The sequence below is a fragment of the Streptosporangium sp. NPDC051023 genome, from assembly GCF_040689595.1.
Taxonomy (GTDB): domain Bacteria; phylum Actinomycetota; class Actinomycetes; order Streptosporangiales; family Streptosporangiaceae; genus Streptosporangium.
The window spans coordinates 1-51727 of sequence record NZ_JBFBCE010000065.1 but is presented as its reverse complement, the minus strand read 5'-3'; the positions used below and the strand labels follow the sequence as shown (position 1 = coordinate 51727).

Genomic DNA, 51727 nt, shown 5'->3' with positions numbered 1-51727 from the left:
GGCAGGGGACGTTCTACCCGGACATGACGCGGGAGGACCTCCTCGACGTGATCAACGGCTGTGAAGTCCGGATCAGCTCCGAGCGCATCACGATCGCGACCGCCCGCAGGCTCGTGGCCCTCTTGGACGAGACCGGCGTAGCCACGGTGACCGAGGCGCTGAAGTCACGCGGTGTGGAGCTGGAGACCTACCTGCTGGAGGAGAGCGCCTGATGCCACGTATCCGAAGCGTCAAGCCGGAGTTCTGGTCGGATCGCAAGCTCGCCCGGCAGCACTCCCGCGATGCCCGCCTGTTGTATATCGCGCTGTGGAACCAGGCCGACGAGCATGGCCGCGTGCTCGGCGATCCGCGGTGGATCAAGGGCAACTGCCTGCCGTACGACGATGACATCGACGAGCAGGCGGTCGAGCGGCTTCTCGGCGAGCTGATCGCCTCCGGGCGCGTTCAGCCGTACATCGTCGAGGACGACCCCTATCTGTTCCTGCCGAAGCTGGCCAAGCACCAGCGGCTCGAAGCCGTGAAGGTTCCGAGCCGCCTGCCCGCCCCGCCGCCCGAGATGGCCGGTCCCGAGGAGCCTCCGCCCGGTGGCGCGCACCTATCCGAGCCGGACCCAGGCGAGTTCGTGCCGCGCGCAGACGAGCCCGCGCGGGACTCCGACGAGTCGGCGCTTTCTTATGTAGCAGGTGGCAGGGGGCATGTAGCAGGTGGCAGGGAGCAGGGTTCTCCGGTTGCCGTAGGCGAAAAGAGTGACCGTTACGCGCGCACGCGTGAGAGGGCGCCTGCGGCGCAACCGGAAGATCTTCTTGCTCGCCGGGTCATCCGTGCCATCCCGCGCTACCGGGCCGCGCCCGGCTGGGTCCGTAAGCACCTCGCCGCCCTGGCCCGCGACGCCCTGGCCGCCGGGTACGGCGCCGAGGCGCTCACCCGCTACGCCCGGATGGTCATCGAGGAGGAGCGCTTCCTCGACCACCAGCACATCCCAGAACTGCGCGCCGCGCTCCGGCGCCTGGAGCTCGACGTCCGCCAGGGGGACGCCTGTCTCTGCTGCGGCCGAGATCCCGACGGCTGTCCGACCGCCTCGGCGCCGACCGCCGACGAGCCGTGGACCGATGTCGACCGGGCCGCCTGGGAGCGCATCGTGGCGCACCTCGGCGCCGACCCCGACGAGCTGGCTCGGGGGGCGTGATGGGCAGCGATCCGTTCGGCCGCGCGGCCGACACCCTCACCGCAGCGTTCACCCGCCGCCTCACCGCTGCAGGCCACACCGATCCGACGCGGCTGGCCCTGGAGCTGGTCGTCATCGCCCGGGGCCACGGCTGGCGTCCGGTCGAGGCGCTCCGGCCGCCCGCCCCGGAGACCGGCAGCGGCAACGGCCGCGCCGAGTACGCCGCGCGCCGGGCCGCCCTCGACAGCCGCCCGCCCTGCGCGTGCGGCGCGGCCGTCACCGACCACCAGCTCGACGCCGGGCGCCGTACCGGGTGCGAGGCCACCGGCTGCACCCGCTACGCCCCCATCCCCGCCCCGACTTCCGGAAGGAGTGCCTGATGCGCATCATCGTCGCGATCGAGCTGGTCAACGGTGGCCGTGCGCAGGCCGTATGCCGTACCGAGGACTGCACTGCCTTGGATGGCAAGCGCTGGAAGGGCGAGTCGCGCACCATCAAGGCCGATGCCGCCGAGGACGCCCGCCTGCACCGCAAGTGGCACCGTGACCAGCAGCCCATCCCGGAGCAGGTCCTGGAAGCGCACGAGGCTGCGGCGGTGACGACGTGACAGCGCAGAGGGTCGCGGACATCTTCGCCAATACGCGGGAAGCGCTCGCCAGCCTGGTGCCGTTAGCTATCGCCGAGCTGCGCGGCACGACGTTCGAGCAGAGACGTGCTCGTATCGAGGGCGCCGCTGACCTGATCGCCTCTAAGGCGGATCAGATGATGTTCGGCGGCAAGAACAAGAAGGCAACAGGCGTGTTCGCAGCAGTGGCCATGGGGGTCGCTGTCGGCGCCTACCAGCCCGGCGGGATCACCGTCTTCGGGCTGCACGCCTGCGCCCACTCTCACCCCTGGTGTCCCGCCTCATCAGCGCGCCCGCCCTGCTGTACGTGCGAGTCCACCTGCACGGCCACGGCCATCACCGGCGGCTGCCCGGACACGAGCCGGTGCGCGTGGTGCGCCAACGGCTGCCCGCGTGCCGACACCGAAACACCGTGCTGTGTTCCGACTTCCGTCATGGGGCGGCTCGTGTTCTTGATCGCTGGTGCGGAGGCGTCGGAATGATCGGCGATATCGAGGTCCGGCACGGCTTCACTCTGGCCGACCTGGAGCAGATGACCCGGGCCGCGCTGGTGGCCGACCGGTCCATGGCGGCCGACATCAGTGACCGCCGCGACGCCGCGTGGTCGGCCATCGCTGAGCATCTGTGCGCGGCCGAGACCCCGCCAACCCGGGCAGAGCTGATCCGCGTCGGTTGGCAGGCCATCTACCGGGAGATCCGCGACGGCTACCGGCACTACGGCTACGCCGACCGCAGGTGGGACGCTGGCGTGGCGAGCGGCCCCCGGTTCGTCGCCTACTGGTATTCGCCCGTGCAGCCGAGCCACGAGGAGCGGATCGTCGAGCGGCTCGCCGTCGGCCAGGTCCTCGCCCGCCTCACCCCGACCTACCGGGACGCGGTGGCCGCCCTGGCGACGGCGGACGACTACGTGAAGGCCGCCGAGCTACTGGGGATCGGCTACAAGGCGCTGGTCGCCCGGGTCGGTACGGCCCGCAAGACGGTGCTGCGGCTGTGGCACGAGGGGGAGACACCGCGCAGGGTGCGCCGGACAGACCGGCGCGTCGGAGTCCACGGGGTCGAGCTGGCCACGCACTGCCCGCATGGGCACGAGTGGACGCCGGAGAACACACAGGTCCGGTATCGGATCCTGCGCGGGAAGCGGCATCGCAGCCGCGTGTGCCGGGCCTGTCAGCACGAGCGCAGTGTCCGCCGTGCTGCCGCTGCGCGTGAGGCGAAGGCGAGCACGACATGACGGCCCCGCTGCTGATCCTCACTGTGAAGGGCGTCCCGGCCGGGCAGGGCAACCTGCGCACCGGCAAGCACGGCCGCGCTTACCACGCCAACGGGTCCGAGCTGCGGGACTGGCGGGAACGCATCCGCGGGGCCGCCCTCGACGCCCTCGGCCGCCACGAATGGGTCGGCCTCGGCCGCACTGCGCCGTGCCTGCAATGCGACGTCGTCCGCATGCGGCATGCCGAGCTGCTCGGCCCGGTACGGCTGGAGAGTGTCGTCACTGTGGCCAAGCCGCGGACCGCGACCGCCGCCTGGTCGATCACCCGGTCCTCCTCGGACTGGGACCACTACGCCCGTGCGATTGGTGACGCGCTGACCGGCGTGGTCTACGCCGACGACTCCCAGGTGATCGACGGCCGCCTGATCAAGACCTTCCCGTACGTCCACGAGCACGCGCTGGGCGAGCCCGGCGCAGTCATCCGCATCTGGGGGAACGCATGACCACCTCGCTCAAGTTCGACTCCAAGGTCGGATCGGCCGCCGCCGCTGCGATCGAGCCGCACATCAGGCCGATCTACGACCGGCCCGGCTGTCGAGTGATGGCCATCGTCGAGCTGGCGCACGTTGAGCGTGTGCAGCCCGCACCCGAGGCCGACAAGGAGCCCTCGGTGAAGGTCCGCATCACCCACATGGAAGTCCCCAATAAGGACCAGGAGGGGGCGATCCGCGAGGCGCAGCGGGCGCTCTACCTTCAGCGCACCGCGAGCGGCACCCTCGACGAGAACGGCCAGCTCGTCCTCACCGAGTCCACGATGAAGAACATCTCTGGCCTGTTGCACGAGGTTGAGATCGCCCGGCTCCGCGCGGGCCTGCACTACTGGGTGAACTACGTCGCCCGGGTCAACTCCCAGACCGGTCTCACGGTCTCGGAGATGCAGCACGAGCTGGACACCGTCGCCCAGGGCGTGGCCGCGCTGCTACACAACACCCCTGAGGAGGAGTCGTGATCGACCGATCCGTGTTCGCCGCCGAGGTCGCCCAGCAGCTCGACGCCCACACCGCGTGGGACTCGCTGCACGAGTTCAGGACCCTGCACTGGGACGGCGAGCAGCTCACCACCGGCACCCTGGCCGCCATCGCGCCGAGCGTCCCGCCCGACGCCTACCCCGGCCTGATGACCGACGTCGCCAAGGGCGAGATCCTCAAGCAGCAGGAGAAGAGCGAGCACACCCTGCACGCCTTCAGCCTGATGTTCGAGGCGCACGCCGTCATGCACGACTCGGCCCAGGCCACGGCCGAGGAGAACGCGCGCTTCCAGCGGGACCGGCTGGAGCGCCGCTTCCACCAGCGGGAGGACGCCGTCGAGGTCCTCGGCGTCTACCTCGTAGACATCCACGGCCGCCTGTGGACCGGGACGAAGCGACGCGATACCGGGAAGGTTGAGCAGCACTACTACCCGGACCCGGCTCGTACGCCCATCGGGGGCAGCTTCATCCATGGGCTACGCGCGGTGGCCGCGAACACCAGGGCCACGCTGCACGGCCTCCCGATGCCGAGGCTGCCATGAGCGACCACGTCCACCACGGCGTTGCGGCCCTGACGATCGTGACCCGGCAGGCCGACGGCAGCGTGGTCTCCCGGCGCTGGCTGACGTGCGGGCACTGCGCCGAGGCCCTCGCTGAGCAGCTCGGCCCGCCGCGTGACGAGGTGCTGGCCACGGCCGAGGCTCGCGAGGTTCTCCGGCAGATGGCCGAGGCCATGCCCGGCTACATCCAGACCGATTTGCGGATGGAGTCGTGACCGTCACCGAGGCGCGCGACCTGATCCGGCTGCTGTCCTGGATCCTCGGTGCTCCGGTGCTCGACGAGGAGCCGGTCCCTGACGCCGAGGCGATGGAGGCCGCCGCAGTGCTCGCCGACCAGGCTCGCCAGGCGCTCGGCGCCGGGCCGGATGGTCGGGACGTGCGGGCGCTGTGGTGCCAGGTGCAGCCCGTTGTCACGGTGGATCGAGTGCCGTACGACTCCGATGCGCTGCCGTCCGGCCTGCGCTTGGTCGGCCGCGATGGCTGAGGAACTGGTGCTGTTCGGCACACCCGATGTCCCCAAGCCCGAGCCGCCGAAGGAGTCGCAGACGGTGCGCCGGACCCGGAGGCAGGCCGCCATGCTCGCCGCGGGCATTCATCCACTGTCGGCCGTGGTGGACAAGCTGCGCCTGCACGAGCAGGCCGCGCCGTATGGCGACCTCCGGGCGCCTGGCCGCCGCTGTGGTAACTGCCGCTGGCGCGAGGTGTTCAGCTACCGCAACGGCCGCTACCCGAAGTGCACCTTCGGCGACGGGGCTCGGATGAGCCATGCCGACGCCACCGACTGCCGAGCCTGGTGGCCCGGATGCGTGAACCACGAGTGGAAGGAGAAGACGGATGGCTGACCTGCGCCTCGATGTGCGCGCCCGCCAGGCCTGGCAGGGGGACAAGGAACTCCGCCTGACGGCCAAGGAGTTCGACCTGCTGCGCGTCCTGGTTCGCGACGCCGGGAAGGTGGTCACCCGTGAGCAGATCATGCGCGAGGTGTGGGGTGTCCAGTGGTGGGGCTCGACCAAGACCCTGGACATGCACATCTCGTGGCTGCGCCGCAAGCTCGGCGATGACGCCACCTGGCCGGGCCACATCGTCACTGTGCGGGGCGTCGGCTTTCGCTTCGACGGGACCGCCGAGATCGTCGGTGGTCCGGTCTCGCCCGAGCTGGCCAGCGACGGGATGGCGCTGGCCCGCGCCGTCGTTGCCGACCTGCGAGCGATGGCTGACCAGGCGGAGGCTCGTCTCGCCGACCTGGAGCGCGTCGCCGAGGAGGTGACCTCCGGTGGCTGACCCCGATAGGTCATGCCCGCACCTCACGTTCGAAGCGCGAGTCGAGGTGAATCGCATCACGACCGCCGAGGACGGTCCGGTCGTGGCTTACTCCGCCGATATCAGGGTTCGGTGCCGGGACTGCGACGAGCCGTTCCGCTGGACAGGGCTGGAGGCCGGGCTGTCCCAGGCCCGGCCCATGGTCAGTGTGGACGAGACCGAGCTGCGCGCCCCACTCCGGCCCGCCTCCGCGGATCCAGATTTCGGGCTGGGTCTTCCCGGTTTCGCGGTGGTCTATCGAGAGGGGGACAGCCGTGGCTGACCCGCTTGGCTACATCGTTCTGGAGTACCCGCCCGGCTCGGCCTGGCCCGACTGCAACCCGCACGGCGAGATCCACCGTGACCTCGCCGGTGCCCGCTACGAGCGGCACAACCTGGAGTTGACCGCCCGTGCGCACGCTCTTCGCGAGTCCTACCGGATCGCCGAGGTCCGCCTGGTGGAAGAGGACGCCGATGACCGATGAGCCGACCTCCTACAGCGAGCTGGCCGAGGTACTGACCGAGCTGCCGTTGCTGGTGCGCGAGGCCCGCCGTGCTCGTCACCGGAGCCAGAAGCGAGCCGCTGAGGAGATCGGCGTCTCCATAGCCACGGTCTCCCGGATCGAGGCTGGCGAGGGCTTGCACATCGCGAGCGTCCTGCCCATCCTGCGGTGGCTGGACACGGAAGGGAGTGACCGTGGCTGACACCAATGCCGCCTACCTCCGCCAGACCCTGCCGATCCTGGTCACCTACACCCGCCAGGTCGTGCTGGCCGTGGACGTGGACCGGCTGCACTCAACCGCCATGGATGAGGGCCTGCCCGCCGACCAGGTGGCGTTCCTGGCCGCCATGCGGACATTCCAGCGATCCCTCTACGGCCTTCAACTGGACGAGGAGATGCTGAGATAAAACACGCGACACGGCCAACTCTAATAACGTGTCATAAAGACAGGAAGGTTGGAAATGAGCGAAAGAGAATCAGATGGATGACAACAGCAAGCGGATCGTCGTCGCCGTTCTCCTGGTGGCCGACGGCATCGGCGAGCAGCCCGACATGGCGCACGTCGCGATCGGCGGCACGAACGCCTCGACCCTGGTAGAGGCCGACCTCATCGCCGAGGACACGGGCGTCCCGGTGAACGAGCTGCCCGGCCGCCGGTTCGATGCCCTGTGGACGATCGGGGAAGTCGAAGAGGAACTATCGGATTTTCGTCTTCTGAATGATCCCCGCATTTAGTGGGGTTAGAGAATATGGCGTTTGGGGGAGAGGAAATGTCAGTCGGAATGCGTACCATTAATCGTAGGAAATGGGGCAGGCAACCCCATCCGCCGAGAAATGGAGGACTCTCCAATGAACGACTTCCCCCAGATTCCCCCGGAGCGCGAGGAGCGGACGAATCACCTGCTGGCCCACGCCGCGCACACCCTCACGCACGTGGCCAAGGTGCTGGCGAGGATCGGCATCCGCGTCCCGCTCGACACGACGGACGCCGACACGCTGATCGACGCCATGACGCTGGCGCTCGACCTGATCGACGGCCGTCCCACGCCGGACGACGCGAAGTCGGCGATCTTCGCCCTGATGCTGCGCTGGCTCACGGCGATGGACCTGATCGCCGCCTATCGAACGATGGGGTACGACTGGCGGGAAGCCGCCGCGTTCGACACGCTCCAGCAGGTCGAGATGCTGGTCATGATCGCCACATCCCTGCTGGACGGTCGCGACTCGCTGAACTGACCCCGCCGACGCGCCCCCGCTTCGGCGGGGGCGCGTTCGCGTGTGCGGGGACCGGCGGGGGCGGGCGAGCCCGCAGGCAACCCCGCCGGTATGGCCCACCGAGAAGGGGACCACTTCCATGGTAGAAGCCACCGGCCCCGCTGCAGAGGTCACACTTCTGGTCGCCGAGCTGGCCGAGCTGTTGGAGCGCCTGGAGGAGCTGTTGGCCGAGCCGGTCGCCGACCCCACCTCGGGCACGATGAGCCATCACAAGGTGACCGGTTCGCCCGCACCCTGGCACGCCGAGGCCGGGCCGATCCTCATGGACATCCACGAGGGCGTCCGCCGCCTGGAGGCGAGCCTGCGCCGGGAGGTCGCCGGACACCTCGGCGAGCGCCGCGGCGGATCCGACGCCAACACCGCGGCGGCCCTCGCCTCGATCGCCCGCCTTGTTCACGGTGTGCCCGAGGAGGCCGCCCGCCGTACGGTCCGCATCCTGTCCGGCTGGATTCGCCGGGCCGAGGAGGTGCGCGACATCGGCGAGGCCGAGCGGTGGGAGCCGCTGCGCGCCCCGGCCGGTGAGCTTCCGCCCGCCTGCCCGTACTGCAAAACCTACTCGCTGCGGGTCGGCCGCCGAGAGGGCCGGGTGCGGTGCGCGAACCGCAAGTGCGTGGACGGCGACGGGCGTCCGCCAGTCGCGACGATCGACAAGAACAGGGTGAACGGCGATGCCATGCTCGTCTGGGCGGACGGCCGAACGATCCACTACGAGGATACAGTTTAATATGGTGAAACGAGATATAGGTGAGTGATTTAAAGCAAGGCCGAAGGTTCGAATTTATCCGCGATGGATATGTTCAATATAGAAGCCCTTGCTTGCGCTTCCTGTTCGCATTATTTTTCCCGTGAGATTATACGGTAGCTCCTTAACTCCTGGGCGATTAAACCAATCTGGAATCTTCTCGTTTTCTAGATTTCCCTGGCGAATTATTTTGTTGATTCGAAATATTTCCTCTAGACTTACATTTAAGCCATCATCAAACTTTATAATGACGGAGTTTAGGCTTACTGTGGTGGTGAGAAGATTTCTGGAGGTGACCTCTCTACTTCGGAGGGCTTCGAGTGCTTGGCCGATCCTCCTTGCGGGATTCCCTATCAAACTAAGGGAAAATCTAATTCCTTGATAGATGTTTGTGATTGGCAGGCCTTGTGATTGGCGGCTTATGTAGAGCAGTTCGGGCATCCACTCTGATTTCAGAATTTGATCCCGACACTCTTCGGGTAGGCGGCGAGCTGCGTATTCGAGAAGCCATATTGGTAGCCGTTCCAGTCGGGTTGCGGCCTCCTGTTTAATGAGATCGCTGCAAGCTGTGCAGATTACCGCCCCAATGGTTGCGAGTAGGATTGCTAAACCGCCTAGCAAGTAGGCGAAAGCGCCGAGTATGAACTGGCTGATCACGTAGTACCACCCTGCGGCCGAAGTTGGGGTCGCATGGGGGGCCGGTAAGCCTCGCTGAGAGCTTCCAGTTTTATGGTTGCGAGGGCGGCGCCATCCGGGGTGATGACATAAATGCGGCGACGTGGCCGACCTGCCTTGGCAGGGTCGACGTCCTCCTGGCGGCTTTCGATCCAGCCTGCACGTTCCAGTGTGGCCAGGATTGGGTAAGCGGTACCGCTGGGTTGGCCGGTGAGCTGCATGAGCTCAAAGCCGTACCGGGGTTGCTCGTGATCCTCCAGGAAGACTTTTAGGATCTGCGCCACCTTAGGGGTTACGCTGATGTCGGTCTCCATGTCGATGATCCTACATAGGGCTATGTAGGAACAGCAAGCTCCTTATGGTGTGAGAGCTGGAGTTGATCATCACCTGATGTGTGTATGCCAACCGCAGCTACGTGGATGGTGAGGGCGCCATCGGTCGATCTGCTACGAGGCAGGATCGTAACGATCGCGAGAAGGGCGAGGGCCGGATGGGTGTGATCGGCTGGGATGGAAGGATGCGCCTGCCCGCACGACTATCTCGCCTGCGCCGCCGTACCTCTGCCATCTCTGCTGAGGTCGCTACTTCTGAACTCCTCTCGGCTGTCCCGGAACCTGTGGTGCCGCCGCCATTGCGCACGCCGCGGCCTGCCGCATGGTGGATCGTTCCGGCCGCGTTGCTGGTCGGCGGTGCGGCCTCTGGGGTGGCGTGGTGGCTGCTGAGCACTCTGCCGCCGCTGCCGACCTCGGCCGAGGAGGCCACCGCCCGCCAGGGCGCAATCCAGACCGCCCTCGCGTTAGCCGCCGGAATCGGTGCGGCGATCACGCTGATGCTCGCGTTCCGCCGCCAGCGCCACCAGGAACACGCCGCGCACGTGACGGCCTACCTCACCGAGCGCAACGCGCGCTTGGCCGAACAAGTCGCCGAGCACAATCGCCAGGACGCCACCGAACGCCGGGTCACCGAGCTTTACACCAAGGCCGTTGAGCAACTCGGCCACACCACAGCCGCCGTGCGACTGGGCGGGCTATACGCCTTGGAGCGCTTAGCGCAGGACAACCCCGACCACCGGCAGACCATCGTCAACGTCATCTGTGCCTACTTACGCATGCCGTACACCCCGCCCTCCGACAGCGCACAGCAGGGTTCGGTACATGCCGTCCTGCGTGCCACCGTTGCCGGAGTCTCCACTCCTGCCACGGGACACGACCCACACGAAGAACGTCAAGTTCGCCTCACCGCTCAGCGCATTTTGGTAGACCACTCGCACGATAACCGAACTCCAGAGCAGCGGGAAATGGAACTAGCTGGGCCTCGGTTCTGGGAGGGTATGCGCATTGATTTGAACGGCGCGACCCTCATTGACCTCGACCTTACTGGCTGCCACCTCACCGATGCTCAATTCGGTGAAGCTATTTTCGAGGGGGACTTCCGGATCAACGGAGTCGCTTTCGAGGGGGGCGTCCGGTTCGATGGAGCAACTTTCAAAAAGAGTGCCTGGTTCGAAAATATTACCTTCAGAGGGAATGCGAATTTCGGCTGGGTGGCCTTCAGGGGGAGCGCCTGGTTCACCAAGGCGGTATTCATGAGTGATGTCAATTTCACCCAGGCAACCTTCGCGAGGAATGCCTCGTTCGCTAAAGCGACCTTCATGAAACGCGCTTCATTCTTCTTGGCAACCTTTACGCAGGAAGTCAGGTTTGGTGGAGCGACCTTCACGGGGGACGCTAATTTCAGTAGAGCGACCTTTATGAAGGGCGTCTGGTTCAGCGGAGAGCCGTCTAAAGGGATCGCCGGGGCAAGGATTATTCCGGGAGCAGTCTTCAAGAGGAACGCTGAGTTTGGCGAGGCAACATTCGCAAGGGACGTTCGGTTCAGAGGAGTGACTTTCGAGGGGATTGTTTGGTTCGGAAAGGCGACTTTCGCGCAGGCCCCTCGGTTCGAGGATGTTCGGATAGTGCGGCCGGATGGTGAACATGTTTGGCCAGTTAATTGGGTGCTTGTCCGGCGGGAGGACGGCTCTGGGCTGCTTCAGGAGTCTAACGCCGAACCGCCACCGTCGCCCATTGCTGCAGCAGAGGACAAGTAGGCAGTTGCGCGCCAGAATTATCGGCCATGGTGCGTGGCGAGCGGTGGTCGAGAGCGGAAAACCCCAGCGAGGGGCAGCCCTCCGTGTCATGGCCACTGACTACGACCAGCCCTGATGTTCGCCGGTGTCCTGGATGCGTCCGAAATGGTGAACCATGGCCGCTGGGACTGCTGTCCCTGAAGACGGTTATGTGGGTCAACCCGGGGAGCGTCAGCGTTGCTCTCGGGTACAGCGGTGTGATCGAGGAACTGGCGCTGTCGTGATCATGCCGGAGCGCCTTGCGCTCCGGCCGACTCAGGACCGGCTTCTGCTCTGTGACCAGGGATTTCTCTCGCTTATTTTGTAGCATTCATATTGACAAATTCGGAGGTGGAGCGCATATTAGTAGTAGTGAGTTAGACAAAATCGGAGATCGGGATGTACGAGATCGGGACCCAGGTCACCTACCACGGCAGCATCGAGCGCTTGACCGGCGAGACCTTCACCGTCGTCCGCCACTGCTGCAACGGCACCCGCTACACCCTCGACGGCATCCGCGTCCTCCACCACGTCCGCCACGTCAGCATCACCCCGATCACCACCCCGGTCCGCAGCGGCGCATTCCGCAGCGACCTGGAGCGGGCCATCGCCGACGAGCAGCCCGTAATGATCACCTACGTGGCGGCCGACGGCACGTGGACCACCCGCACCGTTGAGCCGTACGAGCTGGCCCGGACCCGTGCCGGACGTCTGATCGTCCGCGCGATGGACCGCCTTCGCCGTGAGTCCCGCACCTTCCGTCTCGACCGCATCGAGTGCCTGGACGTCCTGCCCGGCGGCTTCCACCTGGAGCGCCCGGACTTCGACCGTGAGGCGGCGGCCCTCGCCCGGATCCGCGCCGAGATCGCCGAGATCAGCCCCGGCTACTACGGCGACGAAATGCACTGGACCCCCGACTGCCCCATCCTCGCCCTCTGATCGCTCCCTGCCGGGCGGCATCCGGCCGCCCGGCTCAACCCCTCGAAGGGATCGTAATGACCGTCACCGACGTCAATCAGCAGTTCGCCACCGAGAAGATCGCCCAGCTCACCGACCGGCAGGCCGCCCGCGACGCCGCGATTGCTCGCGAGAGCGACAAGGCCGCGTGGATCGCGGGCGAGGTCGCCTCGGGCCGCATGGTCCAGATCGCCCCCGACCGCTACCGCGTCACCTCCGGATGGGACCGGGGCGAGACCTTCACCGTCTGCCGCAACCTGCTGGGCGAGGTCGCCGAGGTCGTGGCCAACCACGGCCTCGACGTCACCGAGGACGGCACCGTGGCTCTGTACTCCGCCGTCCCCGCCTGGCACGGCCTCGGCCAGATCATCCCCGGCGGCATCTCCAGCATCGACAGCGTTCTGGACCTGGCCAGGATCAACTGGGACGTCGCCAAGGTGCCCGCCCTGTACTCGTGGGAGGACAAGGTCCGCGCCCACGAGGGCAAGGCGCACACCGTCCGCGCCGACACCGGCGCTGCGCTGGGCGCCGTCGGCCGCGACTATCAGGTGATCCAGAACCGGCAGCTCTTCGAGTTCTGCGAGAACCTCGTGGGCGAGCACGACGTGGTGTGGGAGAGCGCCGGGGCGCTGCGCGGCGGCCGGAGGGTCTTCGTGTCCATGCGCGCACCCGAGAGCATCATCGTGGATGCGGGCGGCATCGCCGACGGCATCGACCTGTTCATCGTCGCGCTGAACAGCCACGACGCCACCAGCCAGGCCGAGACCGTGCTCTCCCCGTGGCGGCCCATCTGCCGCAACACCGAACGCCTCGCCACCCGCGACGCCAAGGCCCGGTGGGGCATCCGGCACACCTCCGGCGCCCTCGACCGGCTGGAGGAGGCCCGGCGGACCCTCGGCCTGACGGTGCGCTACGCGGAGGCGTTCGAGGGCGAGGAAACCGCGCTGGCCCGCACCGAGATCCTGCTCGACGACATGCGGCGGCTGATCGACGACCTGTGGCCGGTCGAGGAGGACGCCACCCTCCGGACCCGCAACGCGGCCGATCGGCGGGCGGACACGCTCATGGCCATGTACGAGACCGAGGCCGAGCGGCTCGGCCGTACCGCCTACGCCGCCGAGCGGACCGTGACCGACTACCTCGACCACGTCGCCCCGCGCCGCCCCGGCAAGACCATGACCGAGGAGATCGCCCGCGCGACCGCCCTGCTGGAGGGCGCGGACGACAAGGCCAAGACCACGGCACACAAGCGGCTGATGACGCTGGTCCGTTGGTGACCACCTTCTGGGGGCGGCCCGATCGGGGGCCGGGCCGCCCCACCAACCCCGAACGGAGGATCCGATGATCGACCCGTACACCGACCACGACGGCCACGGCACCGTCACCCTGAGCCTGACCGAGCAGAGGCCGGACGGCGGCCTCGTCTACCAGTCGTGGCGGGTCTGCGACTGCATCGCGCCCGCCATCCGCGCCCAGCTCGGCACGCCCCACCACGAGGCGACGGCCGACCGCACGCAGGTCGAGGCCACCGGCCGCGCCGTCCTGCGAACCGACAGCGGCATACACATCATGGAGGGAAGGTGACCGCCACCCGCCACCTCGTCCTCACCATCGCCCTCGACGGCTACCGCCCGGCCCTCGGCCACGTGACCGGCGGACGGCTCGGCGCCGACCTGATCGCCGCCATCCACCCCGACCTCGACCCGCGCATCGAGCCGTGCCCGTGCGACAGCCCGCCGAACCTGTCGGACTCCTGCCGGGCCGACGCCTGCGGGATGTGCGTCGGCTACCTGGAGGGGCAGATCACCCCGTGCGATCACGACTGCCACCCCATAGAGGAGATCGCCCGCCTCAAGCCCGGCCAGGAACCGCCGGATCCGAGCTACCTGGAGCGATGGCTGGCGCACTGGCGAGGGCGCGCCCTGAAAGCCGAGGCCCGCGTCGCCGGAGCGCACGCCCAGGCCGCCGACGCCCGCCGCCGGGAGCTGGAGGAGGCGACCCGCTGGCGCGACTGCGCCACCCACGCCGAGACGATCCTGGAGCTCCGCACTCACGTGGACCGGATGAACGACCTGCTCGACCCGTACGAGCAGCTCCGCATCGGCGTGATCAGCCTGCGCTGGAACCTCGGCCAGCAGAAGGGCACGCTCGACCCTGCGGCCCTGGACAGGCACCTGAGGAAGCTGATCGACGCCTGCAACCGCGGACTCGCCAAGGCCACCGAGACGAGCCGCGCCCGCGAGGAAGGAAAGCGGTGACGGAGATGGCCGTGCTGATCACGTGGCACGGCCATACTCTTTGTCTAAGTCAGTTAGACAAGGAGATGCTCGTGGCGCCCGACCCGGAAGCCGACTACTGGACAGCGGAGGACGTCGCCGAATACCTCGGCGTAGCGGTGCGGAGTGTCTACACCTACCGCCTCCGCGGCCAGAAGGGCGAGCCCGGCGGCCTTCCCAGGGAAGACCGGATGTTCGGCAGGTCGCCGGCCTGGAAGCCGGCGACCATCACCGGCTGGCAGCGGCCGGACGTCTCGACCCGCCGCGGCCGACCTCCGCGCCGGCCTACTGCGGAGGGCGCATAACCTGCGCCTTGGCCAAGTACCGGCGGTGGCTGGCCATGCAAGAACAATCGACTGCGGCGCTAAGTCTTCACCGTTGGAAAGCGTATTGCTGGAAGCAGATGTAACGATCACAAGAAGGCCAAGCACAGGGCGGGGCGGGATCGGCTGAAATGTAAGGATGCGCCTGCCTGCACGGTTACCCCGCCTGCGCCGCCGTACCTCCGCCATCCTCACTGAGTCTGCAACTCCTGATCTTCTCTTGGTTGTCCCGGAACCCGTGGTGCCGCCGCCGTTGCGCACGCCGCGGGCCGCAGCGTGGTGGATCGTCCCGGCCGCGCTGCTGGTCGGCGGTGCGGCCACCACGATGGCATGGTGGCTGCTGAGCAGCCTGCCGTCGCTGCCGGCCACGGCCGAGGAGGCCACCGCTCGTCAGGGCGCGATCCAGACCGCCCTCGCGGTTGCTGCGGGCATTGGCGCAGCGATCACGCTGATGCTTACCTTCCGCCGTCAGCGCCACCAGGAGCACTCTGCGCACGTGACGGCCTATCTCACTGAGCGCAACGCCCAATTGACCGAGCAGATCGCCGAGCGCAATGCCCGCTTGGCCGAGCAGGTCGCCGAGCATAACCGCCAGGACGCCACCGAACGCCGGGTTACCGATCTTTACACCAAGGCAGGTGAACAACTCGGTCACTCAAGCGCTGCAGTCCGCCTGACTGGTTTGTACGCCCTAGAGCGCCTGGCCCAGGACAATCCCGCCCACCGCCAGACCATCATCAACGTGATCTGCGCTTACTTGCGTATGCCGTACGCCCCACCGGCCCTGCTCAAGCCGATCGACCCCGCCCGAGAACGCGCCGAGGCCCTGCGCGCGGCCCACCGCCGCCATCACGCCTCCCGAAACGCCGCCCGAGGCAAGAGACCCGCAGCCGCCTCGACCGCTTTCACTGAGGACGTGACCCCCTCCAAGGAGGTCGAGGAAGAACGGCAGGTTCGCCTCACCGCTCAGCGCATCCTGACCGAGCATCTGCGTAACGATCAGATGGCAGAACAACAGACGACAACACTGGGCGGGCCTCGGTTTTGGGAGGGGATGCGTATCGACTTGACTGGTGCCACCCTTATCGATCTCGACTTCGCTGGCTGCTGGCTCACAGACGCCCGGTTCGATGGAGCGACTTTCAAAGGGGACGCCCGGTTTGAGGGGGCAACCTTCACGGGACACGCTGAGTTCATCGAGGCGATCTTCAAAGGGGACGCTGAGTTTAGCAAGGTGACCTTTGAGGGATACGTCTGGTTCGGTGGGGTGGTCTTCAGGGGGAATGCCAGGTTCGCTAAAGCAACCTTTAAGAACGATGCTGGGTTCGTCGAGGCGGCCTTTGAAGGTAACGCTGTGTTTACCTGGGCGAATTTTGAATTGGACGCCTGGTTTGATGAGGTGGCGTTCGAAAAGGATGTCCAGTTTGGCGGAGTGACTTTCAGGAGTTCGGGCCGATTTAACGGGGCGGTCTTCGAAAGGGATGCTCGGTTCGGTCGAGTAATTTTTGCTAGGCATGCTGATTTTGTTAAAGCGACTTTTAAAAGGGATGTCTACTTCGATGAGGTGGCTTTTGAGGGGGGTGCCTGGTTTCGCGAGGTAGCTTTCGGAGGAAGTGCTCGATTCGATAGTGCTCGGATACTAAAGCCCGACCCTGAGCACAGCTGGGAACATATCTGGCCAGTTGGGTGGGAGATTGTTCGGCAGCAGGATGGCTCCGCACTGCTCCAGCGAGCTGGCACCGAACCGACACCTCCGATCCTCACGGGGGAGGAGGATGGGCAGGCTGACTCTCATGCGTGACGGGATGCAGCTTGCCTCAAGGGCCAGCTACTGGACCATGGCCGACATCGCCGAGTACCTCGGCGCCAGGCTGTGCAGCGTCCGCACCTACCGGCTCCGCGGCCAGAAGGGTAAGCCCGGTGGCCTGTCGCAGGGGGGCAAGCTCCTCGGCCGGACTGCGGTGTGGGAGCCGACCGCGATCCTCCGATGGGAACGCCCCAGGCAGGGAGCCAGCGGTGGCCGGTCGCATAAGGACGCACCACCGGAATCTGACCAGGCATGATGAGGGCATGGACGCCTGGACCGTGGAGGACGCCGCCGCCCTGCTCCACCCGCCGCTCACCGCCGCGGAGGTGCGGGAGATGATCGACCTCCTCCACCTCCAGCCGTGCGGCACCCGCCGCACCGGACGCCGCGGACGACCGGCCCCCACATACGATCCGGCCGTCCTGCAACACGCCCATGCCCTCGTAATCCGAGGACGAGTTGACCTTGCTCGAATTCGGGCCGCATAATTCGAGGCAAGTTCCGCATGTCCAAAGCCCGGCTCGACGAGCCGGGCTTTCGCATGTACGGGGTCAGAGCAGGCCTAGGCTCCCGATGATCAGCAGAGTGAGCGTCACCGCTCCAGCGAAGGCCACGCCACCCCTGGTGATCGCGGTGTGGGACTCAGCTCCACTCAGCCGCGCGGAGAACCCAGCGAACTGGGCGGCGATGATCCCGATGAGGATGGCCACGAAGACAAGCAAGGCCTTCAGGGGGGTCATACTTCCTCGACTCTCTATACGGGCCGAGGCCGAGCCAGAGGTCAGGTGCACAGTCCGACGACGACTCGACCTCACGCCAACAACAGCGATTGGTCTAGCGATGTCAGAGCTGTGACTGCGTCAAGGAGGGGCAGCTCCAGCGTGAGCCTTTGTGTGGCAGGCAACTCACGCTGAGATCAGCATGCCATCCGACTCTCATGTCTCGGGGCGAAATGCGGACATTCCTTGATGTGATGGTGATCCGATCGTGGCCAGAAGCAAGGGGCGAGCGGGCCGCCCTTACCGTCGCCTCCGTGACCAGGTCCGCGCCGCCTCCCGCGTCTGCTGGATTTGCGGGCACGCCATCGACCTCGCCCTTCCCCCTCGCCACCCCCTGAGCTGGACCCTCGACCACCTCATGCCACTCTCACGCGGTGGTGATCCGCTCGACCCGAGCAACGCGAGGGCAGCCCACTACCGATGCAACAGCGGACGCGGCAACCGGCTCCGCGCACGCCAGCCCACCACCTCGCGACGCTGGTAAGCCGCTGACCTGCGGAAACGCGGCCACCGATTTTTTGATCAAGAGGGGTGGACGACCCGCGCCCCAGTCTCCCTTTTTCTCCCCCCGCAGCAGGGGGTGCCTCCCCGGTCGGGGAGGTCTTCTGGAGTAGTTAGGTCCGGTTGACCTGCTCCTCTGGGCCTTCGACAGAGCGCTTGGGCTTCACCTCGATGCCCCATCGATGGCGGAGCCACTCCACTCCCAGGTGGAAGGCGACAATGGTCGGCAGGGTGTAGAACGCCGAGCCCCACCCCTGCGACAGGTGGATGTTCACTGCGGCGAAGACCAGCAGAGAACCGAGTGGCCACCAGGTGCGTCGGTTGGAGGCCAACACCCAGCGTGCGGCCTTCACCAGCCCCCCACCGAGGTCGTACAGGCGCATCCGCGTGGCGGCGACTACCAGGCCGAGGCTGTAGCGGATTGGTCGAGGGCTTTCGATGAGGGCGGCTTGCCAGTCCTCGGCTTGCCATCTCCGGCTTCGACCTCCGATCCATACAGCCAAGGCGAGTGAGACAGCAGCCCCCTTTCGTCTAGCAACACCGGGGGCAATGAAGGTGCCGACGCCAATACCGACGCCAATACCGATGCCAACGATGCTGCCGCCGATGGCGTCCTCGCTGCTGCCGCCGATGATGTCGTCGATGACGCTACCGATGCCGATGATGCCGACGCTGCCGACGATGAGGATGGCACCGAGGATGGCAGCGAGGGAGACGATGGAGCGGTCACTAGATCTAGATAAGGAGTGGACACTAGGTAGCTCGTGAGGACGAGAATCGTCCGTCAATGCTGAGCACCTCCCGGAGTCCATCCCCAGCGCGGTGAACGTCCACGTCCACGTACGGCATGCAGGGCGGCGTACTCTTGGCGGCCAGCGCCGGACAGGGTGTAGAAGCGGCGGCGTGGCCGGTCCTCAGGTACGCCTGTCTCCCACGAGCCGGTGATCCATCCGGCTTTCTCCAGACGCTCCAGGAGCGGGTAGACGGTGCCTGGACCCAGTCCGGTCTCCTCGGTGATCCGGTATCCCCACAAGGGATCGCTGGGGTCGGTGGCCAGGAACAAGTTCAGGACGATGCGCGTGGTGGTGGTGAGGCGGATCTTCGGCGGTGGCTCGGTCATCGGCTTCCCCTAACCCCTATATCGACAACGATACCTTGAAGGTCTCTTGAGGGAGGTGTTTCGTGCCCCCTCGTCGTCGCCGGCTCGCCGCCGCGCCCGAACCGCCCACGCGGGAGCGGGCACCGGACCTGCGCGACGCCGTGCGTGCCGCGGTGGACGCGATGGACTGGCTCACCGACTCCGACCAGGCGCTACGGACGCTGGCGCTGCGGCAGGCCGAGGAGATCGAGAAGGCCATCGACCGGGCTGAGGAACTGGCCGAGCTGCGCCGGGACCTGGCCGGGGACGAGGGCGCGCTGCGAAGGCTGAGGGCGCTGGAGTCGATGTGCGAGGTGACCAAGACCGTCGGGTGGCTCGGTCCGCAGCTCCAGGGCGTGTTGCGTGACCTCGGCGGGACCCCGGCGGCCCGCAAGGCGATGAAGACGGACAAGCCGATCGGGGGGCGCCTTGCTCAGCTCCGCGCCGATGCTGCTGGGGAGCACGACTCCTAGGATCTGGACGCCTCCACTGGTGACCGGCCCGCCGGGGCCGTGCGGGTGCGGGTGCGCGTTGACGCCGACAACCTCGCGCGGGTTCTCGGCGGTGGACTTCGGCCGCGACGTCATCGGCATCCGGCCGCTGCCCTGGCAACGCTGGCTGCTGATCCACGCGCTGGAGCTGCGGCCCGACGGCCGGTTCCGGTTCCGCACGGTGCTCGTCTTGGTCGCGCGGCAGAACGGCAAGACCACGATCGTCGAGGTCAAGAACCTGTGGAAGATGGCCGTCCTCGGCGTCGGCCTCGTGATCGGTACCGCGCAGAACCTCGACATCTCCGAGGAATCGTGGGACCACGCGGTTGAGATCATCGAGGGTACGCCCGAGCTGGCCGCAGAGATCGCCCACATCGACCGCACGAACGGCAAGAAGGCCATCAGACTCGCGAACGGCTCCCGCTGGAAGATCGCCGCAGCGAGCAGGCGGGGTGGCCGAGGGCTGAGTGGCGATGACGTCAACCTCGACGAGCTGCGCGAGCATCAGACATGGGATGCCTGGGGCGCGGTCACGAAGACCACGGTGGCTCGTCGCGATCCGCAGGTCTGGGCCTTCAGCAACGCCGGAGACGACCGCTCAATCGTGCTGAACGAGCTGCTGGAAACCGGCCGCCTGGTCGCCGCGGACCCCGCGTTGGACCCATCCATGGGCCTGTTCGAGTGGTCGGCTCCGGACGAGGTGAAATGCACTTGTGGGCGGCCGAGCGGCAAGCACACCGCGACGTGCCGACTCCAGGACCGCGCCGCGTGGGCGCAGGCCAACCCGTCGTTGGGCTACACGGTGAGCGAGGAGGCTCTGGCGAGCGCGCTGGCCACCGACCCCGAACCGATCTTCCGCACCGAGTGCCTGTGCCAACGGGTCGAGTCACTGATCCCCGAATGGGCCGTGATTCCCCAGGACCCTTGGACCTCGATTGCCGACCCGGCCTCAAGGCTGTCCGACCCGGTGGCTTTCGCCCTGGACGCGACCCCGGACCGGAGCATGGGCGCGATCGGTGTGGCCGGACGGCGGACCGACGGCCTGGACCATGCCGAGGTCGTGGATCATCGGCCCGGCATGGGGTGGATGGTGGCCCGCATGCTGGAGCTGGCGGAGCGCTGGCGGCCGTGCGCCGTGGTGGTGGACGGCGCCGGTCCGGCAGGTTCGCTCATCGCGCCGCTGGAGGCCGCGGGGGTCGAGGTGGTCAAGCCAACCGCCCGGGACTACGCCCAGGCGTGCGGATCTCTCTATGACGCGGTGGTGCCGCCCGCGAACGCCGCGGAGGACTGGACGGCGACCTTGCGCCATCTCGACCAGGCCCCGCTGAACGCGGCGCTGGCCGGAGCGGCGAAGCGCGACTTAGCGGATCTGTGGGCCTGGGCTCGTCGCGGGGCCTCGGTGGACATCTCGCCGCTGGTCGCGGTGACGCTCGCCCGCTGGGGACATGCGACCCGGGCGCACCTGGTGGCGGACTACGACGTGCTGGATTCGGTCTACTGATGGGGGGCGGGGTGCGCGAGCTGGTGACGACCCTGCTGGACGTGCTGGGCCTGCTGCTGGTCGCGGCCGGTGCCGGGGCGGCCCTGCTGCCGTGGATCGGGTGGGGAGCACTGACCGCCTCGGGGGCTGTGGTGCTGGCCGGATCGTGGTGGGCGGCCCGTCAGACCCGACCGGCCGCGCGGGGTGAGCGGTGAGCCTGTTCTCCAAGCGCGCCTCATCGGTGGACGAGTCGCGGATTCCGCCTCGGCCCGAGGCGAGACGCGGCACGGCGGTGGTCACCAACGACACGGCGATGAGGCACTCGGCGGTGTGGGCGTGCCTACGACTGCGCGCCAACCTCATCAGCACGATGCCGGTGGATGTGTACCGGCGGAGGAACGGCGTCCAGCTCGAAGTCTCCAAGCCCCCGATGCTGGTGAACCCGGGCGGTGAGCGGATCGGGATGCTGGAGTGGCTGTACTCCACCCAGGTTGATCTGGACCGGGGCGGCAACTGCTTCGGATTGATCACCGCACGCGACGGCTTTGGTCTTCCGGCGCGCATCGACCTGGTGCCGCTGGCCGAAGTGAGCGTGATCATCCGTAAAGGAGTGCTGAGCAAGTACCGGATCGCGGGCGTCGAGTACGACCCCTCCGAGGTGTGGCACGAACGTCAGTACACCGTCGCCGGGCTGCATGTCGGCCTGTCGCCGGTCGCCTACGCCGCCTGGTCCATCGGCGAGTACCTCAGCATCCAGGACTTCGCGCTCGATTGGTTCGCCGGGGGTGCGATCCCGGCCGCGCACCTGAAGAACACGGCCAAGACCCTCACCTTCCAGCAGGCCGATGAGACCAAGAGGCGTTTCAAGGCGTCGGTGGACAACGGGGATGTCTTCGTGACCGGCTCGGACTGGGAGTACAACATGCTCCAGGCCGAGCAGGCGGGTTCGGACTGGATCGAGGGCAAGCAGTACGGCGTCACCGACATCGCCCGCTTCTTCGACTGCCCGGCGGACTTGATCGACGCCGTCGTGTCCACCGGCCACATAACCTACGCGAGCATCACCCAGCGCAACCTTGAGTTCCTCGTGCTGCACCTCGGCCCGGCCGTCGTACGGCGGGAGAGCGCACTCACCCAGCTTGTTCCTCAGTCGAGGTTCGTGAAGCTGAACTCGGACGCGCTGCTGCGGATGGACCCGGCGGCGCGGGCCGCCGCCTTCAAGACGCAGATCGAGGCCCGCATCCTCACCCCGAACGAGGCGCGCGAGCTGGAGGACCGGCCCCCGCTCACGCCCGAGCAAATCGCCGAGTTCGACCGGCTCTTCGGGTCCCCGCGTACTTCACCGACCACTGCGACATCGGGAGCGACACCATGACCGGGTTGACCCGCGAGGCCGCTGCGGCGGCACGCGCCCAGCAGGTCCGTCAGCGCGCCGACCGGCCATCTCAGCGCCGCAGCGCGGAACAGCCCGGGGCACGGGCCGCCGCTCGTGTCCCTGCCACCATCGAACTGCGCGAGGCGCCGGAGACAGGGCTGCTGGAGTTCGTCGGCCACGCCTCGGCGTATGAGAGCGGCTACACCATGTGGGACTGGTACGGCCCGTACACCGAGATCGTCTCGGCCGGTGCGGGCGCGGAGTCCCTGGCCCGCGCCGACCTGGACGTGCCCCTGGTGCTCGGACACGACCAGCTTCGGCGTCTGGCCCGCACCACCACCGGCAGCCTGATCCTGGCCGAGGACGAGACCGGACTGTCGGTGCACGCCCCCGCGCTCGACCCCGTTGACTACGACGTGGCCTACATCGCACCCAAGCTCCGCGCCGGACTGATCGACGAGATGAGCTTCGCGTTCCGCATCGAGGCCGGCCAATGGTCGCCGGACTACATGGAGTACCGCATCACCCGGTACGACATACACCGTGGGGACGTCGCGATCGTCGGCTACGGGGCGAACCCCGCGACCGACGCCGGTCTGAGGGCCGAAGCCGCTGTGAAGGCCGCCGAGCCCGCGGGCCAGGCCCGCGCTCGTGCGCTCCTGGAGCTCGCGCTCCACCGCTGAACGTCCGCCCGGCACCGCCGGGCGGTTTGCCCTGCGCTTCGCGCGCACGAGCCCATCCGGCGCGACCGCCTCGCATGGCCGTCTGTCCTGAACGACAGGGCGTCACGATCCGACCGAGAACGGAGGGATCGAGCATGACGCTCGCCCAACTGATCGAGCAGGCCCGAGCCCGTGTGGCCGAGGCCATCACCGCTCGCCAGCAGGCCCAGGACGCCCTCATGGCGCTGCGCTCCGACCCCAACCTGACCGAGGAGCTGGTGAACGAGCGGGTCACCGCCCGCGACGCCGCCGACGCCGAGGTCATCCGCCGCCAGGAGGAGCTGGCCGAGCTGGAGGCCGAGCAGGTCCGCGAGGAGGAGATCGCCGCCTTGCAGGCCCGCATCACCCCGACCGCCACCAGGCTCCCGGCTTACGACCGGGTCGCCCGGGTCGGCACCGAAGAGCGCACCTACCGGCTCGACGCCGACCCCAATGGGCAGGTGTTCCTGAAGGACGTGGCCCGAGCCTTCGTGATGCGCGACTTCATGGCCACCGACCGGCTCATGAGGCACCTGCGCGAGGAGCAGGTGGAGCGCGGCGAGTACCTGACCCGCGCCACGAACACCGGCAACTTCGACGGGCTGACCATCCCGCAGTACCTGACGGACCTGTTCGCCAAGCACGCCAAGGCGGGCAGGCCCTTCGCCAACGCGATCCGGCCGCATGTCCTGCCGCCGGAGGGCATGAACGTCTACCTGGGGCGTGGCACGACCGGTACCGACACGGGCGTGCAGGCCAACCAGGGCGACGCGGCGACCGAGCAGAACTACGACGACACCTTGCTGACCATCCCGGTGCAGACCAACGCCGGGCAGCAGACCATGTCGCGGCAGGCGGTCGAGCGCACCTCGGGTGCGCTGGACATCACCCTTGAGGACCTGTTCCGTTCCTACGGGACGAAGCTCGACTCCACCCTGATCAACCAGGCCACCACCGGTCTGTCGGCCGTGGCCACCGCCGTCACCTACACCGACGCCAGCGCCACCGTCGAAGAGTTCTGGCCGAAGATCCAGGAGTCTCTGGCGGGGGTGGAGACCGCACTGCTCGACCAGGTGACGCCCGGCTCGTTCATCTCGGTCATGCACCCGCGCCGCTGGCGGTGGATGAACCAGGCCCTCACCACGAAGTTCCCGCTCATCCAGCAGCCCGGCCTGGACGCCCGCTCGGGTGGTCTCAACTACGGCGAGGTCTACGGCGACGGCTTCCGCGGCCTGCTGCCCGACGGCACGCCGGTCATCGTGGACGCCAACGTGCCGATCAACCTCGGCGCGGGCACCAACGAGGACGAGGTCTACACCCTCAGCCGGGACGAGTGCCACCTGTGGGAGGACCCCGAGGCCCCGTTCTTCATCCGGGCTGAGGAGGCCAAGGCCGCCAACGTGCAGATCCTGTTCGTGATCTACGGCTACTTCGCTTACACCCACCAGCGCTTCGCGCAGGCCCGGAAGATCTCCGGCACGGGTCTGATCACTCCGACCTTCACCGGCTCCTGATACGGCGCTCCAGGTCCCCGGCCACCCGGGGGCCTGGAGGCGCTCACCGTCGGCCCTTCACCTTGAGGAGCGTCATGACCGCGGAGAACCCGCCCAACGAGAACATGATCGCGGCGCTGTTGCGAGAGCGGGACGTCTACGTCGCTGCTGGCCACGCCGACCGGGTCGCCCAGGTGGACGAGCAGCTCGCCTACTACGGCCACACCAAGACCGTCGAGGTGCCCAAGGAGCGTACGGCGGCCAGCAGGCAGACCACCGACGCCTCCAGCGCTGACGCGCGGCCGTCGCGCGCCGCGCGCCGCCGGGCATAGGAGGAGGTCGCGATGCCGCTTCGCCTGTCCGGCGCCGCTCGCAACGCTGCCGCCAGCGCCATCGCGGCCCTGGCCGACGCCGGATCAGGGCCGGGCGTCGTAGAGATCCGCACCGGATCACAGCCTGCGAGCCCGGCTGACGCCGCCACCGGGACGTTGCTGGTCACGGTGCCGTTGGCCGATCCGGCGTTCGGCGCGGTGGCCAACGGTACGGCCGCGCTCGCCGGGACGCCGCTGACGGCGACCGCCACAGGGTCCGGTACGGCCGGATGGTGCCGCATCAAGGACTCGGCCGGGTCCGCCGTGATGGACGGCAGCGTGAGCGCGACCGGCGGCGGCGGAGACCTGGAGCTGGCCACCACCAGCATCGCCACCGGTCTGACCGTGGAGATCACGGCCGGGTCGATGACGATGCCCGCGAGCTGATGCGCCGCAACCTGTGCGTGAACCCCGCGCTGAGCGTTGACGCCAGCGGATGGGGCGGCGGAACCCTGACCAGGGTCAACGTCGCTGGGTTCGAGCGTCCCATGGCCGTCCAGTACACCGCAGGGTCGTTCGCATCCACGGCGGCCACCGGCACGGGGGCCATCGTGGAAGGGGAGCCCTACACCGTGGCCGTCGCTGTCCGGAGCAACGTCTTCCCCGTGCACAGCGGTACCGTCTATATCGAGTGGCTCACCTCCGGCGGATCGGGCTTCGGATATCCGAGTGCGCCCTTCACCCTGACCGCCGGAGTCGTGTCCCGCGTCAGCGTCACCGCGACTGCCCCCTCCGGCGCGGTCGCGTGCAGGGGCATCCTCGACGGCATCAATTTTTCGATCACCCCGGCCGACATCACAGCGGCGTTGATCGAGCAGAGCGGCCTCCTTCTCGACTACTTCGACGGGGATTCGACCTCCGCCGTCTGGGACGGCGTTCCGGGCCTGTCGTCCTCGACGCTCGCCGACGTCGTCTCCGGCACGGCCCACCTGACGCTCCCCGCGCTCACCGCGGACCTAGTGGGTACGGCCAAGGACCCCGGTCATCTCGCCATGACCCTGCCGCGCCTGGCCATGGCCGCGACGGGCCGGGTGACCCTGCGGGGAACGCTGGCCGCCCGGCTTCCCGCGCTCACCGCTGACCTGTCCGGGCAGGTCCTGCCCCCGTCCGGCGTGACCGGCCGTCCGCCCGCCCGGCTGACCTCAGACTCCCGCCCGGTCGCCGACCTGGCGGGCGGCTCGGAGCCGCTGGCCACTCTCAAAGGAGGTGAGGCGTGACCTATACCTTCGGCGCAGCCGCCCGGCTGACCACGGCCGTCCGCTCCAGCGGCCAGCTCGTGACGCCCGCCTCGATCAGCCTCACAATCCGGCGGCCGGACGGCACCACCGACGGTCCGCTGACGCCGGTCCTAGACGACGTCGGGCTCTACCACTACGACTACGCCTCCTCCCAGGCCGGGCGGCACATCGCCCGCTGGACCACCACAGATCCGGTCGGTGCGACCGAAGAGCCGTTCGACGTCGCCCCGATGTGGGACGCGGGCATCGTCTCCCTGGCCGAGACGAAGCGCCATCTGAACATCACCTCGACGGCCGATGACGCCGAGCTGGTCGAGGTGATCCGCGCGGTCACTCCGGTCGTCGAGTGCCATGTCGGGCCGGTGGTGCGCAAGACCTACACCGAGGAGCGACCCGGCGGGTACGCCCTGGTGCTCCAGCACTTCCCGGTGCTGGCCGTCACCGCGATCACCGGGGCACAACCAGGCGTACCGGACCAGGCGGTCGCCGAGCTGGCGGTCGACATGACCGGCGGCGTGATCCGCCGGGCCGACGGCCGATGGATCGCCGGGCCGGTCCAGGTCATCTACGCCGCAGGCCGCGTGGAGGTGTCGGCGAACGTCCGCCTGGCCGCACTGATCATCATCGGGCACCTGTGGGAGACCCAGCGCGGCACCGTCACCCCACGCTTCGGCAACGACACCGAGGTATGGGACCCGAGGGCTGGGTTCGCCGTGCCCAGACGGGCGCTGGAGCTGCTGGGTGACCAGGTCTCGGGCATCGCCTGAGGTTCGGTCCGGTCGCGACTCCGAGGTCAGGTTCAACCTGACCCCTCACCCCGTCAGGTTGAACCTGACCCTAAAACCGAGGGGAAGACGCAGGCCATGCCGCAGATCCTGAGCACCGTCCCGGCTGTCCTGGACGCCCTGGTGGCCGCTGCCCGCCAGGTGCTGCCGAACGTGCAGGTGTTGGATGGCCAGCCCGTCACCAGCACCGAGCCGGACGTGATCGCGGTTGGCTTCACCGGCATTCCAGGCGAGGCCGCGGTGCAGGCGACCGAGGAGCGCGCCCAAATGGGCATCGCACCGGACCGGGAGCGCTACGACATCACCTGTCTGGCCTCCGCACTGCGAGGCGAGACCGACGCGCAGGCCGTACGGCTACGCGCGTTCGAGCTGCTTGAGGCGATCCGAAGCGAACTACGGCGGGACCCGACCCTGGGTGGCCTGGTGATGTCGGCGCGGCTGGCGGTGCTGTCGCTGACGGCCCAGCAGACCAGCGCCGGGGCAGAGGCGACTGTGCAGTTCATCGTCCGCATTGACGCCTTCACGCGGTGAGTCGTGAGTGAGATTCAGCGGCTCGTCGCCGACCTTCGCCGAGTCCCGCCCGAACTGCGCCGAGAACTGCGGCCGGCGATCCAGCGAGCCGCTCAGCAGGTGCTGAACGAGGCGCGTGGCCGGGCCTCGTGGTCGAGCCGGATTCCGGGTGCGATGCGGATTTCCGTGCGCTTCGGCGGCAAGGCCGCTGGGGCGTCGGTCGTCGTCCGAGCTGCCCGCGCTCCGCACGCCCGGCCGTATGAGCACCTCGGCAGCCCCGGCACCTTCAGACATCCCGCGTACGGCAACCGGCGGGTGTGGGTGGAGCAGGCCGCACGGCCGTTCCTTTTCCCTGCGGCCAGGGCGACCCGAGAGCGGGCGGTCCAGCAGATCGACCAGGCGGTGGAGCGAGCACTCCAGCGCACCGGATGGAGATGAGGAGGGGAACATGGCAGCACTGACCACCAACGTGGTCCCGAACACGGGGCTGCGGATCGACGACAAGTTCGTCGCCGCGGCGGGCGGCGGCGATACATGCGAGACCGGCGCCGGGGTGGAACTGCACGTCAAGAACGGGGGCGGCTCGCCGGTGACGGTGACGCTGGGCTACCCAGGCAAGTACGACGGCGACCAGACCGTCAGCGGCCGGACATTCGTCGTGCCGATCACCACGGGGCACACCGTGATTCCGGTGCGGGACATCTACCGGGATCCGGCGACCGGCCGGGCGGCCATCACCTACTCGGGTGTCACGAGCGTCACCGTGGCCGTGATCCGCGGCCAGGTGACCGGATGATCACGATCACACACCCGGAGATCCCAGGCTCTGAGGTCGAGGTCCCGGACTCCTCGGTGCCGTTCCACCAGGCCGCCGGATGGGTCGTCAAGGGGTCACAGGACGACCCAGAGGTCAAGGCGGAGAGCGAGCGCGAGGGTCAGGCCGTCGAGCAGCCGGAGACCCCGCCCATCGAGCAGGACAAGACGCCGAAGGGTCGGCGCGCGAGCACGAAGGACGGTGAGTGATGGCTGCTACGCCGATCGTCGCGAGCACCCGCTACATCAACCCGGAAACCACCAAGGTTCTGTGGCTCCCGTCGGTGGCCAACAAGAACGCTGTGACCCGCGCCGAGATCAACGCGGGTACCGACCTGACCCGCGAGCTGGCGGACAACTCCGGCTGGGTCGTCACCAGCAACCAGAGCGACGCCCCGGACATGGGCAGCAAGTTCACCGGCAAGGTGAGCGGCCGGACCACAGCGGATGACTCCTCGCTGTCGATGTACGCCAGCAAGAACGGGGTGGACGCCCGGTCGCTGATGCCGCGTGACACCAGCGGAACCGTCGTGTGGATGGACGGTGGTGACGTTCCCGGGCAGCCCATGGATGTCTTCCCCGTCACCGTCAGCAGCGTCGGCAAGCCCAGGTCGGTGGGCGATGAAGTGGCCCGGATCACCTTCTCCTACGCCATCACTTCCGCGCCAGCCGAGAACGTGACGATCCCGGCATGAGCAAGCTGCGTGAGCGGCTCCAGCAGCGGGCGTTGCCGCTCGACGTCTGGTGGGTACGGATCGACCCGCTCGACGTCGTCGCCAAGGCCAAGGAAGTCCTGGAGGAGGCCGAGGACGCTCTGCGCGTTACGCAGGTCACTGCGGAGGAGGGTGCGCCGGAACTGGCCGCTGCCATGGAGCGCGTCGAGCGGGCTCGTGTCGCGGTGGCGGCCTGCTATGAACCCGTCACGGTGCTCGCGCTGGACCCGACGGAGTACGAGGCTCTGCTGAAAGAGCACCCACCCCAGACCAAGGAAGCCGCCTGGGGGCCGGGTTTCGGTCGTGCTCTGCTGCTGGAGGGCGTGCAGGGTGACATGGACCGTGACGAGTGGGTCGTGTGGCTGGACTCCCGGCTCTCGCACGGTGAGCGGGTGGAGGCGTACAACCTCGCCCTCAGCGTGAACGTGCGGGTCCTGGACCCGGGCATCCCAAAAGGCTGGACAGTGACCCGCAGCTAGAGCTGGAGCTGGAGGTCTGCGCGGCCTACCAGATCCCTCACAGCGTGTTCTTGAGCTGGTCGGCGGACGACCGGGACAAGGCGCTGTGGCAGCACCAGCGGGCACGGCAGACCTGCCCGGACTGCGGGACCAGGCGCGCGGAGTGGGATGAGCGGGTCGGCGGCCACCGGCACGCCTACATCCCCGTCAAGCAGCGATGCCGGGGCTGCGAGGTGGTCGCGGCCATGAGGTCGTCCATCACACCCAAGGACGGTAGGGGCGTGTACATCGAGCTGAGGCCGAGAGGAGTGGGGCATGCCAAGCCGTGACCTGCGGGTCAACATCGATGGCGACCCTTCCGGGATCAACCGGGCCTTCAAGTCCGCCGAGGAGTCGGCCAAGGTTTTCGAACGCGAGCTGGCGAAGATCGAGAAGCGTCGGCATGAGGCGATGACCTCGATCGGCGGCGCGGCAGTTGGGATCGGCGCCGGGCTGCTGGCCGGGTTCGGTGTGGCGGTCAAGGCGGCGGCTGACTTCGACAAGGCCATGTCCGGGGTGGCTGCTGCCTCGAACGCCTCGGGCAAGAGCCTGGAGGCGCTGCGGGCCGCGGCCCTGAAAGCAGGTGCCGACACCGCGTTCTCCGCAACCGAGGCGGCGCAGGCCGAGACCGAGCTGGCCAAGGTCGGCATCAGCACCAGCGACATCCTCGGCGGCGCCCTGAAGGGCAGCCTGGACCTGGCGGCGGCCGGGCAGCTCGACCTGGCCACCGCCGCCAAGGTCAGCGGTCAGGCCATGACCATCTTCGGCAAGTCGGGCAAGGATGTTGGCCACATCGCCGACGTGCTCACCGCTGGGGCGACCGCCTCCTCAGCGAGCGTCGAGTCCATGGCCGAGTCGATGGAGCAGGCAGGCCTGGTGGCCGCGCAGACCGGCCTGAGCTTGGAGGACACGGTTGGCACCCTGACAGCCTTCTCCAAGGCGGGCCTGAACGGCTCGGACGCGGGCACCAGCCTGAAGACCATGCTCCAGCGGCTGGCCGCTCCGACCAACGTCGCCGCGGGCCTGATGCAGGACTTGGGCATCAACGCCTTCGACGCCTCCGGCCAGTTCGTCGGGATCGCGGCCGTGGCCGGGCAGTTGAGGACTGCCCTGTCCCAGCTCACCCCGCAGCAGCGGCAGGCGGCGCTGGCGACCATCTTCGGATCCGACGCCATCCGGGCAGCCACCGTGTTGTACGCCGACGGCGAGGCCGGGATCCGGGGCTACATCAACGCCGTCAACGACCAGGGGGCAGCTTCCCGTCAGGCGGGCAAGCTCATGGACAACCTGGCTGGGGACGTCGAGAAGCTCAAGGGGTCGCTGGAGACCGCGCTGATCTCCGGCGGGTCCGGCGCCACCGACGTGTTGCGCGGCCTGGTCCAGTCGGTCGACGGTGCGGTGGATGCCTTCAACTCGCTACCGGGGCCAGTGCAGGCCGGGCTGACCGCGGTGGGCGGCATCGCCGGGGCGGCCACACTGGCGGGCGGCGGCCTGCTGCTGCTCATCCCCAAGATCGCCGAGACCAAGGCCGCCTTTGTTGCCTTGGGGTGGACGGCCGACACTACGAAGGGCAAATTGCTCGGGGTCGGCAAGGGGGTCGCGATCGCCGCTGGGGCGTTCATCGCCAGTGAGGGCGCCGGGGCGGCCACGGACTGGCTGCGCGGCAGCTCGGCGAGCGCCGACGACCTGACCCGGTCCCTGAAGCGCCTGGCGGAGACCGGCCGGTTCATGGGCGACCTGGGTGACCAGTGGGGCGGGGTCTTCGCTGAGGGGGAAGACGCCGCCCGCCGGTTCGGCGAGGCGACCCGCGAGACCCTCAACCCGTCTTTCTGGGAAACCTATTGGGAGCACCCGCTCAGCTCGATCACCTCGATCTTGCCTGGGTTCACCTCGACGATCACTGGTTTCACCGACAAGTTCAAGCAGATGGACGCCGTGCTGGCACAGATGGTGGCCAGCGGCAACGCGCAGCAGGCGCAGCAGGCGTTCGCCTACCTGCAACAGCAGGCCAAGGACGCGGGCGCCGATGTCAGCCAGTTCGCGACCCTGTTCCCGCAGTACGGCGAGGCCCTGAAGACCGCCACCGGGCCAGCGAACGAGGTAGCCGGCGCGACAGGCAAGATCACCGCTGCCGCTGAGGAGGCCACCGACGCCCTGGCCGAGCTGAAGGCGGCATTGCAAGGGACGTTCGATCCGTCGATCGCCGCGTTCGAGGCGCAGACCGAGCTGGAGCGGGCCTTTCAGTCGGCGACCGCCGCGATCCAGAAGTCTCACGGTGCCCTCGGCCTGACCGGCACCGCTGCCCTAGAGGCTCGTGACGCCTTCGCCAGCCTCCTGCACAGTGTGGTCAACACGGCCACCGCCCAGGGCACTTTGCGCCAGGACAGCGACGCGGCACGGACCGCCTTCCTCCAGCAGCTTCCGGCGCTGTATCAGCTCGCGGGCAACAGCAAGTCGGCGCAGGCGCAGATCCGGGCGCTGGCCTCATCCTTCAAGATCAGCGGGGGGCAGGCGGCTGCGGCCAAGCACATGGCTGACTCCTTCGGCGGGTCCGTGGCCAAGCTGCGGGACAAGTCGATCAAGCTCAAGGCCGACCCATCGCAGGCCAACGCCGCTGTGTCTGGCGTTCAGGGGCGGGTCAACAGCCTGCACGGCAAGACGATCACCGTCTTCGTGAAGACCGAATACCAGTCGGACCTCTCCAGAGCGGCGCTGCGCTCGGCGACCGGGCACGCTGCGGGCGGCATGGTCCGCGGGCCGGGTACCGGGACGTCGGACTCGGTGCCGATCCTCGCCTCCAATGGTGAGTACGTCGTCAACGCGAAAAGCACGGCTCGGCATCGGGAGCTGCTGGAGGCCATCAACGCGGGTCGCTTCGCCCAGGGCGGTCTGGTCGGGTACGCCTCGGGGGGCGCGGTCGGCTCGGCGAGCGTGCCGATCAGTGAGTTCGTGTCCCGGTTCATGGGCACGACGGCGACGAAGGAGGACGTCACCAAGGCCACGAACGCTCGCAGGGACGCGGTGGAGGCGCTGCGCAAGGCGGAGAGGAAGCTGGCCGAGGACCGCAGACGCCACCGGTCGGCACGGACGATCGCCGACGACGAGGCGCGCGTGGCCAAGGAGAGACGAGACCTGAAGGCCGCCACGGACAAGCTGACCAAGACGGAAGCGAACTACCAGAAGACCCGGCTCACTCCGTCGCAGCAGCTCCAGGCCGGTCTCGCCCTGGGAATCAAGAACACGGGCGCGTTCATCAAGAACGTCACCCGCCTGGCCGACATGGGGTTCGGCGACTTGGCCCAGGCGCTGCTGGCCGCTGGTGGCCCAGAGGCAGAGAAGATGGCCGCCGACGCGGTGAAGCTGAGCAAGACGAAGCTCGCGGCGCTGAACAAGCAGGTCGTCACGGCGGGCAGGCAACAGGCGCAGCTCGACCAGCTCCCGGCCGTCCTCAAGATCAAGGATGCGCTCCGGCACGGTGCCAAGACGGTCTCGGCGATGGTGGCGTACACAGGCCTGTCAGAGGAGGAAATCGCCGCCGCCAACCAGCAGGCACACCTGTTCGCCTCGGGCGGCATCATGCGCTACGCCTCGGGTGGCTGGCGACCCGGCCCCGGGGTGGCGACGAGGCCGACCGTCCTGTTCGGTGAGGGCAACGGGCCGGAAGCGTACATCCCGTATGACCCGGCGATGCGGACCCGCGCGGCCGGACTGGTGCGGCAGGTCGCCGCAGACTTCGGGATGGGCGGCTGCACGATCATCAACGTGACCGTGCAGGGAGCGATCGACCCAATCGGCACCGCTCGCACTGTGGAGAAGACGCTGCGCACGCTCGTGCGGACCAACGGCCGCGTGGCCCTGAACCTGTAGGAGGTGCCGGTGCCGCACGCCCCGATCGTCGAGGTCGACTGGCCAAACAGCGGAGTGTGGACCGACGTCACCCGGTACGTACGGGATGAGTCCGGTATCCACATCACCAGGGGGCGAGGTGACGAGCAGGGCGAGATCCAGCCCGGCACCATGGCGTTGACGCTACACAACGACGGTCGTTTCACGCCGGGCTTGGCCTCGGGCACCTACTACCCGAACGTGCGCAAAGGCCGTCCGATCCGTTGTCGGCTGATCGCCTGGACCAAGAACATGCTGACCAACAGTTCGTTCGAGGTCGACGTCGCGGGATGGAGTGCGGCGGGTACGGTGGCGCCGGTACTGGCCCGCTCGACCACCCGCGCCCAGTCCGGCACGGCGAGCATGCTTGTCACGTGGGGCACCGGCGGCACCGGCCCCGCCGCGCAGACCACGGTGTACGGCTTCGAGATCGGCGAGGTCTACACCCTCAGCGCCTACGTGTACGTGCCCTCCGGTGGCAGTCCGGCCGTACGGCTCGGCGTCTCCGGGATCGCGACCGGTACGGCCAGCGCGGTCACGAACACGTTCACGCGGATCACCTACACCTTCACCGCCACCGACACCTGGCAGGTTCTCCAGGTCACCCCGGCCAGCTCGCCGACGTCGGGACAGCAGGTGTGGGTGGACGCCGTCCAGGTCGAGCGCGGCAGCTCGGCGACCACCTACAGCAGCAGCGACGCGACGATCTCGACGCGGTTCACGGGCCGGGTCAACGAGTGGCCGGTGAGCTGGTTGAACGGTCCCGGCCTGGCCCTGAGCAGCATCACCGCGACCGACATCATGAAGCGCCTCGGCGGCAACGAGCCGATGAGGTCGCTGCTGGAGGAAGAGTTCCTCTACCTGGCGCCGGATGCCTACTACACCCTCGGCGAGCCGTCCGGCGCGACCAGCGGCGGCGACACCTCCGGCAAAGGCCAGTCGTCTATGCGGGTCTACCAGGTCGCCGGCGCGGGCGGCTCGGTCACCTTCGGCGCGGCTGACGGCCCCGACCCCGACGACCTGAGCGCCCCGCAGTTCGCACCGTTCTCCAGTAGCCAGGGCAAGGGGCTGCGGGTGAACCTCGACAGCCCGGCCGCGGGCTCGTTCGTGATGGGCTGCTGGCTCCAGACCTCGACCCCGGGCAGGGACTTCCTGGTCGCGCAGACGCGAGCCGCAGGCGCGGCTGGAGCCAACCTGTCGGCCGGAGTGGACACTGACGGCACGCTCCGGCTGACCGCAGTCAACGGCGGCGACTACCTTGCGGGAGGCTTCAACGCCATCCTGCCGACCGCGCTGGCGGATGGGAAGAATCACCTGGTCGCCCTGCTCATCACCGCGGCAGGCAACGCGACCCCGCGGATCGACGACACGACGGCCGGGGCCGCGCTGAGCTACGGATCGGCGATCCACACCGATCTGTACGACCGGCTGTCAGCGGGAGGGTTCCGGGACGCGGGCAGCGGGTTCGCCTCGATGTTCGACGGCGTCCTGTCGCATCTGTTCTTCAAGCGGACCGCCACCATGCCGGACTGGTCCAACGTCTGGTCAGCGGGATCAGGCCTGACCGAGTCCACCACCAGCCGCTTCACAAGGCTGTGCCGCCTGCTGGGCATCACCGGCACGACGCTGGGCACCTCGCCCACGCAGATCGACCCGCAGGCCGCCGGGGGAAAGGACCCAGTCCAGGCACTGCGCGACGTCGCCGGAGTCGAGGCGGGTCTGGTGTACGGCGCTCGCGCCGTCGAGGGCGTGGTCTTCGAGTGCCGGTCCTGGCGCTACAACAAGACCTCGTCGGTGACGCTGACGGCGTCGGATCTCTGGGACGACCTGACGTGGTCGGATGACGATCAGCCGCTGGTCAACGACGTCACGAATAAACGGGACGGCGGCGCTGACCAGCGGGTCACCAACGCGGCCTCGATTGCCGAGTACGGCACCTACGACGGCGGCACCAGCCAACCGTGGGCGTCCGACGACGACGCCTTGGCCGCCGCGCAGTGGGCGGTCTACCGGGGCGCCGACCCGCCGCCGCGGATCACGCAGGTGACGGTGGCCGCGAGCACCAGGCCCTCCTACACCACGCTCCTCGGGCTGGACCTGTCGGACGTGATCAGCCTGACCGGGCTGCCCGTGCCGTCTCCGTCCTCGTCGGCTGATCTGCACGTCGAGGGCTACGACGAGACGATCTCGCTGACCTTGCACACGATCAGCTTCAACACCTCGCCCGCCGCGACCAGCCAGGTATGGCAGCTCGGCACGGTCGGTCATTCCGAGCTGGGTCTCACTACCCGCGTCGCTCTGTAGGAGGTCCTTGTGGCGGTTACCCCGGTCAGCCCATCCGCCGGGCAGTTGATCGACAAAAGCTTCTGGGATGCACAGGTCTACCAGCAGTTCACGGACCTGTACGCCTCATGGAACAGCTTCACGCCCACCTGGACCGGCAGCAGCGGCAACCCGGGCGTAGGCAACGGCACGTTGGCGGGCGCCTACCTCCAGGTCGGCAAAACCGTTCATTTCAGGATCGCGGTCGTCATGGGCAGCACCACGACGTACGGCTCCGGCACCTGGTCGTTCAACCTTCCGGTGGCGGCGGCGGCCGTGCAGAGCGCGGCGGCGTTCGCCGATGACTTCAGCGCGAGCGCCCGCTACCCGGGGTCGGCCTGGCTCACCTCTGGTGTCACGTCGGCCGGTGTGTTCAGGGTGCTCTTCGGCGCGGGCGGCAACACAGGCACCTCCTCTACCGTCCCGTTCACCTGGGCGACCAGCGACCGCCTGCACATCAACGGCACCTACGAGGCGTCGTGAGCGAAGACACCGACCGGCTGGCCCGCATCGAAGCGAAGCTCGACGTCCTGGTGGTGCAGACCACGACCGACCGGACCCGACTCGACGACCATGAGGCACGCCTACGGGAGATGGAGCGGACCGGCGTCGCGTCCGACGTGGCCGATCACGAGACGCGCATCCGCAGTATCGAGCGCTGGCGGTACGCCTTGCCCATCGCGAGCATCGCCACCCTGCTCACCGGGACGGCCGCCATCATCGCTGCAATCAAAGGAGGCTGAATGGCCATCGACCTCGTGACCCGTGCCCAGTGGGGCGCCCACGCGCCGCGCGGCTCCTACGGCAGGCTCACCTCGACCCGGGGTGTGAAGGTTCACTACACCGGGGGCCACGTGGACCTGGCGATCCTCGGCGACCACAGCCGGTGCATCGCCGCGGTGCGCGGGATCCAGAACGGCCACATGGACGGCAACGGGTGGATCGACATCGGTTACTCGGCTGTCGTCTGTCCGCATCGGAAGGTGTTCGAGGGCAGGGGCCTGCACCACCTGCCCGCCGCCAACGGCCCCGGGCTCAACAGCGATCACTACGCCGTGCTTGGCCTGGTCGGCACCTCCGGCGTCGTCATGCCGACGCCCAACATGCTGCACGGCATCCGCGACGCCATCGAGTGGCTGCGCGCTGAGGGTGGCGCGGGGGCCGAGATCAAGGGGCACCGGGACGGCTACTCGACCGATTGCCCTGGCGAGCCGCTCTACGCCTGGGTCCAGGCCGGAGCGCCGCGCCCAGCCACGACCACCCCGCCCGTCGAACCACCCGAGGAGGAAGAAGTGCCTGAAGTCGTGTCGCTCGGCCTGGAGGACGAGGTCGTCGTTCCGTCGGCCCGGGACTATCAGCCGTGGTGGACCGCGGAGTACCGGGACAGCGCGGGCTGGCACCCGGCCGGTGGCCAGTCGATCGCGCCGGACGCCGACGTGTGGGCCGACCTGGTGGCGTTCGTCGCGCTGCGCGGCCTGACGCCCGGCGAGGCGGTTGAGATCGGGTTCACCCGGCACCTGGCCGAGGGGACGCTGGTGGACGTGGCATGGCCGACCGGCCGTCTCATGACCGTCCACGCCGACGCCGACGGCCGCGTGGAGGCCAACCTCGGCGGCCACCTCAAGCTCAGCGCGGCCAACCGGGGCCGGGTGACGATCCGGCACTCCTCCGCGAACACGGTCACGCTCGAAGTCGCCTCTGCCTTCAAGGGCATCCTGCACTGCTACGCCTGATCCTCGAAGGAGGGGGCATGTCCAACGTGCTCATCTCGCTGGCGCGCACTGTCGCGTCCAAGGCCGTCGGTGGCCTGGTCGGTGCCGGGGCGGCGGTTGGCGTGGTCGTTCCCGTGGACCTGTCCGAGCAGACCATGGAACGGTTCATGCCCTGACGAGATCGGCATCCTCTCTCTCGTTGCCGCCGAGAATCTGATACACCCCAGGGCGGATCTCACGCGATCGAGCCAATACCTGCTCGGCAAGGTCGGCAGGCCAGATTGTCCCTCGCGACCACACCAGGCCAACGATCAGATCTAGATCGCGTACTTCCAACGTAGACAAATCGGCGTCCGATGCATCGACAACAATCTCAGCGAGAGCGCGCTCGAGGTCGCGGGCGCGGTCGAGGGCGAGGTTGAGGGCAAGCTTGAGGGCGAGGTTGAGGGCGCGGGCGAGGGTGCGGGCGCGGTCGCGGGCGCGGTCGAGGTCGTGAGCGCGGTCGCGGTTGAGAACGAGGTCGTGGTTGAGAAGGCGGTCGAGGTCGCGGGCGAGGTCGTGGGCGAGGTCGAGGTTGTGAGCGAGGTCGCGGTTGAAAACGCGGGTGGGGGCGCGGTCGAAGGCGCGGTTGAAAACGAGGGAGCGGGCGCGGGTGCGGGCGCGGTTGAGGTTGCGGTCGAGGTCGAGGTCGAGGTCGAGGTCGCGGGCGCGGTCGTGGGCGCGGGCGAGGCTGAAGGCGAGGTCGAGGTCGCGGGTGAGGTCAAGGGCGAGATTTCGGACCTTGTCGAGGTCGAGGTCGAGGTCGAGGTCGAGGTCGAGGTTGAAGGCGAGGGTGTGGTCGCGGGTGAGGTCAAGGGCGAGATTTTCGACCTGGTCGAGGTCGAGGTGTCGGGCGAGGTCGAGGTCGAGGTGTCGGGCGTGGTCGTGGTCGTGGGCGTGGTCGCGGGCGCGGAGCAGGACCTCGATGAGGTCCAAGCCGTGGGTGCGGGCGCGCGCGAGGGCAGTGATCTGAATTTGAGTCGAGGGTTCGGTAATTCCAGAAACAGACCTGTCAGCCTGTGCTCGCATGAGCGGGTTCACGACCTCTGCTGATTCCTGCTCGGTTTCGGGTGTGCTGGTTGCCGTCTGTTGCTTGATTGGCGACGGTGAGGGCTCGACCGGGAAGTCGATTCTCATGCTGTCGATGCCCTTCTGGGCTCCTGCCGCGATCAGTGCGCGTGCCAGTCGAGGGGAGACAGTCACTCGCAACCACGGACGCCCAGGGCGGGCGGCAAGGGCAAGCCGCCCCAGCAAGCTCTCAGCTCGTGCCTTCACCAGCATCACCTCCAACGGTCACGTCAGCAGGCTGGCTCGTCTTTAGCGTTTTCGAAAGTACGTCCGCTTTTGCCGTCACCCTTGGAGTGGGTTCTTCGTCCTTAGTTTCATTCACCTCAATGCGTGATAGAAGCCCTCGCACGATCGAGGGTGCGCCAACTCCCATGATGAACGCTGGCCAGGCTCCGCTCATCTGCCCATGTGCGGCACCGGCTACGAGGGCGCCGAGCACCATGCCGCCACCGATCACGAACATGTGACCCCATACCTGTTCGCGCTCTTTCCATGGCCAGCGAAATCTGGCCTCGGTGACGGCGACCATCAGCGTGAGTAATCCGGCGGCGAGCCCTCCGGCGATACCCCAGGCGCCTGCCTCGATGAGCCCCATGCGCTGACCGTAACGACACAACAGCCACCTGTCAGCGTAAAGCGCGCAATTGTGCCGCTTGGGGGTACCCAGTCGATTCGTTTAGTCCCAACAGACGTGGCCGTGCTTGGAAGCGCGGCCCATTCCTCCAACGGAGGTAGCACCATGTCCCTGTCCAACATCGCCACCTCGATCGCCCGCACCGTTGCGTCCAAGGCCGTCGGCGGTCTGGTCGGCGCCGGGGCCGCGGTCGGCGTCGTCGTCCCTGCGGACCTGTCTGAGTCCGCCACGGTGGCGGTCTCCGGCGCCGTGGTGGTGGTCGCTCAGGTTGTCTACTACGTGGTGGCTCGGTGGGCGGAGCGCCGGTATCCGTGGCTCGGCCAGCTCCTGCTGTGGTCGAGCAAGCAACCCGTCTACCAGGACGCGCGTACGGTCCGTGCTGTCGAGGCGGGACGCCCTCTGTCGTAATCGGGCGAGATCTCATCTGAAAGCCCCGCCGCTCTGAAGAACGGCGGGGCCGATTTGCGGCATGCGATCAGTTGTCGTCGTCACCGGCAAAGGGGAGTGGGACCTTTCCTATGCCGGGGATGTCGGCAACTCCGCCGAACGACGGGGTGACACCGGCGGGGTTGCTTGCTGCGGTTCCGGTGATGGTGCGCTCGACCGGGACGGACAGGTTCGGCATGGTGCGCGAGGTACTCATGATGCTCCTTTGGCTAGGAGTTACCGACACCTCATCGTCACATGACTGTATGTAATAATGAAGTTACGGAGAGTGCTCACTCCTTTGAGGTAACACCAGTGTGGCGGTCTGGGGTGAAATCAAACCCGGACCGCCGCACCAGGCCTCGGCCTCTGTCGTAGACCTGCCTCGGGCGCAGCGCGGCCCTGATCCTCTTCGGAGGATCAGGGCCGCTTTCGCCTTGCACGCCTTGTAATCGGTCGCAACATATGTGCATTCTGGTCACCCGCAAGCGGTCGACGTCCTGGCGAGGGGAGCGACGGCGTTCGATGCGGGCTGCCTCCAGGAGATGCACGTGATCCGCCTCGCTCTATGGCGCGTCATAGGCGCCATGCATCAAGAACTGCCGATCGACCGGCTCGACCTCTCCACCCGCACTCGGCACACGCTGCTCCGGGCGCGTATTTACACCGTCGGCGAGCTGCTCGAATGGGACGATCAGGAGCTCAACCTCATCAGCGGGTTCGGAGCGCAGTCGTTCGCGGAGCTACGCCAGGTGATGGCTCGGCTCCCGTCTTCAGGGGTTCGTTCTCATCCGCCGGTGTCTGCCTGATCGCCGCGCAGTGTGAGGACCTCTCCTTCACGAAAGCGGTGTTGACCGCTTGGGGTGCGCGTGGAGATGAGCCTGCCCTCTCTCGCCCACCGGGTGACGGTCCTCGGATCGACCCGGAACATGCGCGCGACCTCGGCCGGGGTGAGCAGCCGTTCGGCGGTGCCGTCGATGGTGAAGGTGCCGTCAGCGCCAGTGATCATGATGGTGGCCATGGGGGATCTCCGGGTGGGGTGGTGAGGAAGTAGCCGGACGGCTCGCGGAGCGTGTCGGCACGAGCCGTCCGGGGATCAGGGGTTACCGGCGCGTCCGGTCGAGGATCTCGACGTGCCGACTGAGGGCGGTGGCCAGCCGTTCCGGCGTGCTGCGGCCGACGGAGGTCCGCGCTCCGGCGGCGTGCTCGGTGGTGGTGACCGGCCGGTAGAGGTGCGCCCACCACCGGGCAACGCCCGGGGCGTCGGCCACCTGGAAGCGCCAGGCCGGATAGATGCTGCCCAGCAAGGCAATCACCTCGAGGTCGCGGTCAGTCATGATCACTCCCTGAGGGTGCATATCAGCAGGGTGGTCACCAGCCACACCGCCGCCGGATGAGGTTGATGGCCAGCAGCATGGTCAGCGGCCATAGAAGGACGCATCCGATGACGGCGGCGGTGAACAACGGCCGAGGACTGAGATCGAGGGCACGGGCCTGAGCTACGGTCCATGGGGCTAAGTCGACCACGAGGGCGCCGTAGATGCAGATCGCGGACGGGAGGTCAGCCACGGTTCTCCTGCTGGTCCTCCATGTGCTTCTGGAACTTCGGCGCCCACCACCGCTGAGTGACCAGGATCAGCAGGCCGATCGGCCACAGCGCGCTCATCATGATCAAGCCAGCGAAGAACCCAGCCCACGGCGACCCGGCGGCTTTAGGCACTTCCTGTTCGAAGTAGTACCTGGTGATGTGCGGGGTGGCGGCAGCCTTGATTGTGAATGCGGCGAACCCGATGAACGCGCCGACGGCGTACAGCGTGAAGAGCGGGGAGTCGAGCACGGGGCTTGGGCTCCTATCGATGACCGTGTGGGTGTGGGTGGTGCCCGGCCAGGCGGGGGCTGTCTGGCCGGGCACCGGGGCGCCGGTCACGGGGGCATGGTGACCGGCGCGGAGCGGTTCCCCTTCCCCGATCCATCGGGAACCGCGTGGGTGTGCGACCCGAGCCCCTTCTTCTCGGGCCGCACGCGGGGTGGTCCGGCGGGCGGAGAGGGGATGTTCTCCGCCCGCCGTACCGGCTTCAGGGCCGCGGGAAGGTGCGGGGTAGGGCGGGCCGGGCGGGCGGATCGGGCAGGGCGGCCAGGATCTCCGCCTGCCGGGCCAGCTCTTCGTTCATGCGCTGGGCGGAGGGCTCTTTGATCAAAAAGTCGATGCCCGCCTCTCTTTCCCGCCGGTCGGGGATGCGGCGGGAGAAGGCGCTCCAGACCCGGGTGCCCGAGTCGTAGGAGACGAACCAGCCGGGGTGTGCCTGCCGTAGTTCGGTGAGCTGTTCCTTGTGCTCCGGTGTTGTCATGCGGCCCTCCGATGGGACCGGCGGGAGGGGTAGGGGTGCTGCGGCGCGGCGGCGGGCGCCTGGGAACGTGCGCCGCCGCGCCTGTCTGAGGGAGGCGGAGATGCCGGGACGGTCGCGGGCGCCTCGCGCCGGGCGATCCTGGCCATCTCCGCCTCGTACATCCGGGTCTCCAGGCCCGTGGCCGTCTCGTCCTCGACCAGCACCGGCTCGGAGCTCGGCCAGCTCGCCACGGCGTAGAAGCGGCGGTTGCCCAGGCTGTAGAGCACGGTCCAGTCCGGCCACGTGCGGTCCAGCCGGTCGGCCTCGGCGCGGGCCGGGCCGTCCCACACCCGCTGGTGAACGACGGTGTGGGGCTGGCCGTCGCGGTGGCGCCCCGGCGTGCGGGACGGGCGCCGCCCGATCACGAGGTCACCTGCCCGGTCTTCCTCGTGGCTCGTTCCGCCAGCTGCTCCTGGCGGTGGACCTCGTCGAGCAGCTCGTCGAAGGTGTCGGCGTCCACGGTGCGAAACGGCGGGGCATCGAGCGGCCCCCGCGTCGCGCTGGGCGGGAAGGGGCGCTCTCGGCTGGCCCAGTAGCGCCCGGCGTCGCTGACGATCACACGCCAGCCCGGGATCGTCTCGGTGGGGGTAGGGGACGTACCATTCTCCATGGATCGGACCTTCTTCCGATCAAGGACCCGTTCCGACGATGCAACCGTCGGGCGGGTCCGATTTATGTGGTGGGGGAGAAGCCTCTGGGGCGCGCCGTACGGCTCGGGCGGCCGGGGCATCGGCGGAGAGGCTCCGGCCTCGCCGGGGCGGTGAGTACTCGCGCGGATGCCACCGGGCGCGGGGTATCGGCCGTCGTCGCGCAGGGGCGGCCTGGTAGCTGCGGGCCGTACTCCGGGCCGGGGGAAGGGGCGGCGGACCCGCTTGGGCAGCGGCGGCCGAGCGGGCTGTACGGCGGGTGGGGCCGGAGCATTCGCGGGCGGTTCGGGCTCGGGGCGGCGCTGCGCGGGCACCAGGGGGATGACCTCGCTGGGGGTCACGTCGGCGGGCGGCTCGACGGTGGGCAGGAGCTGCGGACCGGTGGCGCGGCGGGCCTCCAGGCGGGCGTTCATCAGCGCGCTGGACGGCTGGACGTAGTCGTGGTCCGCGCTCTGGCCGGGGCAGCCGTGCGCGTAGGGGGCGTGGCCGCATAGGGCGCAGCCCATGGGCATGGGGGCGGCGTCGGCGAAGCAGCCGCAGCCGTCCTGGATCGTCGTGTTCCGGTCGAGGACCGGAGCACTAGGCTTGCTCATGGTTCAGGATTCGCTTCCTGATCAAGGGTCTGTCCGGTCGTCGCAAGCGCCGGGCAGACCCGCTTCTTTTATAAATCTGCTGGTAGGAGGGCTAGTGTGTCCTGCCCTGCCACGGTAGGGGCGCGGGTGCCTTGCCCTATGTCACCCGAGTGGGCGAGGCAGCAGACCTCTACGGTCTGCCGTGTGAGTGGATCACAAGAGTCGGGGGCTGGCTGGCGGCTGGATAGAGCCCGCTGGAAGCAGGTGTACGACATTTTGCGAGAGGAGTTGGAGGCCGGCACATATAAGACCGGCTTCCCGATCCCGAGTCTCAGCCAACTGGAACAGCAGTGGCCTGACCTGGCCCGCAACACCATTCGCAAAGCGATAGCCCGGCTGGAAAGAGAGGGCTTCGTGCGGGGAGAAGTAGGTGTCGGCACCTTCGTTCGCCCCAAGGACGAGTGGCAGCCTGTCGACGACTGAGCCATGACGGTGACTGAAACGCCGTTCGGGACGGCTGACCCGGTCACTCCTGTCATGATGGCCTCACTCGCAGTGGTGTCGCCCCATCATGCGCGTGCGAGTGGCACGCATGCAAGGCGTCTCGCACATGGAATTTTCGGCGAAGTGACGGGAGAATGCCGTCATGCCAATGAAGTCCCCCACCGTCCGGCACCGTCGCCTGGGCCGTGAGCTGCGGCAACTTCGGGAGCGGGCAGGCCTTTCGGTGGCCGAGACAGCCCGGCGACTCGGCTGGTCGGCCAGCAAGGCACACCGCATCGAGGGCGGCAGGATCATGCTGTCTGAGGCCGACCTGGTTGCTGCTTGCGACCTGTTCGGCGCCGACTCCGCGACGCGGGCCAGTCTGGTCCAGCTCGCCAGAGATGCCGGGCGGCGTGGTTGGTGGACCGCCTACAGCGATGTGTTCACCGGCTCCTACATCGCGCTGGAAGCAGAGGCCACAGTTATCCGCAAGTGGGAGCCGCTGCTGATCCCGGGCCTGCTCCAGAGCGAAGACTACGCCCGGGAGATCATCCGGTCGGGGCGGCCGGATCTCAGCGCTTCCGAGGTCGATCGGCGTGTGGACGCTCGGATGACCCGCAAGGTCAGGCTGCTCGGCGCGTCGGCACCGAAGCTACATGCGCTGATCGACGAGAACGCGCTTCGGCGGCTCGTGGGCGGACCCAAGGTGATGGCCCGCCAGCTCGCCGACATCCTCCAGGTTGTGGACTGGTCCAACATCACGATTCAGATCTTGCCCATCCAAGCTGACATCGCGGTTGGCCTGGAAGGCGCGTTCTCCCTCATGAGCTTTGAGGAGGACCCGGATGTCGGCTACGTGGAAGGGCCAGCCGGAGAGGTGTACGTCGAAGCGGCTGACCAGGTCAGGCGTTTTATGCTGACGTTCGAGCGCCTGGCCGATAAGGCGCTGTCCCCCAAGGAGTCCGCGGCGCTCATCGCCGCGGTGAGGAGTAATCATGATCTCTCCTGACCTGACCGGCGCTAAGTTTCGCAAGTCCAGCCTGAGCGGCAGCGGCAACGACTGTGTTGAGGTGGCGACGAACCTGCCGGGCCTGGTCGCCGTCCGCGACAGCAAGGATCCCTCTGGCCCCGCGCTGGCCTTCTCCCCGGCCGCATGGAGCGACTTCCTGGCGGGCATCCGTCGCGGGGACCTCTGATCGAGGGCGGACGACGAGTCCGCGGCCGGGGCGCCTGGGACGTGTTCCGGCTGCGCGACTCGTTCGCCCCCTCGCCACGAGGTATCCGCATCGCAAACGGTAGTTCGCCAGGCTTGTTTCGGCATCGGTGATTTTGCCTATATCGTCCTGCAAAAGAGGGCCGAATCCCGGAAAACACACGGTAGTAGCCCCGCGCCCCGGAATGGGACGCGGGGTTTCGGTTTCTAGGATCAGACCGCGCGCCGCTCGGTCGTACGCTCAGGCACACCGACCTCGGCCAGCCGAGCCCGGCGCCGGTCCCGCAGGACGACGACGCCGAGTCGAACGCGCTGAGCCTCCAGGAGGGCCTGGCCCTTGCGCATCAACTCGTGCAGCGACTGCTTGCGGATCCCGAGGATTCCGGCGATGTGGTTGATCGAGTAGTCGCCACCCTCGCGAGCGGCCGAGGCCGCGCGAGCGATGGCGCGGAGCTTGGTCTGGCGGAGGGCCTCGGTCAGCTCGTCGAGGAGAACGAGGTTCGCGGGGTCGTCGGCGGCGTGATCCTCCATCCGGCGGAAGAACCGGGAGAGGTTGGCCGCCAATTCGGCAGGTTCGGTAACCCGCTTGGCGCGGGGGCTGGGGTTCATCAGGGTCCTCTCGGAGGCCGCGCGTTGGGCTGATTCGGTGAGCACGAAGTGAGCACAACGGCACCGTTGGCTGCCGACGACAGCCAACGGCTACCAACACTTCATGTGGTCGCTGAGCTGCACAATCAAGGAGTGCCAAACACAGCCGTAAACAGCCAACGGACGCCTCTAGGAGACTGCTAATGCGGTTTGGGTTTACCGCCCATCCGGGGTTCAAATCCCCGAGCCTCCGCAGATGAGAGGCCCTCTTCCAGATCTTGGGAGAGGGCCTTTTTGGTCTCCGAAGGCGTCGTAGTTGCATCTCCAGTTGCAACGCTCAAGGTTTTCCCCAGAGCGCCGAGGCCGGCCGCTCTCCAGCGGCGCGCATCAGCGGTGTGGAGACGTGGGCATAACGCTCGGTCGTGGTGACCCGGGTGTGGCCGAGCACCTCCTGAACGACGCGGATGTTCACGCCCTGCTCGATGAGGAGCGTCGCGGCCGTGTGGCGGGCGTCGTGCACCTGGACGTCCCGCCCGGCCTGCCGCAGGATCGTCTTCCACACCTTCCAGTCCTCGGTCCGCTCGATCGGCCCGCCGTACCGGGTGGCGAACACGAGGTCGTGATCCTCCCAGCGCTCCCCGGCTCTCAGCCCTGGCCCACCGATCAACGTGGCTGATCACCGTATGCGTACGAGCTAGGCCGTGTGGCCGTAGATCGTTGGAGGGGACGCTTTCGGCGATGTCGCGGGGGGCGAGGCTATCGGGTTTCGGTCGAAGGGGGTGGCTGGTGCTGTGCGCCCCAGTCCCATAGTGCTTGGAGGACAGGGCCGAGGCGGCGCCCGTGTGAGGTGAGTGTGTAGTGGACCCGGGGTGGCCAGCCAGACTGGCGGCGACGATCGAGCACACCGGCTTCTGTCAGATGCGCCAATCGATCGGACAGGACTTTGTCCGACAGTTCGGGCAGGGCATGGCGGAGTTCGGTGAAGGTGCGGTCGCTTTTCAGGAATTCGCGGATCACCAGGGTTGTCCAGCGACCATGCAGGGCCGCGAGGGTGATCTCCACTGGACAGGAGGGGGTGGGTTCGGTGACGTTTGCGCGAGGGTCGTCGGGCAGGCCTGGCCGGGCTGGGTAACCAACTGTTTGGTGAGTCACGAGGACGCCTCCTAGCGTTGCCGCATCTGACTGATGTCTACCTGCTGGAAGGACATGAATCGATGATGCGGCAGCTTGCCGAACGTCCCGAGGACGTGCCCATGGTGTTCGCCGAGCGGTTCAACACCGGGGATGTGGAGGCGGTGGCGGAAGTTTATGAGAGCGGGGCGGTGTTCGTCCCGGAGCCGGGCTCACCGCTGACCGGGCAGGAGGCCCACGCCGCCAATGGCCAATTCTTGCATCTTGGGCTGCCGATCACTGTTCGGCCGCGGCACGTCTACACCACGGGCGACATTGCCCTGCTGATCGTCGACTGGCTCATAGACGGCACAGACCGCGATGGCCGCCCTGTGCGCATCGAGGGCACAGCCACTGATGTCGCCCGACGCGGGCAAGATGGGCGCTGGCGATATGCCATCGACAACCCTTTCGGCGTGCAACCGGGAATCGGCGGCCAACCGTGATCTGTGTTGACCGAGTGTCGCCGTGCGATATACATGTAATGATCATGAATCTCATGGCGGCGAGACACGGTCATGCCGGAGGTGGAAGGCCATCTCTCGGCCGCAACGGTCACGCGCTGTAAAGCCATCGGCGGTGGGCATGTGATCGGAGTGTGGACCGGGTTGCAGCTCGGGTTGCAGTTCACCGTCGTACCAACCCGTTCCAGGAAGGCCGTCGAGGGGCGTTGATCCAGGTTGGACTGTCCTGAACGGTGGTGCTCCGAGCTGCTAATGCGGTTTGGGGTTACCGCCCATCCGGGGTTCAAATCCCCGAGCCTCCGCACTTCAGAGGGCCTTCTTTGATCTCTGAGAGGCTTCCAGTAGCCAAGTGCCCGTACCGGTACTGCAGACGCCGTCTAGGTCTGGTCCGGTGCCGCGGTCGTCACGCCGGCGACGCGGGTGAGGTCGAGTTTGGTCTCGTCTTCGCTGCCGGGGGCGGCCGTGTAAATGACGATCTTCAGGTCGGTGTCCGAGTCGGCGAGCACGTCGCAGTCGACGGTGATCTCGCCGACCGTCGGATGCCGGATCGTCTTGCGATCCTCCGCGTGGCTGCCGACGGCGCCGGAGTGCCACAGTTGGGCGAAGCGCGGGTTGCCGTCCAGCGTGCGGCGGATCAGCTCGCTCAGCCGCGCGTCTTCGGGGTATCGGGCGGACGCACGGCGCAGGTCGGCGACGATGGCCCGGTCGGACGCCTCCGCGTTCTCCGCGACGACGGGCCATGCCGCGATCATCCTGCGATCTGATGCCACCGGAAAACGCGCGCGCACCAGACTCCGCTCCTCTGGCGCGACCACGGAGGGGGAGCCGAGGAGCGCCGCCCAACTGCGGTTCCACCACACCAGCCGCCAGTCGGCGGCGAACACGGCGACCGGTGCGTCGCCGAGCCGGGTGAGCACACGCTGCATCCCGGGCGGGATGTGGTCGCTGATCAGGCCGTCCCGGGGCGGCTGCAGCCCGGCGAGCCGGTAGAGATGGTCGCGCTCTGCCCGGCTGAGCTGCAACGCCCGCGCCAGCGCGGCAGCGACCTGCGCAGACGGCGTGGTCGCCCGACCCTGCTCCAGTCGCACGACGTAATCCACCGAGACACCCGCGAGGTCGGCGAGCTCCTCTCGACGCAGCCCGGCGGCACGGCGCACCCGCCCGGCGGGCAGACCGACCGCCGCAGGGGAGAGCCGGTCGCGCCAGGCGCGGATCGTCGCGCCCAGACTCGTCTCGTCTGTGGTCATGCGCCTATTCTGCGCCGACGGCGAGGCGCCAAGGTGGTACTGCCGGTCCTACCGGCGAGCTCTCCCTGGTTGTCCGCGTCCGGCACACCGACGCTTGGTCCATGACCATTACCTTCATCACCGGGGCCAACAAGGGCCTCGGATTCGAGACCGCCCGTCGCCTCACCGACCTCGGCCACGCCGTTATTCTCGGCGCCCGCGACCCCGGACGCGGGCAGGTGGCTGCCGAAAAGCTCGGCGTACGCTTTGTGCAGATCGACGTCACCGACGACGCGTCCGTCGCTGCAGCCGCGGCCGACGTCCACGCGCACGAGGGTCGTGTCGACGTCCTGATCAACAACGCCGGGATCCTCGGCCGGTACGCGCCCGCCGAGGAGCTGACCGGGGACGATGCCGTCGAGATCTTCCAGACGAACGTCGTGGGAATCGTCCGCGTGACGACCGCCTTCCTGCCCCTTCTGCGGCAGTCGGAGTGCCCGGCGATCATCAACGTGAGCAGCGGCATGGGATCGTTCGCCCTGACCCACGACCCGGACCGTGTGGAGTCGAAGGTCATCGGGCCGCTGTACGCGTCCTCGAAGGCCGCGGTGACGATGCTCACGACGCAGTACGCCAAGGCGCTGCCCGGCATCCGGGTCAACGCCGCCGACCCCGGCTACACCGCGACCGACCTCAATGGGCACCACGGCACCCAGACCGTGACCGAGGGCACCGACGCGATCGTCGCGCTCGCAACCGACGGCATGAACGCCGGAACGGGCCGATTCATCGACCGCTTCGGACCCCAGCGCTGGTGACGACGTACTGGGATGATCAGGCAGGGCGGTTGCGGGAATTGGGTCAAGACGCTGGACCAGGCTCAGCGTGCCCCGTTGCGGCCCGGCTGAAGTGCTTGGAGCCTGAGCAGGACGGCTACAGCCGGTAGTCGGGGAGGAGGTGGTTGGCGAAGAGTTCCAGGTGAGAGCAGTTCGGACAACGATGGGCTTCCACCTGCCATTTGGGACGGTCCCTCAGCTTGACTCCGCCGAAAAACCCCCGCTTCAGCTCACCTTCTACCCAGATTGCAAAGCCGGGCCGCTGCGGCCGATGCGTTTGAGGGTCGGAGATGAAACCGGGCTCCAGCCCCTCATGGCCGCACTGGGTGCACTTTCCATCGGACATTGAACGATCATAGGGACAGGCGCGGTCCCTCGGCTATATGGGAATCAAAGAGGGTAGCGTCCCGGCACCGGCGTACGGTCCACTGTGCCGGGGATGAGCGCCGACAGAGATGCGCGGACGGAGATGCGCGGACGGGTGCTGGCTGAGTTACGGTTCTCATTCGTTCGAATTATTTCCATGCGGGTCACCGGGCCTCGTTGGCCCGCATGGAACTTCCTGGAACCAGGATCGCCGGCGCTTTTAATTCGCAATATCGAGATTTGTGAATGTGGCGTCTATGAAGAAGGTCGTGGAACCGGATCGGTGGGAGCCCGGCGGCCTTCACGATGGCCGCGAACCGCTCGGAGACGTACTCCTCCCGCAGCACTGACCCATTCTCGGCGGTGTAGATCAGCCCGATGTCGATCCAGTCGGCGCCGACCGCCAGGCGCTCGCGTCGCTCGGTCGCGCGCCACGTCTTCAGCGGCTTGATGTTGGTGTCGTCCAGAGCGATGGTCCGCCAGGACAGATTGGACCGCCAGAAGCCGGTGCCTGAGTCGTCCCCGCACTGCGGCCTTCTCCTGGACCACGGTCAAGTGGACCACTGTCAAGGCCGCGGCCTGAAGCCAGACTCGAAACCTACACGTTTGCGGATCAAGCGGCCTCGGAGCCCTGGAAACGAGAAACGCGCAATCGTATGTTTACTGCCAAAAGCCACATGTTTACCGCCAAAAGCCCGCCAAGAATGTATTTCTAATCTTTCACATGGTTATGCTCCTGGGGCTTGGCAAAACCTTTTACGAACGGAGATGTATCTATGTCAAGACGTTTCCTCGGCCTAGGGATCGCCGCGCTCATCGCAACCGCGTCACTGGTCGCACCCGCCTCGGCCTCCTCCGCTTCCACAACCGGTATCCGGACGGTGAACGCCCCACTTAACACCCAGTGCACTCAGGGCACCGACTGGACGACGTACGCCCAAGTGTCATGCACCGGGACGAGCCTGTCCTATCGAATAGAAGCCGAGTACTGCCGCCCCGGCTCATGCTCATGGCACAACGGCCCCTGGGTGAGCAACGGCGCCTGGTCGACGGTGTCGGGGTTCTCCGGCGGAGGGTTCAACAAAATCCAGTACCGATTCGCATAGTCCCGCCCGTTAAGTCCCGTCCGGGCAATCAGCGAGGGCTGAGGGAGCGAAGCCAGACGGCCAGGACAGTGACGGTGACGGACCCTGCGAAGGTGTACCGCCTCTTGCCGTAGCGGGTGGCGATGGCTTCTCGAACTGCTTCAGTTTGTTGATCGCGCGCTATGGCGTTCCCGGCCCTGTAGCGCTCCGGATCGAAGCCCGGGGCTCGGCCACCCGCCGAGCCCCGGGCGCAGTTGTTGAGCCGGCTGATCGGTTTTCTCCAGGATGCAGGTCCGGATCTTGCGTTTGCGGAGACAGGCGTGGGCCTTGCTGGAGTACGCCCTGTCGGAGCTGCCCCTGTCAGGCCGGGTTCGTGGTGTTTCCAAGCGCCGGTACGGCGGGTGCCGACACGGGAGTGTTCGGTACCTTCGAACGGAGTGCGACCCGGTGAACGTTCCCGGTCACAGCACCAGCTGAGAAGGGGCTATGGCAAAAGCCTCTGCTGCCCTCGTCACTCCTTGATCGCCTGGCCGCCGTTCAGCAGGGCCTGAACCTCGCCCTTCCGATACCTTCGCTGTCCGCCCGGGGTGCGCGTGGAGGTGAGTCTGCCCTCCCTCGCCCATCGGTTGACGGTCTTGGGGTCGACACGGAACATGCGCGCGACCTCGGCGGGGGTCAGGAGCCGCTCGGTGGTGCCGTCGATGGTGAAGGCGCCGTCAGCGCCAGTGATCATGATGGTGGCCATGGGGGTTCATCTCTCGGTGGGCGCGGGTGGGAAGTGCCCGGGCGGCTCGCGGAGCGTGTCGGCACAAGCCGCCTGGGGATCAGGGGGGTTACGGGCGCATCCGGTCGAGGATCTCGGCGTGGCGGGCGAGTGCGGCGGCCAGGCGTTCCGGGGTGGTGCGGCCGACGGAGGCCCGTGCTCCGGCGGCGTGTTCGGTGGTGGTGACCGGGCGGTAGAGGTGCGCCCACCAGCGGGCGACGCTGGAGGCGTCGGCCACCTGGAAGCGCCAAGCTGGGTAGATGCTGCCCAGCAGGGCGATCACTTCGAGGTCGTGTTCGGTCAAGATCGTCTCTTATGGCGGGTGGTGGGTGTGGGAGGTGCCCGGCCGGAAGTCAGGTCCGGCCGGGGCCCGGGGGGGCGGGTGGGCAGGGGGGGGGGTGCCGG

80 protein-coding genes and 1 pseudogene (1 of these 81 cut by a window edge) are annotated in these 51727 nt (G+C 67.7%); 59 read left to right on the top strand and 22 right to left on the bottom strand.

All coding sequences use genetic code 11. The annotated features are described in order from the left end of the window. From AB0395_RS33425 to AB0395_RS33330, 20 genes and pseudogenes are all read left to right on the top strand, one after another. A protein-coding gene (locus tag AB0395_RS33425) for a hypothetical protein (protein ID WP_366288002.1) crosses the window boundary here: on the top strand, nucleotides 1-212 show its 3' portion. 331 nt of this gene lie to the left of the window's left edge; the window shows 212 of its 543 coding nt (coding positions 332-543); its start codon lies beyond the left edge, outside the window; the stop codon is at nucleotides 210-212. Beyond that, complete coding sequence (locus AB0395_RS33420; protein ID WP_366288001.1) at nucleotides 212-1186, top strand: hypothetical protein; 975 nt, start codon at nucleotides 212-214, stop codon at nucleotides 1184-1186. Before AB0395_RS33425 ends, AB0395_RS33420 begins: the two co-directional genes overlap by 1 nt. Next, nucleotides 1186-1545, top strand: coding sequence for a hypothetical protein (locus tag AB0395_RS33415; protein ID WP_366288000.1), 360 nt, complete (start codon nucleotides 1186-1188; stop codon nucleotides 1543-1545). Before AB0395_RS33420 ends, AB0395_RS33415 begins: the two co-directional genes overlap by 1 nt. Further along, on the top strand, nucleotides 1545-1772 hold the full coding sequence (locus AB0395_RS33410; RefSeq protein ID WP_366287999.1) for a hypothetical protein: 228 nt from the start codon (nucleotides 1545-1547) through the stop codon (nucleotides 1770-1772). Before AB0395_RS33415 ends, AB0395_RS33410 begins: the two co-directional genes overlap by 1 nt. Further along, nucleotides 1769-2272 (top strand): hypothetical protein, encoded by a 504-nt coding sequence (locus tag AB0395_RS33405; RefSeq protein WP_366287998.1) that lies wholly within the window; start codon nucleotides 1769-1771, stop codon nucleotides 2270-2272. The genes AB0395_RS33410 and AB0395_RS33405 overlap by 4 nt, the downstream gene beginning before the upstream one ends. Further along, nucleotides 2269-3021: a hypothetical protein gene (locus tag AB0395_RS33400; protein WP_366287997.1), complete on the top strand. Its 753-nt coding sequence runs from the start codon at nucleotides 2269-2271 to the stop codon at nucleotides 3019-3021. Before AB0395_RS33405 ends, AB0395_RS33400 begins: the two co-directional genes overlap by 4 nt. Then, a complete protein-coding gene (locus AB0395_RS33395; RefSeq protein WP_366287996.1) occupies nucleotides 3018-3503 on the top strand; it encodes a RusA family crossover junction endodeoxyribonuclease in 486 nt (161 codons plus the stop codon). Before AB0395_RS33400 ends, AB0395_RS33395 begins: the two co-directional genes overlap by 4 nt. Further along, the gene (locus AB0395_RS33390) at nucleotides 3500-4009 is read left to right on the top strand and encodes a hypothetical protein (RefSeq protein ID WP_366287995.1); all 510 of its coding nucleotides are present in this window, start codon (nucleotides 3500-3502) and stop codon (nucleotides 4007-4009) included. The genes AB0395_RS33395 and AB0395_RS33390 overlap by 4 nt, the downstream gene beginning before the upstream one ends. Then, complete coding sequence (locus AB0395_RS33385) at nucleotides 4006-4569, top strand: hypothetical protein (RefSeq protein WP_366287994.1); 564 nt, start codon at nucleotides 4006-4008, stop codon at nucleotides 4567-4569. Before AB0395_RS33390 ends, AB0395_RS33385 begins: the two co-directional genes overlap by 4 nt. Then, nucleotides 4566-4802 carry a hypothetical protein gene (locus AB0395_RS33380; protein ID WP_366287993.1) on the top strand — a complete coding sequence of 79 codons (237 nt, stop codon included), beginning with the start codon at nucleotides 4566-4568 and terminating at the stop codon, nucleotides 4800-4802. Before AB0395_RS33385 ends, AB0395_RS33380 begins: the two co-directional genes overlap by 4 nt. Continuing rightward, a complete protein-coding gene (locus AB0395_RS33375) occupies nucleotides 4799-5071 on the top strand; it encodes a hypothetical protein (protein WP_366287992.1) in 273 nt (90 codons plus the stop codon). Before AB0395_RS33380 ends, AB0395_RS33375 begins: the two co-directional genes overlap by 4 nt. Next, nucleotides 5064-5429, top strand: coding sequence for a hypothetical protein (locus tag AB0395_RS33370; RefSeq protein ID WP_366287991.1), 366 nt, complete (start codon nucleotides 5064-5066; stop codon nucleotides 5427-5429). Before AB0395_RS33375 ends, AB0395_RS33370 begins: the two co-directional genes overlap by 8 nt. A gap of 1 nt (nucleotide 5430) precedes the next feature. Further along, nucleotides 5431-5709 (top strand): annotated as a pseudogene (locus AB0395_RS33365) (winged helix-turn-helix domain-containing protein); the annotation flags it as partial. Nucleotides 5710-5860: 151 nt separating this feature from the next. Further along, nucleotides 5861-6169 (top strand): hypothetical protein, encoded by a 309-nt coding sequence (locus AB0395_RS33360; protein WP_366287990.1) that lies wholly within the window; start codon nucleotides 5861-5863, stop codon nucleotides 6167-6169. Then, nucleotides 6162-6371, top strand: a complete 210-nt coding sequence (locus AB0395_RS33355; RefSeq protein WP_366287989.1) for a hypothetical protein — start codon at nucleotides 6162-6164, stop codon at nucleotides 6369-6371. The genes AB0395_RS33360 and AB0395_RS33355 overlap by 8 nt, the downstream gene beginning before the upstream one ends. Further along, nucleotides 6361-6591: a helix-turn-helix transcriptional regulator gene (locus AB0395_RS33350; protein WP_366287988.1), complete on the top strand. Its 231-nt coding sequence runs from the start codon at nucleotides 6361-6363 to the stop codon at nucleotides 6589-6591. Before AB0395_RS33355 ends, AB0395_RS33350 begins: the two co-directional genes overlap by 11 nt. After that, on the top strand, nucleotides 6584-6796 hold the full coding sequence (locus AB0395_RS33345; RefSeq protein ID WP_366287987.1) for a hypothetical protein: 213 nt from the start codon (nucleotides 6584-6586) through the stop codon (nucleotides 6794-6796). Before AB0395_RS33350 ends, AB0395_RS33345 begins: the two co-directional genes overlap by 8 nt. Before the next feature lie 73 nt (nucleotides 6797-6869). Beyond that, nucleotides 6870-7124 (top strand): hypothetical protein, encoded by a 255-nt coding sequence (locus AB0395_RS33340; protein ID WP_366287986.1) that lies wholly within the window; start codon nucleotides 6870-6872, stop codon nucleotides 7122-7124. A 114-nt stretch (nucleotides 7125-7238) separates the two neighbouring features. Then, nucleotides 7239-7625: a hypothetical protein gene (locus AB0395_RS33335; protein ID WP_366287985.1), complete on the top strand. Its 387-nt coding sequence runs from the start codon at nucleotides 7239-7241 to the stop codon at nucleotides 7623-7625. A gap of 118 nt (nucleotides 7626-7743) precedes the next feature. Further along, nucleotides 7744-8388 carry a hypothetical protein gene (locus AB0395_RS33330; protein WP_366287984.1) on the top strand — a complete coding sequence of 215 codons (645 nt, stop codon included), beginning with the start codon at nucleotides 7744-7746 and terminating at the stop codon, nucleotides 8386-8388. Between the two features lie 54 nt (nucleotides 8389-8442). Here AB0395_RS33330 and AB0395_RS33325 read toward each other — a convergent pair whose 3' ends face one another. Both AB0395_RS33325 and AB0395_RS33320 read right to left on the bottom strand, forming a co-directional pair. Beyond that, nucleotides 8443-9063 carry a hypothetical protein gene (locus AB0395_RS33325; protein ID WP_366287983.1) on the bottom strand — a complete coding sequence of 207 codons (621 nt, stop codon included), beginning with the start codon at nucleotides 9061-9063 and terminating at the stop codon, nucleotides 8443-8445. Continuing rightward, complete coding sequence (locus AB0395_RS33320) at nucleotides 9060-9395, bottom strand: helix-turn-helix transcriptional regulator (RefSeq protein WP_366287982.1); 336 nt, start codon at nucleotides 9393-9395, stop codon at nucleotides 9060-9062. Before AB0395_RS33320 ends, AB0395_RS33325 begins: the two co-directional genes overlap by 4 nt. Before the next feature lie 80 nt (nucleotides 9396-9475). Between AB0395_RS33320 and AB0395_RS33315 the strand changes: the two genes are divergently transcribed. From AB0395_RS33315 to AB0395_RS33280, 8 genes are all read left to right on the top strand, one after another. After that, entirely contained in the window at nucleotides 9476-11170 is a 1695-nt protein-coding gene (locus AB0395_RS33315) for a pentapeptide repeat-containing protein (protein WP_366287981.1), read from the top strand. Between the two features lie 417 nt (nucleotides 11171-11587). Beyond that, nucleotides 11588-12127 (top strand): WYL domain-containing protein, encoded by a 540-nt coding sequence (locus tag AB0395_RS33310; RefSeq protein WP_366287980.1) that lies wholly within the window; start codon nucleotides 11588-11590, stop codon nucleotides 12125-12127. A 56-nt stretch (nucleotides 12128-12183) separates the two neighbouring features. Next, nucleotides 12184-13422 (top strand): DUF932 domain-containing protein, encoded by a 1239-nt coding sequence (locus AB0395_RS33305; RefSeq protein WP_366287979.1) that lies wholly within the window; start codon nucleotides 12184-12186, stop codon nucleotides 13420-13422. A gap of 64 nt (nucleotides 13423-13486) precedes the next feature. After that, nucleotides 13487-13729, top strand: coding sequence for a hypothetical protein (locus tag AB0395_RS33300; protein WP_366287978.1), 243 nt, complete (start codon nucleotides 13487-13489; stop codon nucleotides 13727-13729). After that, nucleotides 13726-14403: a hypothetical protein gene (locus AB0395_RS33295; protein WP_366287977.1), complete on the top strand. Its 678-nt coding sequence runs from the start codon at nucleotides 13726-13728 to the stop codon at nucleotides 14401-14403. The genes AB0395_RS33300 and AB0395_RS33295 overlap by 4 nt, the downstream gene beginning before the upstream one ends. A 71-nt stretch (nucleotides 14404-14474) precedes the next feature. Next, nucleotides 14475-14726 (top strand): hypothetical protein, encoded by a 252-nt coding sequence (locus tag AB0395_RS33290; RefSeq protein WP_366287976.1) that lies wholly within the window; start codon nucleotides 14475-14477, stop codon nucleotides 14724-14726. A 157-nt stretch (nucleotides 14727-14883) separates the two neighbouring features. Further along, nucleotides 14884-16545 (top strand): pentapeptide repeat-containing protein, encoded by a 1662-nt coding sequence (locus tag AB0395_RS33285; RefSeq protein ID WP_366287975.1) that lies wholly within the window; start codon nucleotides 14884-14886, stop codon nucleotides 16543-16545. Next, a complete protein-coding gene (locus AB0395_RS33280) occupies nucleotides 16538-16807 on the top strand; it encodes a hypothetical protein (RefSeq protein WP_366287974.1) in 270 nt (89 codons plus the stop codon). The genes AB0395_RS33285 and AB0395_RS33280 overlap by 8 nt, the downstream gene beginning before the upstream one ends. A 295-nt stretch (nucleotides 16808-17102) precedes the next feature. Here the strand turns inward: AB0395_RS33280 and AB0395_RS33275 are convergent, their stop codons facing one another. Next, complete coding sequence (locus AB0395_RS33275) at nucleotides 17103-17291, bottom strand: hypothetical protein (protein WP_366287973.1); 189 nt, start codon at nucleotides 17289-17291, stop codon at nucleotides 17103-17105. Between the two features lie 247 nt (nucleotides 17292-17538). Here AB0395_RS33275 and AB0395_RS33270 point away from each other — a divergent pair, with 247 nt between their 5' ends. Further along, nucleotides 17539-17814 (top strand): HNH endonuclease, encoded by a 276-nt coding sequence (locus AB0395_RS33270; protein WP_366287972.1) that lies wholly within the window; start codon nucleotides 17539-17541, stop codon nucleotides 17812-17814. Between the two features lie 130 nt (nucleotides 17815-17944). Here AB0395_RS33270 and AB0395_RS33265 read toward each other — a convergent pair whose 3' ends face one another. Then, nucleotides 17945-18619 carry a hypothetical protein gene (locus AB0395_RS33265; RefSeq protein WP_366287971.1) on the bottom strand — a complete coding sequence of 225 codons (675 nt, stop codon included), beginning with the start codon at nucleotides 18617-18619 and terminating at the stop codon, nucleotides 17945-17947. After that, the gene (locus AB0395_RS33260) at nucleotides 18616-18951 is read right to left on the bottom strand and encodes a PadR family transcriptional regulator (RefSeq protein WP_366287970.1); all 336 of its coding nucleotides are present in this window, start codon (nucleotides 18949-18951) and stop codon (nucleotides 18616-18618) included. The genes AB0395_RS33265 and AB0395_RS33260 overlap by 4 nt, the downstream gene beginning before the upstream one ends. A 62-nt stretch (nucleotides 18952-19013) precedes the next feature. On the opposite strand from AB0395_RS33260, the gene AB0395_RS33255 reads away from it, so the two are divergent. From AB0395_RS33255 to AB0395_RS33145, 23 genes are all read left to right on the top strand, one after another. Next, a complete protein-coding gene (locus AB0395_RS33255; RefSeq protein WP_366287969.1) occupies nucleotides 19014-19442 on the top strand; it encodes a hypothetical protein in 429 nt (142 codons plus the stop codon). A 58-nt stretch (nucleotides 19443-19500) separates the two neighbouring features. Further along, nucleotides 19501-20961, top strand: coding sequence for a hypothetical protein (locus AB0395_RS33250; RefSeq protein ID WP_366287968.1), 1461 nt, complete (start codon nucleotides 19501-19503; stop codon nucleotides 20959-20961). Next, a complete protein-coding gene (locus AB0395_RS33245) occupies nucleotides 20961-21155 on the top strand; it encodes a hypothetical protein (RefSeq protein WP_366287967.1) in 195 nt (64 codons plus the stop codon). Before AB0395_RS33250 ends, AB0395_RS33245 begins: the two co-directional genes overlap by 1 nt. After that, entirely contained in the window at nucleotides 21152-22315 is a 1164-nt protein-coding gene (locus AB0395_RS33240) for a phage portal protein (protein ID WP_366287966.1), read from the top strand. The genes AB0395_RS33245 and AB0395_RS33240 overlap by 4 nt, the downstream gene beginning before the upstream one ends. Continuing rightward, nucleotides 22312-22998, top strand: coding sequence for an HK97 family phage prohead protease (locus AB0395_RS33235; RefSeq protein ID WP_366287965.1), 687 nt, complete (start codon nucleotides 22312-22314; stop codon nucleotides 22996-22998). The genes AB0395_RS33240 and AB0395_RS33235 overlap by 4 nt, the downstream gene beginning before the upstream one ends. 134 nt (nucleotides 22999-23132) lie before the next feature. Next, nucleotides 23133-24530, top strand: a complete 1398-nt coding sequence (locus tag AB0395_RS33230; RefSeq protein WP_366287964.1) for a hypothetical protein — start codon at nucleotides 23133-23135, stop codon at nucleotides 24528-24530. A gap of 74 nt (nucleotides 24531-24604) precedes the next feature. Next, nucleotides 24605-24841 (top strand): hypothetical protein, encoded by a 237-nt coding sequence (locus AB0395_RS33225; protein ID WP_366287963.1) that lies wholly within the window; start codon nucleotides 24605-24607, stop codon nucleotides 24839-24841. A 12-nt stretch (nucleotides 24842-24853) separates the two neighbouring features. Beyond that, nucleotides 24854-25267, top strand: a complete 414-nt coding sequence (locus AB0395_RS33220; protein WP_366287962.1) for a hypothetical protein — start codon at nucleotides 24854-24856, stop codon at nucleotides 25265-25267. Continuing rightward, a complete protein-coding gene (locus AB0395_RS33215; protein WP_366287961.1) occupies nucleotides 25267-26097 on the top strand; it encodes a hypothetical protein in 831 nt (276 codons plus the stop codon). Before AB0395_RS33220 ends, AB0395_RS33215 begins: the two co-directional genes overlap by 1 nt. Next, nucleotides 26094-26885: a hypothetical protein gene (locus AB0395_RS33210; protein ID WP_366287960.1), complete on the top strand. Its 792-nt coding sequence runs from the start codon at nucleotides 26094-26096 to the stop codon at nucleotides 26883-26885. The genes AB0395_RS33215 and AB0395_RS33210 overlap by 4 nt, the downstream gene beginning before the upstream one ends. Before the next feature lie 96 nt (nucleotides 26886-26981). Beyond that, on the top strand, nucleotides 26982-27434 hold the full coding sequence (locus tag AB0395_RS33205; RefSeq protein ID WP_366287959.1) for a hypothetical protein: 453 nt from the start codon (nucleotides 26982-26984) through the stop codon (nucleotides 27432-27434). A 3-nt stretch (nucleotides 27435-27437) separates the two neighbouring features. Continuing rightward, entirely contained in the window at nucleotides 27438-27851 is a 414-nt protein-coding gene (locus AB0395_RS33200) for an HK97 gp10 family phage protein (protein ID WP_366287958.1), read from the top strand. A 10-nt stretch (nucleotides 27852-27861) separates the two neighbouring features. Continuing rightward, on the top strand, nucleotides 27862-28209 hold the full coding sequence (locus AB0395_RS33195; RefSeq protein ID WP_366287957.1) for a hypothetical protein: 348 nt from the start codon (nucleotides 27862-27864) through the stop codon (nucleotides 28207-28209). Next, nucleotides 28206-28436: a hypothetical protein gene (locus AB0395_RS33190; RefSeq protein ID WP_366287956.1), complete on the top strand. Its 231-nt coding sequence runs from the start codon at nucleotides 28206-28208 to the stop codon at nucleotides 28434-28436. Before AB0395_RS33195 ends, AB0395_RS33190 begins: the two co-directional genes overlap by 4 nt. Continuing rightward, nucleotides 28436-28921, top strand: coding sequence for a hypothetical protein (locus AB0395_RS33185; RefSeq protein WP_366287955.1), 486 nt, complete (start codon nucleotides 28436-28438; stop codon nucleotides 28919-28921). The genes AB0395_RS33190 and AB0395_RS33185 overlap by 1 nt, the downstream gene beginning before the upstream one ends. Beyond that, nucleotides 28918-29418, top strand: a complete 501-nt coding sequence (locus tag AB0395_RS33180; RefSeq protein ID WP_366287954.1) for a hypothetical protein — start codon at nucleotides 28918-28920, stop codon at nucleotides 29416-29418. Before AB0395_RS33185 ends, AB0395_RS33180 begins: the two co-directional genes overlap by 4 nt. Before the next feature lie 50 nt (nucleotides 29419-29468). After that, nucleotides 29469-29726: a hypothetical protein gene (locus AB0395_RS33175; RefSeq protein ID WP_366287952.1), complete on the top strand. Its 258-nt coding sequence runs from the start codon at nucleotides 29469-29471 to the stop codon at nucleotides 29724-29726. Next, nucleotides 29713-33303 carry a phage tail tape measure protein gene (locus tag AB0395_RS33170; protein WP_366287951.1) on the top strand — a complete coding sequence of 1197 codons (3591 nt, stop codon included), beginning with the start codon at nucleotides 29713-29715 and terminating at the stop codon, nucleotides 33301-33303. The genes AB0395_RS33175 and AB0395_RS33170 overlap by 14 nt, the downstream gene beginning before the upstream one ends. Before the next feature lie 9 nt (nucleotides 33304-33312). Beyond that, nucleotides 33313-35625, top strand: a complete 2313-nt coding sequence (locus tag AB0395_RS33165; protein WP_366287949.1) for a carbohydrate binding domain-containing protein — start codon at nucleotides 33313-33315, stop codon at nucleotides 35623-35625. A 9-nt stretch (nucleotides 35626-35634) separates the two neighbouring features. Then, the gene (locus AB0395_RS33160) at nucleotides 35635-36126 is read left to right on the top strand and encodes a hypothetical protein (RefSeq protein ID WP_366287947.1); all 492 of its coding nucleotides are present in this window, start codon (nucleotides 35635-35637) and stop codon (nucleotides 36124-36126) included. Further along, on the top strand, nucleotides 36123-36386 hold the full coding sequence (locus AB0395_RS33155) for a hypothetical protein (protein ID WP_366287945.1): 264 nt from the start codon (nucleotides 36123-36125) through the stop codon (nucleotides 36384-36386). The genes AB0395_RS33160 and AB0395_RS33155 overlap by 4 nt, the downstream gene beginning before the upstream one ends. Continuing rightward, complete coding sequence (locus AB0395_RS33150; protein ID WP_366287943.1) at nucleotides 36387-37376, top strand: peptidoglycan recognition family protein; 990 nt, start codon at nucleotides 36387-36389, stop codon at nucleotides 37374-37376. 17 nt (nucleotides 37377-37393) lie between these two features. Beyond that, nucleotides 37394-37531, top strand: a complete 138-nt coding sequence (locus tag AB0395_RS33145; protein ID WP_366287941.1) for a hypothetical protein — start codon at nucleotides 37394-37396, stop codon at nucleotides 37529-37531. Here AB0395_RS33145 and AB0395_RS33140 read toward each other — a convergent pair. Next, nucleotides 37521-38675 carry a hypothetical protein gene (locus tag AB0395_RS33140; protein WP_366287939.1) on the bottom strand — a complete coding sequence of 385 codons (1155 nt, stop codon included), beginning with the start codon at nucleotides 38673-38675 and terminating at the stop codon, nucleotides 37521-37523. The genes AB0395_RS33145 and AB0395_RS33140 overlap by 11 nt on opposite strands. Continuing rightward, complete coding sequence (locus tag AB0395_RS33135) at nucleotides 38653-39057, bottom strand: hypothetical protein (RefSeq protein WP_366287937.1); 405 nt, start codon at nucleotides 39055-39057, stop codon at nucleotides 38653-38655. The genes AB0395_RS33140 and AB0395_RS33135 overlap by 23 nt, the downstream gene beginning before the upstream one ends. Before the next feature lie 144 nt (nucleotides 39058-39201). On the opposite strand from AB0395_RS33135, the gene AB0395_RS33130 reads away from it, so the two are divergent. Further along, nucleotides 39202-39504 (top strand): hypothetical protein, encoded by a 303-nt coding sequence (locus AB0395_RS33130; protein ID WP_366287935.1) that lies wholly within the window; start codon nucleotides 39202-39204, stop codon nucleotides 39502-39504. 67 nt (nucleotides 39505-39571) lie between these two features. Here AB0395_RS33130 and AB0395_RS33125 read toward each other — a convergent pair whose 3' ends face one another. After that, entirely contained in the window at nucleotides 39572-39739 is a 168-nt protein-coding gene (locus tag AB0395_RS33125; protein ID WP_366287933.1) for a hypothetical protein, read from the bottom strand. A 334-nt stretch (nucleotides 39740-40073) separates the two neighbouring features. Between AB0395_RS33125 and AB0395_RS33120 the strand changes: the two genes are divergently transcribed. Beyond that, nucleotides 40074-40331 carry a DNA-directed RNA polymerase subunit alpha C-terminal domain-containing protein gene (locus tag AB0395_RS33120; RefSeq protein ID WP_366287932.1) on the top strand — a complete coding sequence of 86 codons (258 nt, stop codon included), beginning with the start codon at nucleotides 40074-40076 and terminating at the stop codon, nucleotides 40329-40331. Here AB0395_RS33120 and AB0395_RS33115 read toward each other — a convergent pair. From AB0395_RS33115 to AB0395_RS33085, 7 genes are all read right to left on the bottom strand, one after another. After that, nucleotides 40310-40543, bottom strand: coding sequence for a BldC family transcriptional regulator (locus AB0395_RS33115; protein WP_366287930.1), 234 nt, complete (start codon nucleotides 40541-40543; stop codon nucleotides 40310-40312). The two genes, AB0395_RS33120 and AB0395_RS33115, sit on opposite strands and share 22 nt — an antisense overlap. Before the next feature lie 82 nt (nucleotides 40544-40625). Continuing rightward, the gene (locus tag AB0395_RS33110) at nucleotides 40626-40859 is read right to left on the bottom strand and encodes a hypothetical protein (protein ID WP_366287928.1); all 234 of its coding nucleotides are present in this window, start codon (nucleotides 40857-40859) and stop codon (nucleotides 40626-40628) included. Between the two features lie 34 nt (nucleotides 40860-40893). After that, entirely contained in the window at nucleotides 40894-41091 is a 198-nt protein-coding gene (locus AB0395_RS33105; RefSeq protein ID WP_366287926.1) for a hypothetical protein, read from the bottom strand. Beyond that, nucleotides 41084-41449, bottom strand: coding sequence for a hypothetical protein (locus AB0395_RS33100; RefSeq protein ID WP_366287924.1), 366 nt, complete (start codon nucleotides 41447-41449; stop codon nucleotides 41084-41086). The genes AB0395_RS33105 and AB0395_RS33100 overlap by 8 nt, the downstream gene beginning before the upstream one ends. A gap of 148 nt (nucleotides 41450-41597) precedes the next feature. Continuing rightward, a complete protein-coding gene (locus AB0395_RS33095; protein ID WP_366287922.1) occupies nucleotides 41598-41870 on the bottom strand; it encodes a hypothetical protein in 273 nt (90 codons plus the stop codon). After that, on the bottom strand, nucleotides 41867-42274 hold the full coding sequence (locus tag AB0395_RS33090; RefSeq protein WP_366287920.1) for a hypothetical protein: 408 nt from the start codon (nucleotides 42272-42274) through the stop codon (nucleotides 41867-41869). Before AB0395_RS33090 ends, AB0395_RS33095 begins: the two co-directional genes overlap by 4 nt. Next, nucleotides 42271-43149 (bottom strand): hypothetical protein, encoded by an 879-nt coding sequence (locus tag AB0395_RS33085; protein ID WP_366287918.1) that lies wholly within the window; start codon nucleotides 43147-43149, stop codon nucleotides 42271-42273. The genes AB0395_RS33090 and AB0395_RS33085 overlap by 4 nt, the downstream gene beginning before the upstream one ends. A 183-nt stretch (nucleotides 43150-43332) precedes the next feature. On the opposite strand from AB0395_RS33085, the gene AB0395_RS33080 reads away from it, so the two are divergent. The 3 genes from AB0395_RS33080 (at nucleotide 43333) to AB0395_RS33070 (ending at nucleotide 44807) form a co-directional block, all read left to right on the top strand. Continuing rightward, nucleotides 43333-43611 carry a winged helix-turn-helix domain-containing protein gene (locus AB0395_RS33080; RefSeq protein WP_366287917.1) on the top strand — a complete coding sequence of 93 codons (279 nt, stop codon included), beginning with the start codon at nucleotides 43333-43335 and terminating at the stop codon, nucleotides 43609-43611. 169 nt (nucleotides 43612-43780) lie between these two features. Further along, a complete protein-coding gene (locus AB0395_RS33075; RefSeq protein WP_366287915.1) occupies nucleotides 43781-44620 on the top strand; it encodes a helix-turn-helix transcriptional regulator in 840 nt (279 codons plus the stop codon). Next, complete coding sequence (locus AB0395_RS33070; protein WP_366287913.1) at nucleotides 44607-44807, top strand: DUF397 domain-containing protein; 201 nt, start codon at nucleotides 44607-44609, stop codon at nucleotides 44805-44807. Before AB0395_RS33075 ends, AB0395_RS33070 begins: the two co-directional genes overlap by 14 nt. Before the next feature lie 230 nt (nucleotides 44808-45037). On the opposite strand, the gene AB0395_RS33065 is transcribed toward AB0395_RS33070, so the two are convergent. From AB0395_RS33065 to AB0395_RS33055, 3 genes are all read right to left on the bottom strand, one after another. Continuing rightward, nucleotides 45038-45433, bottom strand: coding sequence for a hypothetical protein (locus tag AB0395_RS33065; RefSeq protein WP_366287911.1), 396 nt, complete (start codon nucleotides 45431-45433; stop codon nucleotides 45038-45040). A 316-nt stretch (nucleotides 45434-45749) separates the two neighbouring features. After that, on the bottom strand, nucleotides 45750-46079 hold the full coding sequence (locus AB0395_RS33060) for a tyrosine-type recombinase/integrase (protein ID WP_366287909.1): 330 nt from the start codon (nucleotides 46077-46079) through the stop codon (nucleotides 45750-45752). Between the two features lie 89 nt (nucleotides 46080-46168). Beyond that, complete coding sequence (locus AB0395_RS33055; protein WP_366287907.1) at nucleotides 46169-46474, bottom strand: helix-turn-helix domain-containing protein; 306 nt, start codon at nucleotides 46472-46474, stop codon at nucleotides 46169-46171. Between the two features lie 107 nt (nucleotides 46475-46581). On the opposite strand from AB0395_RS33055, the gene AB0395_RS33050 reads away from it, so the two are divergent. Then, nucleotides 46582-47028: a DUF4440 domain-containing protein gene (locus tag AB0395_RS33050; RefSeq protein ID WP_366287905.1), complete on the top strand. Its 447-nt coding sequence runs from the start codon at nucleotides 46582-46584 to the stop codon at nucleotides 47026-47028. Nucleotides 47029-47423: 395 nt separating this feature from the next. On the opposite strand, the gene AB0395_RS33045 is transcribed toward AB0395_RS33050, so the two are convergent. Continuing rightward, complete coding sequence (locus tag AB0395_RS33045; RefSeq protein WP_366287903.1) at nucleotides 47424-48293, bottom strand: helix-turn-helix transcriptional regulator; 870 nt, start codon at nucleotides 48291-48293, stop codon at nucleotides 47424-47426. Nucleotides 48294-48394: 101 nt separating this feature from the next. On the opposite strand from AB0395_RS33045, the gene AB0395_RS33040 reads away from it, so the two are divergent. Further along, nucleotides 48395-49090, top strand: coding sequence for an SDR family NAD(P)-dependent oxidoreductase (locus tag AB0395_RS33040; protein ID WP_366287901.1), 696 nt, complete (start codon nucleotides 48395-48397; stop codon nucleotides 49088-49090). Nucleotides 49091-49205: 115 nt separating this feature from the next. On the opposite strand, the gene AB0395_RS33035 is transcribed toward AB0395_RS33040, so the two are convergent. From AB0395_RS33035 to AB0395_RS33025, 3 genes are all read right to left on the bottom strand, one after another. Next, on the bottom strand, nucleotides 49206-49454 hold the full coding sequence (locus tag AB0395_RS33035) for a hypothetical protein (protein WP_366287900.1): 249 nt from the start codon (nucleotides 49452-49454) through the stop codon (nucleotides 49206-49208). A 1616-nt stretch (nucleotides 49455-51070) separates the two neighbouring features. Beyond that, nucleotides 51071-51304, bottom strand: coding sequence for a BldC family transcriptional regulator (locus AB0395_RS33030; RefSeq protein ID WP_366287898.1), 234 nt, complete (start codon nucleotides 51302-51304; stop codon nucleotides 51071-51073). Nucleotides 51305-51392: 88 nt separating this feature from the next. Beyond that, nucleotides 51393-51626 carry a hypothetical protein gene (locus tag AB0395_RS33025; protein WP_366287896.1) on the bottom strand — a complete coding sequence of 78 codons (234 nt, stop codon included), beginning with the start codon at nucleotides 51624-51626 and terminating at the stop codon, nucleotides 51393-51395. Nucleotides 51627-51727 lie beyond the last annotated feature (101 nt).

Coding starts and splice junctions, on each gene's coding strand:
- AB0395_RS33420 (WP_366288001.1), top strand. CDS start 212: ATGCCACGTATCCGAAGCGTCAAGCCGGAGTTCTGGTCGGATCGCAAG.
- AB0395_RS33415 (WP_366288000.1), top strand. CDS start 1,186: ATGGGCAGCGATCCGTTCGGCCGCGCGGCCGACACCCTCACCGCAGCG.
- AB0395_RS33410 (WP_366287999.1), top strand. CDS start 1,545: ATGCGCATCATCGTCGCGATCGAGCTGGTCAACGGTGGCCGTGCGCAG.
- AB0395_RS33400 (WP_366287997.1), top strand. CDS start 2,269: ATGATCGGCGATATCGAGGTCCGGCACGGCTTCACTCTGGCCGACCTG.
- AB0395_RS33395 (WP_366287996.1), top strand. CDS start 3,018: ATGACGGCCCCGCTGCTGATCCTCACTGTGAAGGGCGTCCCGGCCGGG.
- AB0395_RS33390 (WP_366287995.1), top strand. CDS start 3,500: ATGACCACCTCGCTCAAGTTCGACTCCAAGGTCGGATCGGCCGCCGCC.
- AB0395_RS33380 (WP_366287993.1), top strand. CDS start 4,566: ATGAGCGACCACGTCCACCACGGCGTTGCGGCCCTGACGATCGTGACC.
- AB0395_RS33370 (WP_366287991.1), top strand. CDS start 5,064: ATGGCTGAGGAACTGGTGCTGTTCGGCACACCCGATGTCCCCAAGCCC.
- AB0395_RS33350 (WP_366287988.1), top strand. CDS start 6,361: ATGACCGATGAGCCGACCTCCTACAGCGAGCTGGCCGAGGTACTGACC.
- AB0395_RS33340 (WP_366287986.1), top strand. CDS start 6,870: ATGGATGACAACAGCAAGCGGATCGTCGTCGCCGTTCTCCTGGTGGCC.
- AB0395_RS33335 (WP_366287985.1), top strand. CDS start 7,239: ATGAACGACTTCCCCCAGATTCCCCCGGAGCGCGAGGAGCGGACGAAT.
- AB0395_RS33330 (WP_366287984.1), top strand. CDS start 7,744: ATGGTAGAAGCCACCGGCCCCGCTGCAGAGGTCACACTTCTGGTCGCC.
- AB0395_RS33320 (WP_366287982.1), bottom strand. CDS start 9,395: ATGGAGACCGACATCAGCGTAACCCCTAAGGTGGCGCAGATCCTAAAA.
- AB0395_RS33310 (WP_366287980.1), top strand. CDS start 11,588: ATGTACGAGATCGGGACCCAGGTCACCTACCACGGCAGCATCGAGCGC.
- AB0395_RS33305 (WP_366287979.1), top strand. CDS start 12,184: ATGACCGTCACCGACGTCAATCAGCAGTTCGCCACCGAGAAGATCGCC.
- AB0395_RS33300 (WP_366287978.1), top strand. CDS start 13,487: ATGATCGACCCGTACACCGACCACGACGGCCACGGCACCGTCACCCTG.
- AB0395_RS33285 (WP_366287975.1), top strand. CDS start 14,884: ATGCGCCTGCCTGCACGGTTACCCCGCCTGCGCCGCCGTACCTCCGCC.
- AB0395_RS33280 (WP_366287974.1), top strand. CDS start 16,538: ATGCGTGACGGGATGCAGCTTGCCTCAAGGGCCAGCTACTGGACCATG.
- AB0395_RS33275 (WP_366287973.1), bottom strand. CDS start 17,291: ATGACCCCCCTGAAGGCCTTGCTTGTCTTCGTGGCCATCCTCATCGGG.
- AB0395_RS33260 (WP_366287970.1), bottom strand. CDS start 18,951: ATGACCGAGCCACCGCCGAAGATCCGCCTCACCACCACCACGCGCATC.
- AB0395_RS33245 (WP_366287967.1), top strand. CDS start 20,961: ATGGGGGGCGGGGTGCGCGAGCTGGTGACGACCCTGCTGGACGTGCTG.
- AB0395_RS33235 (WP_366287965.1), top strand. CDS start 22,312: ATGACCGGGTTGACCCGCGAGGCCGCTGCGGCGGCACGCGCCCAGCAG.
- AB0395_RS33230 (WP_366287964.1), top strand. CDS start 23,133: ATGACGCTCGCCCAACTGATCGAGCAGGCCCGAGCCCGTGTGGCCGAG.
- AB0395_RS33225 (WP_366287963.1), top strand. CDS start 24,605: ATGACCGCGGAGAACCCGCCCAACGAGAACATGATCGCGGCGCTGTTG.
- AB0395_RS33220 (WP_366287962.1), top strand. CDS start 24,854: ATGCCGCTTCGCCTGTCCGGCGCCGCTCGCAACGCTGCCGCCAGCGCC.
- AB0395_RS33215 (WP_366287961.1), top strand. CDS start 25,267: ATGCGCCGCAACCTGTGCGTGAACCCCGCGCTGAGCGTTGACGCCAGC.
- AB0395_RS33205 (WP_366287959.1), top strand. CDS start 26,982: ATGCCGCAGATCCTGAGCACCGTCCCGGCTGTCCTGGACGCCCTGGTG.
- AB0395_RS33195 (WP_366287957.1), top strand. CDS start 27,862: ATGGCAGCACTGACCACCAACGTGGTCCCGAACACGGGGCTGCGGATC.
- AB0395_RS33190 (WP_366287956.1), top strand. CDS start 28,206: ATGATCACGATCACACACCCGGAGATCCCAGGCTCTGAGGTCGAGGTC.
- AB0395_RS33185 (WP_366287955.1), top strand. CDS start 28,436: ATGGCTGCTACGCCGATCGTCGCGAGCACCCGCTACATCAACCCGGAA.
- AB0395_RS33180 (WP_366287954.1), top strand. CDS start 28,918: ATGAGCAAGCTGCGTGAGCGGCTCCAGCAGCGGGCGTTGCCGCTCGAC.
- AB0395_RS33170 (WP_366287951.1), top strand. CDS start 29,713: ATGCCAAGCCGTGACCTGCGGGTCAACATCGATGGCGACCCTTCCGGG.
- AB0395_RS33150 (WP_366287943.1), top strand. CDS start 36,387: ATGGCCATCGACCTCGTGACCCGTGCCCAGTGGGGCGCCCACGCGCCG.
- AB0395_RS33145 (WP_366287941.1), top strand. CDS start 37,394: ATGTCCAACGTGCTCATCTCGCTGGCGCGCACTGTCGCGTCCAAGGCC.
- AB0395_RS33140 (WP_366287939.1), bottom strand. CDS start 38,675: ATGCTGGTGAAGGCACGAGCTGAGAGCTTGCTGGGGCGGCTTGCCCTT.
- AB0395_RS33135 (WP_366287937.1), bottom strand. CDS start 39,057: ATGGGGCTCATCGAGGCAGGCGCCTGGGGTATCGCCGGAGGGCTCGCC.
- AB0395_RS33130 (WP_366287935.1), top strand. CDS start 39,202: ATGTCCCTGTCCAACATCGCCACCTCGATCGCCCGCACCGTTGCGTCC.
- AB0395_RS33125 (WP_366287933.1), bottom strand. CDS start 39,739: ATGAGTACCTCGCGCACCATGCCGAACCTGTCCGTCCCGGTCGAGCGC.
- AB0395_RS33115 (WP_366287930.1), bottom strand. CDS start 40,543: ATGGCCACCATCATGATCACTGGCGCTGACGGCACCTTCACCATCGAC.
- AB0395_RS33110 (WP_366287928.1), bottom strand. CDS start 40,859: ATGACTGACCGCGACCTCGAGGTGATTGCCTTGCTGGGCAGCATCTAT.
- AB0395_RS33095 (WP_366287922.1), bottom strand. CDS start 41,870: ATGACAACACCGGAGCACAAGGAACAGCTCACCGAACTACGGCAGGCA.
- AB0395_RS33085 (WP_366287918.1), bottom strand. CDS start 43,149: ATGAGCAAGCCTAGTGCTCCGGTCCTCGACCGGAACACGACGATCCAG.
- AB0395_RS33075 (WP_366287915.1), top strand. CDS start 43,781: ATGAAGTCCCCCACCGTCCGGCACCGTCGCCTGGGCCGTGAGCTGCGG.
- AB0395_RS33070 (WP_366287913.1), top strand. CDS start 44,607: ATGATCTCTCCTGACCTGACCGGCGCTAAGTTTCGCAAGTCCAGCCTG.
- AB0395_RS33065 (WP_366287911.1), bottom strand. CDS start 45,433: ATGAACCCCAGCCCCCGCGCCAAGCGGGTTACCGAACCTGCCGAATTG.
- AB0395_RS33045 (WP_366287903.1), bottom strand. CDS start 48,293: ATGACCACAGACGAGACGAGTCTGGGCGCGACGATCCGCGCCTGGCGC.
- AB0395_RS33040 (WP_366287901.1), top strand. CDS start 48,395: ATGACCATTACCTTCATCACCGGGGCCAACAAGGGCCTCGGATTCGAG.
- AB0395_RS33035 (WP_366287900.1), bottom strand. CDS start 49,454: ATGTCCGATGGAAAGTGCACCCAGTGCGGCCATGAGGGGCTGGAGCCC.
- AB0395_RS33030 (WP_366287898.1), bottom strand. CDS start 51,304: ATGGCCACCATCATGATCACTGGCGCTGACGGCGCCTTCACCATCGAC.